Consider the following 56396-nt stretch of genomic DNA (forward strand, 5'->3'; position numbering starts at 1 on the left):
CAGAGGTTACCCGTTCTTTCCAGGATGTCTATACTTCTATGAGTATTCAGGCATTGAAAAATTTCGAAGGGCAGCAACACAGCTCGTCGGATCCGGATATGAGGTATATTCACAGAGAAAAAACGGAAACGATACAAATTTCTGCGGACAGCTTTAACTTCGACTTGCTCCTGTCTGGATTGACGACTGCCATGGTTCCAAGAAAAGCTTTTACTGCGACAGTCAAGGACACGATTACGAAGCTTTCTTTTTTGTATTCCATCAATGAAATGGATATGCAAAAAGTGGTCCTGTCGAGCATGACAGCAGATGATAAAATTGATTTGGACGAATTGAGGAAGGCGGCACGGGACTGGTACCAGATGGAAAATGATGACCAGCTCCCGCAGTTGGTCAACCGGAAGCAGCCCGTTATGTACCGTGAGAGTGATGGTGCCGGGGTATCGAAGGAAAGCAAGCTCATTTTTTATTTGGAAAGCACTTCGCCACGGCAACTTCTAATAGATTTATCTGAAGGTGCACAACCTGCTATGTCCGATTTGACAGCGGTGGAGGAAATCATGCTGGGCCAGCAGCTTGAACCAGGAGTTATTAATGTGCTGATTCATTATGTCATGTTGAAGACAGATATGAAGCTGTCGAAGAATTATATGGAGAAAATTGCATCCCATTGGGCACGAAAAAAGGTTAAGACAGTAAAAGCTGCTATGGAGCTTGCAAAAAATGAACATCGGCAATATCAAACCTGGGCAAATGAAAAGAATGAACGGACTCAAAAGCGCAAAACGCCTATCCGTACCGAGAAACTGCCAGATTGGTTCATTATGCAGGAACAGGAGCAGCCTGATGCTCAGTCCAAAACTCCAGCAGTAGAGAATGACAAAGATTTTGAAGAAAGAAGGCGCAAGCTGGAGGCCATTCAAAGAAAGTATCGAAAAGATGGAGGTGAAAAAGGTGGAAAGCATTGATAAAACGATGAAAAACCTGTATCAGACGCCTGAATTCCGCAAGAGATATGAGGATTTAAAGCAGGAAGTGCTGGAGGATCCAGATATCCAGGATTTTTTAGAAGAAAATAAAGAACTTGTTAGTAATCGGATGATTGAGACCAATTTAATGAAGCTGTATGAATACAAATCTCAGGCGATCAATTGCAAGGATTGCCCCGATCTTTCCAGATGCGTGAACCTCATGAAGGGCTATGAGCCTTCACTCGTGATTGAAGGTAATCGGATTGACATTCACTATCGTCCATGCCCTGAAAAGCTCCTGGATGACGAACGGAGGAAAACAAAGAAGTTGATTCAAAGCTTCTACATGTCGAAAGAAATATTGAATGCATCCTTTGCTGATTTTTTCTTGGACAGTGATGGTAGGCTGGACGCTTTTGAATATGCTGAGCGTTTTACGGCTGAATACGCAAAAGGAAGCAGTATGAAAGGACTTTATCTGCACGGAGAATTTGGTGTCGGTAAATCTTATTTGTTGGGGGCTATAGCCAATCAATTGGCGGAGAAAGGGATTGCCTCGTTGATTGTATATGTTCCGGAATTTTTGCGGGAAATGAAACAGTCACTTGGGGACCAGACATTGAATGAAAAACTGGAAACGGTGAAAAAAGCGCATGTCCTCATGCTCGATGATATCGGTGCAGAAGCGATGTCGAGCTGGACTAGAGATGAAATCTTGGGCTCGATCATGCAGTATAGAATGCAAGAACAGCTACCCACCTTTTTTACATCGAACTTTGATTTCAGTGGTTTGGAGTACCATTTGACGTACACCCAAAGAGGAGAAGAGGAAAAGATGAAAGCCCGGAGATTGATGGAGAGAATCAAATTTCTTTCCATTCCAATCAAACTCGGTGGACCGAATCGAAGACATTTATAAGAGAATGTTTGCGAGGAAATCGGCGAACCTCACGTTACCTCAAAAAGCATAGATTGCTTTGCCTTCTTCTTCTAATATAGCAACTTATTAACTTCATTAGGCAGAAGTCTCCCACACTTTATGGTGGGGGATGAAAGCCATAAGGACTGCCGTTGCGAAGTAGTTTATACAGATATTTTAAATACCCTGTAAAGGGTATTTTTTCATGTCCAAGGTATAGCCGGGACGTGCCCCCCATATACATGAATCAATGGTAAGAAAGTGTCAATCAAAGGAGGGGCCCGGCATGGATATCATCTTTTTATCAGAAGAAGAAGCGATACAACTGCAAACTTACTTTTATAAATATGGCTTGGATGAACCGTTTGCCAAGAACAAGGACTTTTTTGTTTTTTCATTCCCAGAAAAACATTGCTACATTGATGCACTTGCACATTTTATCATTCATGTAAAAAAAGGCGAATTCCTTCACAAGATACTTTCTGAACAGTTTTATTATGAAAATCAAGAAGAACGCGATCAAATTATTGAAATCGTGTCCGAGATGTGCAACGGGAAGAGGGAAGAATTAATCGCACTGACAGGAAAAATGGATGAATTGGGATTGGTCCGAAAAGCAGTGGGGTCTTTTTTGGATTCATCAACATCTGTACGATTTGATTCGCTTTTAACTTTCAGGCTAAAAGATTATCGAGAAAGACTAATTCGGTTTCTGTATGTGGCTATAGATGAATATAAGATGGAACAGGAATACCAGATATTCATTCATATGTTAAGGGAATATTTAAAGGATCGTATCCCAAGAAAGAAAATGGTGCATCTTTCAATGGATGAAGAAGTAAAGTTTTATGACGAAGACTTTCGAGTTATGGAAAAAGACAAAGTCCTCAGTATGGTTGACCGCCGCCTGCTTGCTATTCATCCTGCATATATCGATTCGGCAATTATTGCACCTCTTTTATCCATGGCTCCTGAAAAAATACTTCTTTATACTCCTTACGATGAGAAACCGCTAGTCAGAACATTAATTAACATTTTTGAAGAGAGACTGGTCATCCTTCCTCCGATCCAAAAAACAAATATATGATTCCTCTTGATTTTCTATAGACAACATTCTATAATACGTACATAATCAAATTAACCAATAGTTATGACAAGGACAAGAGTATTCTTTTACGGTTTGCAGAGAGGGAAGGTGTGCTGAAAACTTCCTAACACGATTTGAATGCTTACCACCTTCGAACTCCGGCCATGAAATGTAAGTAGTGGGCGGCGGATCAAATCCGTTATAGTATACTAAGTCATAAGACGGCCAGGCCGTCTTATGGAAATTAGGGTGGAACCACGTGCATTAAAACTCGTCCCTTTGCCAGGGGCGGGTTTTTTTATTTTTCAATGAAAGAAAAAGGAGTAGATTGTATGTCTGACCAATTAAAAATCACTTTTCCAGATGGATCTGTCAAGGAATTTTCTGCTGGAACTACAACTGAAGAGATTGCGGCTTCCATCAGCCCAGGCTTGAAGAAAAGTGCGGTTGCCGGAAAGCTGAGCGGTGAAATGATTGATTTGAGAACGCCGATTTACGAAGAAGGTTCTATAGAAATCATTACACCGGGGAGTGAGGAAGCTCTTGAAGTGCTTCGGCACAGTTCAGCTCACTTAATGGCACAGGCAGTATCACGCCTTTATCCCGGTGTGAAACTTGGCGTTGGTCCAGTCATTGAAAATGGGTTTTATTACGATATGGATATGGAGCATTCATTGACACCAGACGATTTGCCTGCTATTGAAAAAGAGATGAACAAAATCATCGGTGAAAATTTGGAAGTCGTGCGCAAAGAGGTCACAAAGGATGAAGCGAAAAAGCTGTTTGCACATGATGAGTATAAGCAGGAATTGATTGATGCCATCCCTGCGGATGAAAAAGTGACAATTTATGAGCAGGGAGAATTTTACGATTTATGCCGCGGAGTCCATGTTCCTTCTACTGGCAAAATCAAGTTTTTCAAATTGTTGAGCATTGCCGGTGCCTACTGGCGCGGGGACAGCGACAATAAGATGTTGCAGCGTGTCTATGGAACTGCATTCTTTAAAAAGAGCGATCTTGAAGAACACCTAAAAATGTTGGAAGAAGCGAAGGAGCGCGATCACCGGAAGCTTGGTAAAGAGCTTGGCTTGTTTACAAACTCACAAAAGGTTGGCCAGGGGCTGCCGCTTTGGCTTCCAAAAGGCGCTACCATCCGTAGAATCGTTGAGCGTTATATTGTGGACAAAGAAGTTGAATTGGGCTACGATCATGTGTACACTCCAGTAATGGGAAGCGCGGAACTTTATAAAACAAGTGGACACTGGGATCATTATCAAGAAGACATGTTCCCGGTCATGGATATGGACAATGAGCAGCTTGTTTTGCGTCCGATGAACTGCCCTCATCATATGATGATTTTCAAAAACGATATTCACAGTTACCGCGAGCTTCCGATTCGTATTGCTGAACTGGGGCTTATGCACCGTTATGAAATGTCAGGAGCACTTTCCGGTTTACAGCGGGTTCGTGGAATGACATTGAATGATGCTCATATATTTGTTCGTCCAGATCAAATCAAGGAAGAGTTTAAACGGGTTGTTGAGCTGATTATTGCAGTATACGAAGATTTCAACATCGGCGAATACTCATTCAGGCTTTCATACCGCGATCCAGAAGATAAAGAGAAATATTTTGATGATGATGACATGTGGGAAAAGGCACAGTCCATGCTGAAAGAGGCTATGGATGATCTGAAATTGGACTATTATGAAGCGGAAGGAGAGGCTGCATTTTATGGCCCGAAACTGGATGTTCAGGTGAAAACGGCTCTTGGAAAAGAAGAGACACTATCCACTGTCCAGCTCGACTTCCTGCTTCCTGAAAAATTCGATCTGAACTATGTTGGCGAAGACGGGAAACAGCACCGCCCGGTTGTCATTCACCGTGGAGTCGTTTCGACGATGGAGAGGTTTGTTGCCTTTTTGATCGAGGAATACAAAGGAGCATTCCCGACTTGGCTTGCACCAGTCCAAGTTCAAGTAATCCCTGTGTCTCCGGATGCACATTTCGATTATGCCAAGCAGGTTACCGATAAACTGAAAGCAAGTGGCTTACGTGTGGAAATGGATAAGCGCGATGAGAAAATCGGCTATAAAATCCGTGAAGCACAGATGCAAAAAATTCCTTATATGCTTGTCGTCGGCGACAATGAAGTGGAAGCCGAAGCAGTTAACGTAAGAAAATATGGAGAGAAAAAGACAGAAACTGTTCCGTTAAAGGAATTCATTTCACAGATTCAGGAAGAAGTAAAAGATCATAAGTGATGATTAAGGGGTCTGACCCCCAATGAGGTAACGCGTTAAAGCAGTGGGGGTCAGACCCCATAAAAGACCCCATAAAAAATCAGGTGAAGAAGAACCAAAGTTGTTCTTCTTCACCTGATTTTGTTATTTTCTATCTTCAAATTCTATTTTCTTTCCATTTTTCATCGTATATTCCAAATCGAATTTCGTGTAGTTGGTATCAAGTTGGAATGTGTCCAAGATCTGCTGGATGGCGTCTTCCTTTGCCGTATTTTCATCAATCCTTACTTCCTGCATTAAGGTGTATAAAGACTGAAATGCTTCTGCACCTTTCAACTTTTTGTCATGGATGGCGTCATTCAATTCTGCGCGGTAAGACCCGCTTCCAGCATCCTTTTCTTCATATTCATAATCATATTCTATATCCGGAGCATAATCGATTTCCAGATCGAACTTCGTATAAGGGAAGTTGTCCATCAGCTTTTTAACGTTCATATCTTGGACATTCCCATCATCGGATTTGTTGCCGCTATCTCCTTTGCTGATGATATCGTCATTCGTTGTCGCATTTTCATTTGGCGGCGGAACTACCTGCTCTTTTGGATGGTTATCTACTGATGGATCGTTTGAGCAAGCGGCTAATCCAATAGCAAACAAAGGGATCGAGAAGGAATAAATCCATTTTTTCATATATGTGAACCTCCTTATCACTTGACCTATAGTTATAAAGTTTTACCCAATCCTTGAAAAATAAACATTGCAGGCTGGGCATAAATTTGGTATGATAAAAAACGTTGTTATCACAAGGCTTCACATGCCCGTCATTTGACAAATTTATGCAGCCATGATAGACTAAATAAGGTTAATCGAATACTTGTTTGTGTAAGAAGGAGCTGCCCGCTTCTCGCCTGATTGACGCATCAAAGCTGTTGACAGGTTATGATTGTAAGCAATTATCCACACAATGATATGTGTGATTAAGTGCGGGTCCTTTTTGCGGCCTGCATTTTTTTATGAACCAGACTAGATAAAGATAGGCGAAAAGAATCTCATACTATAAATAGATCAGCCCTATTTTTACTCAAACTCAGTATTCTTGAAAATACCTTGGAGGTGGCTAACTATTAGCAAAGATATGTTTGTGAATGAAGGCATTCGTGCCCGTGAACTTCGTCTCATTGACCAAAATGGTGAACAGGCGGGTGTCAAATCCCGCAATGAAGCGCTCGAAATTGCTACGCGTGCCAACCTTGACCTTGTTTTGGTGGCACCGAACGCAAAGCCCCCGGTAGCCAGGATCATGGACTATGGGAAATATCGTTTCGAACAGCAAAAGAGAGAGAAAGAAGCGCGTAAGAACCAAAAAGTGATCAACGTGAAGGAAGTTCGTTTAAGTCCAACAATTGATGAGCATGATTTTAATACAAAGCTCCGCAATGGACGTAAATTCCTTGAAAAAGGAGACAAGGTGAAGGCATCCATCCGTTTCAGAGGACGTGCTATCACTCATAAAGAAATTGGCCAGCAAGTACTGACACGCTTTGCCGAGGAGTGTAAAGATTTGGCAACTGTCGAGTCAAAACCACGAATGGACGGCAGAAGCATGTTCCTGGTACTCGCACCGATTAACGAAAAGTAATGTTTTGAGGAGGAAATTCATATGCCAAAAATGAAAACACACCGCGGCGCAGCAAAACGTTTTAAAAAGACTGCCTCCGGCAAATTAAAACGTTCACATGCTTATACAAGCCACTTGGCCGCTAATAAATCCACGAAACAAAAGCGGAAACTCCGCAAGTCGGCAATCGTCTCCAAAGGCGACTTCCGCAGAATTCGTCATTTACTTGATAACATTAAATAATTTGGGAGCATTTAGGAGGGAAATAATATGCCACGCGTAAAAGGCGGAACAGTTACCCGTAGACGTCGCAAGAAAGTATTAAAATTAGCAAAAGGTTATTATGGTTCCAAACATACATTATTTAAAACTGCCAACCAGCAAGTAATGAAATCATATATGTATGCTTACCGTGACCGTCGCAACAAAAAACGTGATTTCCGCAAACTTTGGATCACACGTATTAATGCGGCAGCACGCATGAACGGTCTTTCCTACAGCCGCTTGATGCACGGCTTGAAAATTGCCGGCATCGAAGTAAATCGTAAAATGCTTGCAGACCTTGCTGTTTCTGATGAAAAAGCATTTGCAGAGCTTGCAGGCAAAGCAAAGGCGGCTCTTTAAGAGCGATAGCGTCTTGATCAGCTCAGACCAGCACATCCTGTGCTTGGTTAGACGTTAAAATATATTCCTAACGAAAAAGAGCCACTCTCCATTTTGGAAGAGTGGCTCTTTTGCTGTTGAGATATAGGTTCTTGTCATAAGCCGGAAGGAAAAAAATACATATGTATAGAAGAAAGCAGGTGATCATCATGGATGAGCAGTTGTTAATCATGCTTTCGGTTATGAGTGGAATTGGAATCCTTGCACCGGTGCTATTTATACTGTTCCATGTCGTCCGGCAATTTATGTTTATACCGGTTGTGTTGGTCTGCATGGCAGGCGGGATGCTTTTCGGCAGCTTTCTTGGAACAGTCTACTCAATGGCAGGATTGTTATTATTGTCTGCTCTTTTCTATTTCTGCATAGGAAAGATTCCACGTACGTATGGAAAATTGATGAAAGTCAAGCATAACTGGTTTGGGGCACATACAAAAATGACAGTAGGCCAGATTGCCATTTTGCGATTGATTCCATTCTTTCACTATCAATTGCTGAATGTCTGCCTGCTGGAAAGAAGGCCGGACTTTCGAGGGTTTATGAAGGGCGCCTTCGCAACTAATCTGCCGCTCGCTTTTTTCTATACGATATTCGGTGAATATATCACTCAGTTTTCCCCTGGAATGGTCGTTCTTATTGTAATCGCTCTTTTTATCCTTTGTTATCTACTTCGTGAGAAAGTGGTCACTGTCAAATGGCATGACTTCTTTTCACACCATTCTGCATAAATTTTAATTCAAAAGTAGTCAAGCGAACGAAATTTTTTTCTTCGCTTGTTTTACTTTGCCAAAAAGCGGATCTTTGAAGATTGAACAAGGTGGGGGAGTTTTAGAATATCATTAATGGAAAGGCTGTCACAGAGAGACGTTTTCTGGGCAGCCTCCTTAAACGTGCGTCTTTTTATTCTTTACTCCTATTTTTCTCCACCAATTCTTTGATAGGGCTTTTCCAGTCAATAACTGCCTTGGGATACCTCAGCTTTACTTCATTTTCAATGAATGTGAAATCCTCGTAGCTGAGCCCCTGAAGCAGGTCATTATTGTGCGGAAAAATGAAAATGGAAACGACTTCAAAAGCGCGTTCTGTTGTCCCAAGATATTTTTCACCTTCAAACATAACGCCTTCGTATGTGATCAAAAAGTTTTTTCTGATATTATCGGGAATATCGTAAAAGAAAAACTTCTTTTGTTCATGGGCACTTTCCAATTTCCTTTTCGGATCCAGTATAAATTTGATTGCTATATAAAATAGATAAATAATTAAAGCCAAAATGACGAATCTAAATAATAAGATCATGATGATGAGCCCTCCAATCCATAATCTACCTAATATACGGACAAACGCGATAAAAGGTTTCAACTTTGTTATAATTTTTTCATGGAGGATTGATAAATAATGACAATACAGGAATGGTTTGCTATGCAGCATGAATTGGACCGTTACATAGAAAAGGAACATGGGCTGCAAGGAGAAGATTTATTTGAAAAAAAGGTTCTAGCTTTGCTTATTGAAATTGGTGAATTGGCGAACGAAACGAGAAGCTTTAAGTTTTGGAGTAAAAAGCCCCCAGCCCCCCACGAGGATATTTTGGAGGAGTTTGTAGACGGTATCCATTTCATTTTATCTCTTGGACTGGAGCTTGGTTTCTCAGATCGCGAATACTCTCTTGTATCCCAAGAAGCCAATGAAGATTTGAACCGTAGCTTTTTAAAGATTTACAGGCTGATTAATGATTTCCGTCAGTCAAAAGATGCCATGGATTTCGAGGAGCTTTTCCGGCAATATATTATTTTAGGACAGACGCTTGGCTTCACGCTATATGAAGTGCAGGAAGCGTATAAGAAGAAAAACGAAGTGAATTTCAAGCGCCAGCAAAACGGATATTAACGGACAGCAACTTCTTTGTGAATGCTTCTATTTTTCAGTATAATTTTAAAGAGGGAAAATTTTCAAAAGCGAGGGATAATGAATGAAACATCTCGACGAAAATTTAACAATGTTAAAAGATTTGACTGATGCCAAGGGGATTCCCGGCAATGAGCAAGAACCGCGTAGCATCATGAAAAAGTACATAGAGCCATACGCAGATGAGATTGAAACGGATGGCCTGGGAAGTTTGATTGCAAAAAAAACGGGTGATTCTGGCGGCCCCAAAATTATGGTGGCTGGGCATTTGGATGAAGTAGGATTCATGATTACACAAATTGATGACAAGGGATTCCTTCGTTTCCAAACGGTTGGAGGATGGTGGAATCAGGTCATGCTTGCCCAGCGAGTGACGATTGTTACTGCGAAAGGTGAAATTACAGGCGTTATTGGCTCCAAACCGCCGCATATTTTATCGGCAGAAGCACGGAAAAAGCCGGTGGAAATCAAAGATATGTTCATTGATATCGGAGCGTCGAGTAAGGAAGAAGCGAGAGAATGGGGAGTCTGCCCAGGTGACATGGTAGTTCCTTACTTTGAATTTACTGTCATGAACAATGAGAAAATGCTTCTTGCCAAAGCTTGGGACAATCGGATTGGCTGCGCCATTGCCATCGATGTCCTGAAAAATTTAAAAGGCGAAAATCACCCCAATACTGTATACGGTGTAGGTACCGTACAAGAAGAGGTAGGATTGAGGGGAGCCAAAACAGCTGCAAATAAAATCACGCCGGACATTGCTTTTGCAGTGGATGTCGGCATTGCTGGTGATACCCCGGGTGTTTCTGATAAGGAGGCGCAGGGGAAAATGGGAGAGGGGCCTCAAATCATATTATATGATGCTTCAATGGTATCCCATAAAGGCCTGCGTGATTTCGTAACAGGGATAGCGGACGAATTGGGTATCCCATATCAATTTGATGCTATGCCTGGTGGTGGAACTGATGCAGGATCCACTCATCTGGCAGGTGAAGGTGCCCCGTCATTGGCCATTACAATCGCTACTCGCTATATCCATACACATGCAGCCCTTTTGCATCGTGATGACTATGAAAATGCAGTTAAACTCATTACTGAAGTAGTAAAGCGGCTGGATAAAGAAGCAGTGGGTAAAATTATTTTTGATTAATTGTCTGAAAGTGGGGAATAGAGTTCCCCGCTTTTTTCTTTTCAGCAAATCAATTTTGCTGTATTGTCTAATAAGAATACATAAAAAGGGAGAATAGTATGGGGAATGTATGGGAATATATTGTTGTTTTTCTTTTGGCTGGAGTACCCTGGATTGAAATAGCGGCGGCAATCCCGATTGCCATTATCAGCGGGTTGCAGCCTGTTCTGGTTGTGATACTCGGTTTTGCGGGAAATTTATTGACAACCATCCTTGTCGTCTATTTATTTGAACCTATTAAGAATTATCTTTTCAAAAAAAGAGGCGAACTAAAAGAAAGCAGCAAACGGGAGGCGCGGGCAAAAAGAATCTGGAACAAATATGGTCTGCCGGGCCTGGCTTTGCTTGGTCCTATTTTGATCGGCATCCATATCGCTGCATTTATCGGATTGACTCTTGGTGCCGCAAAAAACTGGACTCTTCTTTGGACAACAATCAGTCTGCTGATCTGGTCAATCGTTTTCGGCGTCACCGCCTATTATGGAGTGGAGGCATTCAAGGTGTTTTTTTAGCTTTAAGCGTGGGCAGTCTTAAGCGGAAGTTTGAATTGCTTTAACAAACAAAGACTTCATAGCGTTCATACCTTGTTGCATCATTTGTGTGTTTGGGAGAATTTGAGCTGCCTGTAAGGCATTTTAACTTCATTCAGCAGAAGTCTCCCACTTCTGTAAATGGTGAGATGAATGCCTATTGGTATTCGATTCAGTGGGGGTTCAAACCCCGGCTGAATAAAGTTAAAGCCCCCGGCAGATGCCACAGATTTTCAGAGGAAACTTATCGAGCGGAGCTCGATAAAATCTGGGCGCAAATACGCCAAGGCGCATTTGATTTGGATCCGTTAAACTTTCATCTCATAAAAAAAGCGGACGGTTACACCGCCGCTTTATGTCTGTTTCAAGCCATTTTCAAGTGTACCAAGCATCTTGTTTTTCTCCTGATCATCTGCGTTCTGCCAGATCACTTCAAAAAGCACGCCTAGTCCAGGCAAATATTTCTCCTCGCCTTTCTGCATGGCGTCTACAATCGTGTCACGTAATTGTTCTTGATTGTTTTCAGCAACATTGTGGATTACGGCTCTTCTAATGTTAAGATCCATCAAATTGGCTCCTTTTCAAAAGATTCTTCCTTTAGCTTTTCGCAAACGAGTTGAATTATGCATAAAATTAGGCGGCAAAGTAACGAGCAACGGATGTTTGCTTTTTGATACAGGAGCAGTACATAAACAAGCCAACGAAGAGATTTTGCCGCTTATTATTTGGTGACTCTTTGAACTTCCACTATAATGAAAAAAGAATTGTCCCGAAAGGAATTGGATGATGCATGGAAGAACTTAAATCCGCGAAAAATGTGCGGGTCAAGGAATGGAAAAAATTACTTACAAAAAAAGGGCGGGATCAATCCGGCAAATATATATTAGAAGGCGCCCATTTAATTGAAGAAGCTTTGAAATCCGATGATATTATTGAAATAATGGTTCAAAGCAATTATACTGCTTTCGAGCTTGAACGGTTGAGAAAGTTTCCGGTAACATTGATCTCTGCAGAGATCAGCCAATCCATCTCAGCAACTGAAACTCCCCAGGGTATATTTGCAGTATGTAAAAAAAGAACTGCGGGAGTGGATCCTGCCATTCATCGAAAACTGCTTCTTCTTGACGGGGTACAGGATCCCGGCAATATTGGAACGATGATCCGGACGGCAGATGCAGCAGGAATCGATGCCGTTATTTTTGGGGAAGGAACAGGGGATCTTTATAACCCCAAGGTGATTCGTTCAGCTCAGGGAAGTCATTTTCATTTGCAAATGGAAACTGGAGATTTAATGGAGTGGATAAAAAAGTTACATGCTGCTAATATTTCGGTTTACGGAACGGCCCTTGAAAATGCAGTACCTTTTACTAATGTTCCCGCATCAGATTCCTTCGCTTTGATTATGGGCAATGAAGGAGCCGGAGTAGCCCCCGCCCTTCTTCAGCAGACGGATAAAAACTTATATATTCCACTCTATGGAAAAAGTGAATCCCTCAATGTTGCGATAGCTGCGGGCATATTGCTTTATCATTTGCGAAAACCGATTTGAAATTATTGCTCGGAACGTCTATAATGTGAATATCTTAATATAGTGAATGACTATGATGGAGAAAAGTAGCCGGAGGACGCTTACAGGGAGAAAGTGCCATGACTGCAAGCACTTTTAGTTGGAAATCCAGGTGAAGTTCACCTCCTGAGTCGGCATCGGGACCGTCATTGCAGATTTTTATCTATAATTTCGTAAAGATGCACCGGCCTAGCCGTTATGACAATGAAGTGAACATGAGAATGTTTATAAGGGTGGTACCGCGACCATAGCCTCGTCCCTTTTTGGGGGCGGGCTTTTTTTATTGTCTTCGTTTCGGCTTGCCGTAACTTTGTATTGGATTAAAAGAAGGAGGATATATAAATGGAGCAAAAGTTGAAAGAACTGGAGCGGAAGGCTCTTGAGGAAGTTAGAGCTGCTTCGGATTTAAAAGAGTTGAACCAAGTGCGTGTTTCTTATCTTGGAAAAAAAGGACCGATTACCGAAGTATTGCGGGGAATGGGGAAACTGTCAGCAGAAGAGCGGCCAAAAATGGGAGCTCTCGGAAATATGATCAGAGAGACCATTACAAAGGCGATTGAAAATAAGAATGTGGAACTTGAAAATGAAGCTGTCGCCAAGAAGCTAGAAGCTGAAACAATTGATGTGACGCTTCCAGGAAGGTCGGTCGCAACAGGGAACCGTCATCCGCTCACAAAAATCATCGAAGAGATCGAGGATTTGTTCATCGGGATGGGATATAAAATAGCGGAAGGACCTGAAGTCGAGCAAGATTATTACAACTTTGAAGCTTTGAACTTTCCGAAAGGACATCCTTCGCGAGACATGCAGGATTCCTTTTATATCACTGAAGAAATTTTAATGCGTACTCATACATCGCCGGTTCAGGCCAGAACAATGAAGAAGCATGAAGGAAAAGGGCCTGTTAAAATCATTTGCCCGGGAAAAGTGTATCGGCGCGACAACGATGATGCTACACACTCTCATCAGTTCATGCAGATCGAAGGCCTTGTCGTCGATGAAAATATCACAATGGGTGATTTAAAAGGGACGCTTGAAGTATTCGCTAAAAAGATTTTCGGTGCTGACCGTGAAATTCGTCTGCGCCCAAGCTTCTTCCCATTTACAGAGCCTTCTGTGGAAATGGATATTTCCTGCAAAATTTGTCACGGAGAAGGCTGCAGGGTATGTAAACAAACTGGTTGGATCGAAGTGTTGGGTGCAGGTATGGTTCATCCGAACGTTTTGGAAATGGCCGGTTTCGATTCAAAGAAATATACAGGTTTTGCTTTCGGAATGGGGCCCGACAGGATTGCTATGCTGAAATACGGAATTGAAGACATTCGCCATTTCTATACGAATGATATCCGGTTCCTTAAACAATTTGCTGTTCAAGAATAATTCGGGAGGTTAAACACATGTTGGTTTCATATAAATGGCTGCAGGATTATGTCGATTTAAATGGTGTTTCCGCAGCTGAATTAGCTGAAAAAATAACAAGAAGCGGTATTGAAGTAGATGGAGTTGAAAAATTGAGTGATGGAGTGAAGGACGTCGTTGTTGGGGAAGTCCTTGATTGCACTCAGCATCCACAAGCCGATAAATTGAAAGTGTGTAAGGTTGATATTGGTGAAGGAGAGCCCGTCCAAATCATTTGCGGGGCACCGAACGTTGCTAAAGGACAAAAGGTGCCTGTTGCAAAAGTAGGTGCTGTCCTTCCAGGCAATTTTAAAATAAAAAGGGCTAAACTCCGCGGCGAGGAATCAAATGGAATGATTTGCTCACTTCAGGAGCTTGGCTTTGAAGGAAAGCTTGTACCAAAAGAGTTCGCCGAAGGAATCTATGTATTCCCTGCAGACGCTGAGGTTGGTTCCGATGCATTGTCATTGTTAAACATGGACGATGAAGTACTTGAGCTTGATTTGACTCCCAATCGTGCAGATGCGCTTAGTATGATTGGCGTCGCTTATGAATCAGCGGCTATTTTGGGGGAAACAGTTCAGTTACCGGAAATTTCCTATGAAGCTTCTAAAGAGAAAGCTTCTGACTATATTGCTGTAAAAGTAGAAGCTCCAAAGGAAAATCCACTTTATACAGCAAAGGTCATAAAAAATGTGAAAATCGGACCTTCTCCTTTATGGATGCAGGGCCGTCTGATGTCAGCGGGCATTCGACCTCACAATAATGTCGTCGATATCACAAACTATATTTTACTTGAATATGGCCAGCCTCTTCATGCTTTCGATTATGACCAGTTCGGTTCAAAGGAAGTGGTTGTCCGTCTGGCAAAAGAAGGAGAGAAGATCACAACGCTTGATGATGCGGAGCGTAAATTGACTTCCGATCAGCTTGTCATTACCAATGGAACTGTTCCTGTAGCACTCGCAGGTGTGATGGGGGGAGCGGATTCAGAGGTAAGTGATGAAACAACAACCATTTTGTTGGAGTCTGCTTATTTTACAGGTGGATCGATTCGGAGAACGTCAAAATATCATGGCTTGAGAAGTGAAGCAAGCAGCCGCTATGAAAAAGGTGTTGATCCGAATAGGGTAAAACCGGCAGCAGAGCGTGCGGCTGAGTTAATAGCAAAATATGCTGGCGGAGAAGTGCTTGAAGGGCTTGTAGAAGATGACCAGTTAACAATCGAGCCAGCGGTTGTATCGATATCTTTGGAAAAAGTTAACCGTGTTCTCGGTACGGACATCACTTCAGCAGAAGTCGTGAAGATTTTTGAAAGACTGCAATTCGATGTAGTAGTTGAAGAAGATGTATTTACTGTAACCGTACCAACCCGCAGGGGAGACATTACAATCGAAGAGGACTTGGTTGAAGAGGTTGCACGTCTATATGGCTATGACCATCTTCCGAAAACTTTGCCTAGAGGAGAAGCAACTCCAGGCGGTTTGAGCAAAATTCAAGAAAAGCGCAGAACAGCAAGGGGCTTCCTTGAAGGAGCCGGCTTGTTTCAGGCGATCACCTACTCTTTGACTAGCGAAGAAAAGGCATCCATGTTTTCAATTGAAAAACGTCCGCCTGTCACTCTATCTATGCCGATGAGCGAAGAGCGGAGCCGGTTGAGATTAAGTCTTGTTCCACAAATGCTTGAAGCAATCTCGTATAATGTGGCCAGGAAAAATGAATCAGTGGCCCTTTACGAAATAGGCTCTGTTTTTCTGAATAAAGGTGAAGGTAAGCAGCCGGAAGAACGGGAGCATATTGCCGGAGCTGTTACAGGCCTATGGGTGGATAATGCCTGGCAGGGAGAGAAAAAGCCGGTTGACTTTTATGTAGTCACAGGAATCCTGGAAGGCTTGTTTAAGAAGCTGGGGCTTGAGGAGCATATCTCATGGCAGGCCGTTCAAATGGATGGTATGCATCCAGGACGAACAGCGGAAGTCTTATTGGATGGAGAAGTCATAGGATTTGTCGGGCAGGTTCATCCCAACTTGCAAAAAGACCTTGACCTGAAGGAAACCTATGTATTTGAAATCCAAGCTGAACCAGTTTTTGATTACGAGCTTCCTGAATTGCGCTATGTCCCAATCCCTCGTTATCCATCAATTGCACGAGACATTGCACTTGTTGTGGATAAGGATGTCCATGCAGCAACGCTCGAATCAATCATTAAAGATTCCGGCAGAAAGCTATTGAGAGACGTTCATGTATTCGATCTCTATGAAGGAAAGAATATGGAAAAGGGTAAAAAATCCATTGCCTTTTCACTGACCTATGCTGATCCTGAAAGAACACTAACGGACGAGGAAGTCACAAAAACCCATGAAAAAGTATTGTCAGCATTGAAAGAAAAAGCTGGTGCAGAGCTTCGCAGCTAGGAACAAGAAGCACAAGCGCCTTTTATTTCCTCCAAAGACCGGGACATCAATCCCAGTCTTTTCAAATGTTTTTCATGGATTGAGGGAGACGCTTTGCTGAAATGTGATAGAATGTCCTTATAGAAGAAGTTCAAAAAGTCACCGAATATAAGCGGAAAATCTCTTCGTTGACTTGTTTCTGTGGGTTTATGTATCTAAAAGGCATACATTCCGCTGTGTGAAACAAGCCGCCTCGCCCTTTTTACTTCTAATTTGGAAACTTTTTGAACACACACTTATAAACCTGTTTCATCCTTCATGGCTGTCCATGAAAGGGGGAGGAGGATCAATGTGAATTGGAATATTTTCTCGGGCTTTACTTGGTACGAGATGTGGAGCCCGATAACTTTTATGGTCGTTGCATTAGCTTCGGTCATTTATGCAAAAAAAATCATGCATTCTTCCAACTATAAGGTTACAAAGAAGCAAATGGCCTATTATTATACAGCGGCAGTTTTGTTTTATATTGTTAAAGGCAGTCCGTTAAAAATAGCTGCTGACTATTTTTCTTTCAGTGCTCATGTAATCGAGGTCATGACAGTATTGTTCATTGTACTGCCATTGTTCATTTTAAGTATGCCTCCCCAATGGATTCGGCAATATTTCTGGAATCACAGGCTGAAATTTACGATTAAGCTGCTAGGACACCCATGGATGGCTGCATTGCTGTTTAACGGAGCATTAACTGTTTATTTTGCGCCGCCATTATTCAACGTTATTCAGCAAAGTGTAATACTTTCGATTATCAGCCAAATCTTTCTGATTTTTACCGGCTTCTTGATGTGGTGGACGATTATTATGCCATTGCCGGAGATTAGCAAATTCTCGTATTTCACGAGGGTTGCGTATATTTTTCTGAACTCAGTTTTACTGATGCCGATTGGAATTTTTCTACTTATTGGGATAACGGAGGCACATTATACGTTATATACGGCAGTGGCTGGAGAACTGTTTCCATCGCTGTCAGCGGTTTATGACCAGCAGCTTGGCGGAGGTATTTTGAAAGTCATCCAACTCACAAGCTATGGAATTGCCCTTTTTTGTCTCATTGGAAACTGGAGTAAGAAAGAAGATGAGCGTGAAGGCCAGATTGATGATGAAAATATTCGTGTTGTCCAAGGTGTAGTGATTCATTTGCCGAAAAAATAAAAGCTGCTGTGGCTTAAAAATGCCAATAGCAGCTTTTTAGTTTTTCTCCGATATAAACGTAAACTCTTTTTCATCTGCCCCATGTGACATAAACGTCTTTTCAATAAAATGGATTTTTTGATTTTGATCAATAGTCAGAACGGTTGAGCAGCGTGTCCCATAATCAGGGCTTTTGATAAAGATGGAAGATAGTGTCTTTTCAAGCTGTAAAGGAACGCCGGTTCGCGGTAATTTCTCTTCTGGCGCTGTTTCTTGATCGCCAAGGAGGGCAAAGAGTTGTTCATGATTCAATCCGTTGTCCAGCATCTGTTTTAATTTTCGCTTGCCTTTTTCAACTTTAGGCCATGGAGTATCAAGCTGGTCATTGCTCAGCCCGTAAATACCAGGCTCCAGTTGTTTGATTTCGTTCCCGATATTAGAGTAATACATCAGGCTGTCCCCATCTGAAACGAATAAATTGAATCCTCTATAGTTCAAATTTTCTTGTTGAAGCTTTTTTAAAAACTCGAAAGAGGATTCGTCTCCGGCCAAAAAGTCGCGGACGATATGTCCCCTTGATTTTTTATCTGCTTTTTCAAATTCCGAAGGGTTCCTATAATTAGTAAGCGCGGCAAATCTGCCAGTCCGGGTGACACCCATCCAAGTGCCCATTTGTTCCAAGTCCCTGCCAGCTAAAATAGAAGGATTGTCTTCCCAAAAATATGCCGCTTTAGTAGGACGTTTGTAAAATTCGTCCCGATTTGCTGCTGTAATCAAGTTATAATTTGGATGGCAGCGATAAGCAATAAAAATGATACACATAATATCTCTCCAATTTTGATAGAATGTCATCCTGCTTTAACGCGTTACCGCACTGGGGGTCCGCACTGGGGGTCAGACCCCTAATTTTTTTCTCCGGCCCGGAAGCCTGATAGAAAGGAAAAGTACTACAGCACAGAAAACAAGGCAGATCATCGCGACGTTATGCAGGTGCTGGATGTCCAAATGGCGGTTAAAAGCCAAGCCCAGTAAGCTGGATGATAGGATAGATCCCAAATACCTGCTTGTTTGGAATAGTCCCGATGCTGATCCTGTATCCTCCGGTCTCACGTGCTCATAAAGGGCTGTCTGCATGGAAATATTGCTGAATCCGTTGCTCATTCCCAAAACTGCCATGATGACCAGTAGCCAAGAAAGGGATGATGTTTCACGCAAGGTAAGTAGAAGTGCGGTTCCAATAAAAAGAATCGACGAGCCGATAATCAGAGCGGGCTTAGGTCCATGACGGTCAATCAGCCTTCCTACAAACGGCGATACAATGACACCGAATCCTGCTAGGGCAAGCATAATTAAGCCGGTATTTCCAGGACTGTATTTTTTGACCTGCTGTAAAAACGTCGGAAAGCCGAAAAAATAACAATAATAGACGAGATTTATAGTGATAAACTGAAGATAAATCAGCGTGACATTTGGATTCCTTTTAAGTCTTTTGACATCAATAAATGGCTCTGCCTGCCTCTTTTCATAATAATAAAAACTAATGGACGAAACGGCAAAGATTATAAATGCCCACCAATGAATCTGCGTATCTAATGATAAAAGAAACAGAATTAGGCCGATCACTGCAATGATAAACAGGGTGATGCCAAGGAAGTCGATGCGCGCCAGTTCAAATTTTCCTTGTCCTTTTTCAGGTAAAATAAAAATGGCCATGAAAAATGAGACAATGATAAAAGGAAAGTTTACAATGAAAATGGAAGGCCAATCCCATGAATCAATCAAGAGCCCGCCGATGGATGGACCAAAAGCGGCAGAAGTAGAGGCAAAAATTGAAAGCGTTGCCAGAGCTTTCGCCTGTCCTTTTGTAATGCTTGTCCGCACAATGCTCATTCCACTTGGAAATAAAGTGGAGCTGCCAATCGCCTGCAGTGCCCGGCAGCCAAGTAAAAAAGGAAAGTTGGGAGAGAACGGTGCCAACATTGAAGCGGTTGCAACCGTAACAAGTCCAGCAAGAAACATTCTCTTTGGGCCGAACATATCGCTCAATTTTCCCATGACGGGTTGACCAGCGGCACTGGCAAGATAAAATACTGAAATCAGCCAGGAAGCATCGGCAAATGTAAGTTCGAAATCCTGCTGCATCCGTGTCAATGCTACAGAAATCATGGATGAATTCAATGGGTTCAATAATGTGCCGAGACCAATAGTTAAAACAAGAACCCATGGTTTATGCGTTTTCTTTGTTCCTGTCATTACGAATCACCTGACTTTTCTCATCCGCTACGTTAAAAAACATCCTAACGATTTATTTAAGGATAGTCAATTAATTGGCATTTTTAGCCTTTTTAATTCATTTCATTACTGTTCTTGCTTTTTTCATATATGGGAGGTCAAAGATTATTAACATCATTTAGCAGAAGTCTCCCACATCTGTAAGTGGTGAGATGAATGCATATTGGTATTCCATTCAGTGGGGTTCAAACCCCGGCTGAATAAAGTTAAAGCCTCCGGCGAATGCCACAGATTTTCAGAGGAAATTTATCGAGAGGAGCTCGACAAAATCAAATACGCCAAGGCGCATTTGATTTTGTCGGCACTTACTACAGATAAAGATCGTAATCAGTGAGGACCCTTTTTTTGGGGGACATGGAACTAAGCTCATTTGTCTTAAGCTGGTTCAGCAGGAGCCTGTCCATTTGAAGATTGAAAGAAGGCGCGAATAGGCTTACTGATGGTCACTAGTTGCATTTCAGATGTATATCAATTGTTATTGGATGTCCATCATGTTGGATGAGTCATGAAGGACATGGAAAAAGTCGCAGGAAAATATCTAAAGATTGTCCATCGGATGGAGGGGCTATAGTGAAAAGATTTCTTCTGATCTCGCTCATATTGTTTCTGTCGGCTTGTTCACAATCCAAATCGCACAAGAAACAAATGGATCACAGTGAAGAGGAGAATCAGCCGGCATCCGGAATGACCATCGAGGCTCGATTTGCTGACCGGCTGCAAACTCCCTGGTCCATTACGAAGAAAAGCTCTACTTTTTTTATAAGTGAACGAAACGGAACAATTGCTGAAGTAGCAGTTAAGTCCGCTAAGGTAAAACGTGACCAAGTCTTATTGAATAAGCCCTTATACACTGAGGGAGAAGGAGGTCTACTTGGTCTTGAGCTGATACCGGATACGAATGTTGAAGCACTGGCTTATCATACCTATCTAGAGGATGGCAAGATTTTGAATCGACTGATACGCTTACAGAAGGATGAGGATCAATGGCTTGAAACGGTTGCATTATTGGAAGGAATACCGGGTGCCAACATCCATAATGGGGGTAGAATCAAAATAGGTCCGGATCACAAGGTATATGTGACAACTGGAGATGCAGCAGAGCCTGGGCTTGCCCAGCAACTGGAAAGTCTTGCTGGGAAAATCTTACGGTTGGAATTGGACGGCTCTGTTCCTGAGGACAATCCATTTGCGGGCTCACCTATCTATTCATTCGGACACCGTAATCCACAAGGTCTTGCATGGGATGAGTCGGGCCAGTTATATGCAACTGAGCATGGACAAAGTGCCCATGATGAAATCAATAGAATTGAATCAGGACAAAATTACGGATGGCCGATTATTCAGGGTGATGAAGAAAGTCATGGAATGGAGCCACCCTTATTTCATACAAAAGGAAATACCTGGGCACCAAGTGGAATAGCTTATCATGATGGTAGCCTCTATATCAGTAATCTCCGTGGAGAGGCTGTAAGACTTTTTGATTTGCAACAAAGGAAGGCAGAAATTTTTGCAAATGGAAATGGACGAATTCGGGACGTTATCATTGAAAAAGGCACACTTTATTTTATTACGAATAATACAGATGGAAGAGGCAAGCCTTCAGCAAACGACGACCAATTGATCGGAATGTCTCTGGAATAGGACATTTTTCTTATCATGCAGCTGCAAGTCAGGACTGGGGCAATGCCTTTAGTTTGGAAGCCGGAACAATTGTTGGTATTTCTGCCAGCAGTCGACTCCGGCCTTTCGCTAGTAAAAAATAAGCCCATACAAGCCTGAAGTGAGTGCAGCGACCAACCTTCCATCTCGAGCTCGCTTTTCTACATCCCCGCCAGCTTTTTGGCTTTTCCCGTATTTGCAAAATGCAGTTTTGTAAACTCGTTCAATGCGTAAATGCCTTTTTCTTTAATGAGTCTGGCAGCAGCTTGGTCAACTTTGGCGCCTGCTCCTTTTGGAATTGTAAATCCAACTTTTTTGCTTAATCCATCAAAAGCGCGAATAAAAGAGTAGCGGGCTAGGATAGATGCTGCAGCTACCGCTAAATGGATACTCTCTGCCTTCGTGCTGAAATAGACCCTCTCATTCTGAATCACTTTTTGCCCTTTTAAGTGTTTGTAATAGACAGGAGCCTGGGCAAATTGATCAACCAGAATGGCATCCGGCTTTTCAGGTGAAATCTTCTCGAGAAGATAATGATGTGCTTGGTTGTGCAGGATGGCCGTCATTTTTCCTTGCGTCATGCCTGATCCTTGAAGTTTGTTGTATTTGGGATTATCCAGCTTCAATAGGCTGTATGGTAAAAAAGCTAGCAAATCTTTGGCAATCTTGATAATTTGGGAGTCTGTCAGATCCTTTGAATCCTTAACACCCAGTTCTTTCACGAGAGGAATCTGGTCGGCTCTTACATATGCTGCCACAACAATGAGCGGCCCAAAGTAGTCTCCCTTGCCGACTTCGTCGGAGCCTACGATTGACATACTCGAGATATTGGTCGGCAACGGATTTCCTGATCCCTTCGGTGAAGAAGAATGTTTTGTCTGATTTGAGTCAGGTTTGCTCCATTGTTTTGCTTCTTCTTCATTTCTGGCTCCCTGAAACATGACTTTCCCTGATTTATAGGCAGTGATGACACAGCCGTTTTTCTTTGCAAAAAAAATACTCCCGGGAGGGGTCTTTTCTGAAAGGTAAGGCTGATAATATTCTTTCATCTTCTTAATTTCTTCCATTGTTGTTTGAATCACTGTATTAGCCATAAGACGGCATCCTCCTGATCTATACTTCGCTTGTATCATGATAAATAATTCCCATCTTTTTTTATTCATGCTATGATATAAGGTAGGATTTTTCACATGAAAAAGTATTTTTAAACACGCACTTTAAAGCTTTATATGAAGAAATGGGGGCATAACGTTGTCGTCAAGTGAAAAGACCCGCACTCCAGTTACAATCTATGGGCAACATTATATCATTACAGGGGCAGAGACGTCAGCGCATATGAGACTAGTAGCAAAGCTTGTTGATGAGAAAATGCGGGAAATCCGATCGGTAAACCCCAGTCTTGATACTAGCAAGCTGGCCGTTCTAACGGCTGTTAATGCTGTCCATGAGCAAATTAAACTTCAAGAGCGCCTGGAGCATCTGGAACAAGAGCTTTCGCGTTTAAAGGAATGAAATATGTATGTTAAGTTTATCTTTATTGATCATCTTGATCATTGGTTTTTTTGTCGGCCTTAGAAGGGGATTTATTCTTCAACTGATTCATATGATCGGTTTCGTTGTTTCTTTTATCTTAGCCTATATTTTTTATGATGATCTGGCTCCCAAACTCCGTCTTTGGATTCCATATCCGGACTTTGATCCGGGAAAGACATTGCAAATGGTCTTTGATGGGGTTGGGATGGATGAGGCCTTTTATCGTGCTATTGCATTTGTCATTATCTTTTTTGCTGTCCGGATCGTTCTCGGTATCATCGGGTCAGCACTTGATTTTGTTGCGAGCCTTCCAATCTTAAAAACACTGAATGTCTGGGCCGGCGGCATTCTTGGATTTTTGGAAGTTTATTTAATGATTTTTATATTGCTGTATATCGCGGCATTACTTCCGATTCCGGCAATCCAGGAGGCCATTAATGGTTCATTCCTTGCCAAAGGGATGATTCATTATACACCTTTTTTATCTGCTGAATTGAAAAAATGGTGGATTGACTATATTCAAAGTTGACTTCTCTTTGCGAAGAGAAGTTTTTCTTTTAGCATTCTTATTTGTTAAAATGAGAGGCAGGAGAATGGAGAACGGTTGGTGACAGAAATGGGAGTAAATAAAAAAGATGTCATTCGTTTATTGGAACAAATTGCGGTTTATATGGAGCTCAAAGGGGAAAATCCATTCAAGACGGCCGCATTCAGAAAAGCGGCTGCTGCAATGGAAGCGGATGACAGGAGCTTATCCGAAATCGAGGACTTTACAAAAATTCCATCTATCGGAAAGGGAACGGCTGCAGTCATTGAGGAATTTATAGAAGACGGCGTGTCTTCTGTCCTTCAGGAACTCCAGGAAACGGTGCCTAAAGGATTAATTCCTCTTTTGCAAATTCCCGGGCTTGGTGGCAAGAGTATTGCAAGATTATATAAAGAACTTGAAGTTGTTGATGTGGTATCACTAAAAGAAGCTTGCGAAACAGGTAAGCTTAGAACAATCAAGGGTTTTGGCAAAAAAACGGAAGAGAATATCAAAGAGGCATTGGCATCAATGGGCAAGCAGCCAGATCGATTGCCTATTTCCTATATGATTCCGATGGCGGAGTCGATTGAAGCTTCTTTGAAAGAGATAAAGGAAATCTCAAGCTTTTCAAGAGCTGGAAGCCTTAGGCGGGTAAGGGAAACGATTAAGGATCTTGATTTTATCATTGCAACAGAACATCCGCAGACTGTCAAAGAAAAGTTGCTTGAACTTGAAGGAGCTGGAGAAGCGACTGCAAGCGGGAATACTAAAGTGACCCTCTTGATGGAAGGCGGGCAGTATCGAATTTCCGTCGATTTTCGTATCGTCGCTCCCTATGAATTTGCAACGGCTCTGCATCATTTTACTGGTTCGGCTGAACATAATGTCCGCATGCGCCAGCTTGCAAAAGCAAGAGGGGAAAAAATCAGTGAATATGGCGTTGAGAATACTGAAACAGGTGAAGTCAAAACCTTCCAATCCGAAAGCGACTTTTTCCATCACTTTGATTTACCGTTTATTCCACCGGAAATTAGGGAGGACGGCAAAGAGGTGGAGGAATATGATGGCAACAGGAAGTTAATCCATATTGATGATATAAAAGGCGATCTTCACATGCATACAACCTGGTCAGACGGTGCTTTTTCCTTAGAGGAAATGGTGGAAGCTTGTCGGAAAAAAGACTATCAATATGTGGCGATAACGGACCATTCCCAATTTTTAAGAGTGGCCAACGGCTTGACTGTAGACCGTATCAAAAGACAGAATGAGGAAATTAAAGAGTTAAATGAGAAGTATGATGATATTTTAATTTTATCGGGCATTGAAATGGATATTTTGCCAGACGGAAGCCTTGATTATGACGATGAACTGCTGGGGGAACTTGATATTGTCATTGCATCCATTCATTCAAGTTTTTCCCAGTCGCGGGAAAAGATTATGGAGCGATTGAGAAATGCTTTGGAAAATCCCCATGTGGACATTATCGCTCATCCGACTGGCAGGCTGATAGGCAGGCGTGAGGGTTATGATGTAGATGTTAAAAGGTTGATTGAGCTGGCCAATGAAACGGATACAGCATTGGAGCTGAACGCTAATCCCGCCAGACTGGATTTAGCCGCGGAACATTTACGACATGCCCAGGAACAAGATGTGAAGCTGGTAATCAATACGGATGCGCATAATATCAGAAACCTAGACTTCATGGAACTCGGGATAGCATTTGCAAGAAGGGGATGGGTACAGAGCTCATCTGTTATGAATACATGGGAACCGGATGAATTAGTCAAGTTTTTACAACGGAATGATTAGGTTTTTGGGAAAGGGGACTTAAAACAAAGTTCATGAATGAAAAAATATTAAAGACGCTTGAATTTAATAAAATTCTTCTGCAATTGGAGGAATTCGCGGCCTCTGAGTTGGGAGTGGAAAGAATCAGAAAGCTGAAGCCGTCCACATCTTTTGAGGAGGTTGTATTGCTTCAAGAAGAGACGGACGAAGCAGCTCATGTACTTAGGCTAAAGGGACATGCCCCTTTAAATGGGATCTTTAATATCACCCCGCATATTAAGCGTACGCAAATCGGCGGGGTGCTGAATCCTATTGAGCTTGTACAAATCGGAAGCACGATCCATGCTGGCCGTTCAATGAAGCGTTTTATAGAGGAACTAATCGAAGATAACGGATTGGACATTCCAATTTTATCAGGAAAAGCCGATCAAATTGCTGTAATGACACCATTGGAGCATGAGATTAAGAACGCCATTGATGAAGGCGGTGAAGTGCTAGATTCTGCAAGCCCGGAATTAAGGAGCATCAGGCTTAAAAAAAGAAGGGATGAAAACAGGATAAGGGAGAAGCTTGAGAGCCTTATCCGTGGAAGAAATGCACAGAAGATGCTTTCCGACGCTATTATCACAATTCGGAATGAGCGCTTCGTCATTCCGGTTAAACAGGAATATCGCTCTAACTACCCTGGGATCGTACACGACCAGTCATCTTCAGGGCAGACCTTGTTCATTGAACCACAGGCAGTCGTTGATCTGAACAATGGTCTTCGTGAATTGCATGTGAAAGAAAACCGTGAAGTCGAGCGGATTCTCATCGAATTGTCCGGGAAAGTGGCTGAAGCAGCGGATGATCTGTTTGTCCTTGTAAAAGTCATGGAGTCCCTTGATTTTATTTTTGCAAAGGCCCGTTTTGGAAAAGCGATGAAGGGAACAAGACCTGGTGTCAATAAAGAAGGTCGCATTCAATTGTTTAAAGCCAGGCATCCGTTGATTCCTCCAGAAGAGGTTGTGGCAAATGATGTTACCCTTGGGATAGATTTTTCCACGATCGTCATTACCGGACCGAATACTGGGGGAAAGACCATTACTTTGAAAACGGTCGGGCTTCTTACACTGATGGCGCAATCAGGCCTGCTTATTCCAGCATCAGAAGAATCGGAGCTGGCGGTTTTCAAGGAAGTATTTGCAGATATCGGCGATGAACAGTCAATCGAGCAGAGTTTGAGTACCTTTTCTTCACATATGGTCAATATCGTAGAGATATTGAAACATGTAAATGATGAAAGCTTGGTTCTTTTTGATGAGCTTGGTGCTGGGACGGATCCTCAGGAAGGTTCGGCGCTGGCAATCTCTATATTAGATGATGTATATAGTCGGGGAGCTCGCGTGATCGCTACAACACATTATCCAGAATTGAAAGCATATGCGTATAATCGTGAAGGAGTTATCAATGCGAGTGTGGAATTTGATGTTGAGACTCTAAAGCCGACATACAGACTTCTGATTGGTGTGCCTGGACGAAGCAATGCATTTGAAATTTCCAAGCGGCTTGGATTATCCGAAGACATCATTACACATGCAAAATCGTTCATAGATACGGAAAGCAATGAAGTGGAAAACATGATTGCGTCTTTAGAGAAGAGCCGAAAAGAGGCTGAGAGTGATTATGAAGAGGCTCATTTTTATTTGAAAAATGCTGAAAATCTTCATCGGGATCTTCAGAAGCAGATGGTTGAGTTTTATGAGCGGGAAAAAGAAATGTATGCAAGTGCTGAGCAAAAAGCAGTCGAGATTGTGGAGAAAGCTAGGACCGAAGCTGAAGATGTCATAAGTTCATTGCGGAAAATGAGAATGGAAGGCAATGCACAAGTAAAAGAGCATGAATTGATAGAGGCTCGTAGAAGGCTCGATACCGCTGTTCCTGAATTGGATAAAGGAGTTGGCCGTGCTAAAAATTCCAAGCAAAAGCGCAAGCTGCAGCCGGGTGATGAGGTCATGATTACCACATTCGGCCAAAAAGGTACTTTGCTGGAAAAAATGGGCGAGAACGAATGGCAGGTACAGGCGGGTGTTCTAAAAATGAAAGTGGCCGAAAAGGATATGGAATTTATCAAATCTGAACCAAAACCTGAGCCAAAGCCTCTTGCCACCGTTAAAGGAAGGGATTATCATGTCGGGCTCGAACTCGACATACGCGGTGAGCGGTATGAAGATGCCCTGCGTGAAGTGGAAAAATATATTGACGATGCTCTTCTTGCCAACTATCCGCGTGTATCTATCATCCATGGGAAAGGAACAGGTGCACTTCGGTCGGGAGTTACGGAATATTTGAAACATCATCGAGCAGTTAAACGTATAAGACTTGGAGAAGCAGGGGAAGGCGGGAGTGGCGTCACAGTTGTCGAATTTAAGTAGCTCCAGCTGAACCCCTGTTAAAAAGGGGAATGATTTGAATGGACTCTTTTTGGGAAAATTCATTTGTACAAACGGCGGGCTATTACAGTGTTACAGTCCTTTGCATGGTTCTCTTCCTGTTTATATTTGAAATAGTGACCAAATATAAGAACTGGGAAGAAATAAAAAAAGGAAATGTAGCGGTTGCAATGGCTACCGGAGGAAAGATTTTTGGGATTGCCAATATTTTCAGGCATTCTATTTTACACCATGATTCTTTATTCATAATGATTGGGTGGGGAATGTACGGTTTTTTCCTCTTGTTGACTGGATACTTTATCTTTGAATTTTTGACGCCAAAGTTTAGAATTGATGAAGAGATAGAAAAAGACAACCGCGCTGTTGGCTTTTTGGCAATGGTCATTTCCGTCGGATTGTCATATGTCATCGGTGCTGGCATTCATTAAGGAGGAAACCGTGGAAAAACTGGCAAAAGTGCTGTTTGTAGTTTGCAGCATCTTTATCATAGTTGGGATTATATACTTAGTACGAGTATAAAGCCGTCTGTAAATTACAGGCGGTTTTTCATTTGTAACAAAGCAGCCTTTGACGCCAAAAAGCGAGGGCGGAAAAGCTCATTCCTCAAAATTCATCTTGCACCTTTCTTATATTGTTCCGATAATTTAGTCAATTGGTTGTACTATCGCCTATCGTTGTAATATAATATTTATAAGTTGAAATTTTCTTACTGTTCATTAGAAAAGGAGGAATGTAAATTTATGAAGCCTTGGTTGGAGCTTTATCCGGACACCCTTCCCAAAACTCTGGATTATGATCGAAAACCAGTGCAGCAATATTTGACAGATGCAGCCCAAAATTATCCTGACAAAACGGCTATTCATTTTATGGGCAAAGAACTAACGTACCGTGAGCTCTACAAAAGCTCTCTCAGAATGGCGACATATTTGCGAACGCTGGACATCAAGAAAGGCGACCGGGTTGCAATTATGCTTCCGAATTCTCCGCAAGCTGTCATCAGTTATTATGGAATTCTTTATGCAGGAGCCATTGTGGTGCAGACAAATCCCCTTTATACGGAAAGGGAACTCGAGTACCAAATGAAGGATTCGGGTGCAAAAGCAATCATTGGGCTAGATATCCTTTATCCACGGATCATGAAAGTGATCGGGAATACAGAACTGCAACATGTTATTGTAACCGCAGTCAAAGATTACTTGCCGTTTCCTAAAAATGTCATTTATCCTTTTATACAAAAACGCGATACTGGCCTCGTTGTCAAGGTAAAGCATGAAGGCAATCAGCACCTGTTTAAAGAGATAATGACCAGAACATCACCAAAAGAAGTACCGTTGGAGTTCGATTTTGACAAGGATCTAGCACTCTTGCAATATACAGGCGGAACGACAGGAAATCCTAAGGGGGTTATGCTCACTCATAAAAACTTGATTGCCAATGCAACTGCGTGTGATGCCTGGCTTTACAAAATGAAAAAGGGAGAGGAAAAAATCCTTGGTGTGCTTCCGCTGTTCCATGTTTATGGAATGACAACTGTACTGATTTTAGGGGTCATGCAGGGCTATGAAATGATTCTGCTTCCGAAATTTGATGCGGAAACTACTTTAAAAACCATTCATAAACAAAGGCCGACTTTGTTTCCAGGAGCACCGACTATTTATATCGGGCTGATGAATCACCCAGATATTAAAAAGTATGACTTGTCTTCCATCGAATCATGTATTAGCGGATCAGCTCCTTTACCTGTGGAAGTCCAGGAGAGGTTCGAGAAGTCAACCGGAGGAAAGCTAGTTGAGGGATTTGGTTTGACCGAAACTTCCCCAGTCACCCACGCTAATTTCCTTTGGGATCGTGAACGAGTGAAGGGCAGCATAGGTGTTCCGTGGCCTGATACCGATGCAATGATTGTTTCTACGGAAAATGGGGAACCTTTAGCGCCGGGAGAAGTTGGAGAAATAGCGGTAAAAGGTCCGCAAGTCATGCAAGGATACTGGAATATGCCTGAAGAAACAGAACAGACGCTAAAAGACGGGTGGTTATTCACCGGCGATTTGGGATATATGGACGAAAAGGGATATTTCTATGTTGTTGATCGTAAAAAGGATATGATTATTGCAGGAGGGTTCAATATATATCCACGCGAGATAGAAGAAGTGCTTTATGAGCATCCTTCAGTCCAGGAAGTTGTGGTTGCTGGTGTACCAGACGTGTATAGAGGGGAAACTGTCAAAGCCTATGTCGTTTTAAAAGAAGGAGAAAATGTTACCGAGCAACAGTTGGATGAGTTTGCCCGAAAGCATTTAGCAGCATTTAAAGTGCCTAGAATCTATGAATTTAGGGATGAGCTCCCCAAAACCGCTGTTGGAAAAATTCTGCGGCGTAATCTAGTAGATGAAGAGAAAAGGAAAATGGGCCAAGAAGAAAAGCTGGGATAATCATTGTTGTTGGCATCGGGATTTTTAGCGCCTATCAGCCAATTCCGCTTCGCTATAAACGTTTCATTTTCATTTTACGTCGAGGATCAGGCGCTTGTTTTTTTATCATAATAGCCAGATTTTTTGAGACGTGTAATTTCTTGACAGAAAATTGGATAAGATTTATTATATTTTTATGAATGAGCAATCATTCATTTTACTGTACAGAAGGTGAAACAAGTGAAAAGAAACAGACCAAAGTATAAACAAATCATTGAAGCGGCCGTTGTTGTTATTGCTGAAAATGGCTATCATCAGGCACAAATTTCCAAAATAGCCCGGCAGGCTGGAGTGGCGGATGGCACTATTTATCTCTACTTTAAAAATAAAGAAGATGTACTCATCTCAGTTTTTCAAGAAAAAATGGCCATGTTTGTTGAAACAATTAATGAAGGGATTGCAGGAAAAGAAACGGCTTCGGAGAAATTATTAGTAATGTTTGAAAGCCATTTCAAAATTTTATCTGCAGACAAAAAGCTTGCGATTGTCACTCAATTGGAATTAAGACAATCCAACAAAGATCTGCGGTTTAAAATTAATGAAGTACTGAAGGATTATTTAAGTGTATTGGAAAGCATCCTGGAATATGGAAAAGAACGCGGAGAGTTTGCGGCTGACCTCGACATCCGGCTGGCAAGGCAAATGATTTTTGGAACTATGGATGAAACAGCAACAACTTGGGTGTTAAACGAACATAAATATGACTTGGTCGCGCTCGCTCCCAAAGTACACAAGCTAATTTTGAATGGGTGCATATCCGAGAACGCTGCTTCATAAAAAAACCGTCTTGAAGGGAGCTAGCTCACATGGAGTTTTTGACAGTTTCAAAGGAAAACAATGCAGCTTTTATCAAAATCGAAAGGCCTCCCGCTAATGCACTTTCAACGGCTGTAATTCAGGAGCTTGGCCAGCAAATGGAAGAGCTTGAGAACGACAATAGCATCAGGGCAATCCTTTTATATGGTGAAGGCCGCTTCTTTTCCGCAGGAGCAGATATAAAGGAATTTACAGAAGTACAAAGCGGTGAGGCATTTTCCGAACTGGCCGCTGACGGCCAAAGGATATTTGAAAAAATTGAAACGTTCCCGAAACCGGTTGTCGCTGCCATCCATGGGGCAGCACTTGGAGGAGGCCTTGAATTGGCAATGGCTTGCCACATCAGACTTGTTAGCGAAAATGCGAAGCTCGGACTTCCGGAACTTCAGCTTGGGCTAATACCGGGATTTGCCGGAACACAGCGTCTTCCGCGATACGTAGGAGTAGCCAAAGCAGCGGAAATGCTTTTTACAAGTAAGCCGCTGACTGGAAAGGAAGCGGTGCAATGGGGGTTAGCCAACCAAAGCTATCCGGAAGAAGAGCTGTTAAACGAAGCGAAAGAGCTAGTACGATTAATCGCGAAAAAGAGTCCGGCCTCTCTCAAGGCTGCTATTGAACTTCTCCAGTTTGGAAAGGGAAGGAGTTTTTACAACGGAGTCAATCTGGAAGCCGCAAAATTTGGTGAAGTTTTCACAACGAGGGATGGACAGGAAGGTATCCGGGCTTTTATTGAAAAAAGAGAGCCAAAATTTACGGGAGAGTAATAGTTATTTATCAGTTTCATATTATAGGAGGTTCGATCATGAATATTTACGTGCTTATGAAAAGAACATTCGACACTGAAGAAAAAATAGCCATTTCAAACGGCCAGATTGAAGAGGATGGGGCAGAGTTCATCATCAACCCTTATGATGAGTATGCGATTGAGGAAGCCATCCGTATTCGCGATGAGCATGGGGGAGAGGTGACTGTCGTTAGTGTCGGCGAGGAAGATGCCGAAAAGCAGATTAGGACAGCGTTGGCAATGGGAGCCGATAAAGCGGCATTGATTGATATTGAAGACGATTTGGATAATTATGATGAGTTTTCGGCGGCTGCGATTTTGGCTGAATATCTGCAGGATAAAGATCCGGATCTGATTTTGGCAGGAAATGTTGCCATTGACGGAGGTTCTGGGCAGGTAGGGCCGCGTGTTGCAGATATTTTGGATATTCCATACGTAACGACTATCACCAAATTGGAGATTGATGGTGAAGCAGTGAAAATCGTTCGTGATGTTGAAGGGGACTCCGAGATCATTGAAACATCTCTTCCATTACTTGTGACTGCCCAGCAAGGATTAAATGATCCGCGGTATCCATCTTTGCCAGGAATCATGAAAGCGAAGAAAAAGCCTTTGGAAGAATTGGAATTGGATGATTTGGACCTGGATGAGGATGATGTTGAGCCGAAAACGAAAACGGTTGAAATATTCCTTCCTCCAGAAAAAGAAGCGGGCCGGATTCTAGATGGTGAATTGAAGGACCAAGTAAAAGAGCTTGCAGGTTTGCTCAGTAAAGTAATATAACATCCCTTTTACAGAGAAACAGGAGGTATGAAGCAATGGCTAAAAAAGTATTGGTACTCGGTGAACTCCGGGATGGCAGTTTAAGGAATGTTTCATTTGAAGCAATAGCGGCAGGAAAGAAAGTAGCTGAGAGTGGAGAAGTGGTCGCTGTTCTAATCGGTGATTCCGTGAAGGACAGTGCGAGTGAGATGATTCATTACGGGGCGGATCGTGCGATTACAGTAGAAGACGAACAATTAAAGCATTATACTTCAGACGGTTTTTCACAGGCGTTTATGGCAGTTGTCAATGAAGAAAATCCGGACGTTATCGTCTTTGGGCATACTTCTCTGGGAAAAGATCTTTCTCCAAAGATTGCCAGCAAATTGAACACAGGCCTTATTTCTGATGTTACGGCCATTGAAGAGGGCAATGATGGAATGGTGTTTACCCGCCCTATTTATTCAGGAAAGGCATTTGAAAATAAGGTCATTACGGATGGAATCACATTCTTTACGATCAGGCCAAATAACATCGAACCAATGGCGAAGGATGAGTCTAGAAGCGGTGAAGTCACGCCAGTTAGTGCAGAAATAAAAGATTTGCGAACAATTATTAAAGAAGTCATTACAAAAGCAAGCGAAGGTGTAGACTTATCTGAAGCGAAAGTCATTGTTGCAGGTGGACGAGGTGTAAAAAGTGCGGAAGGCTTTGAGCCTTTGAAGGAGCTTGCGGATGTTCTGGGCGGTGCCGTGGGAGCCTCACGTGGCGCTTGTGACGCTGATTATTGCGACTACTCACTGCAAATCGGACAAACTGGAAAAGTTGTTACGCCGGATCTTTACATTGCTTGTGGAATATCTGGAGCCATTCAGCATATGGCAGGCATGTCCAACTCAAAAGTGATCGTCGCCATAAACAAGGATCCAGAAGCAAACATCTTTAATGTAGCGGACTATGGAATCGTCGGCGACTTGTTTGAAGTGGTCCCATTGTTAACTGAAGAATTTAAAAAAATGAAAGTCACCTCATAAAAAGTTTCGCTGCGGGAATATTAAATCACAGGCAGATTGTTAGCGTGTATGAAATCCTGATGATATACTTGCCTTAGTTTCGGATAGTATATTAGGAGGTAAAAAAATGGCTATTATTAATGCAACCGACGAAAATTTCAAAGCTGAAACTGGCGAAGGAGTCGTTCTTGTAGACTTTTGGGCACCTTGGTGCGGTCCATGCAAAATGATTGCTCCAGTTCTTGAAGAATTGGACGGTGAGCTTGGCGATAAAATGAAAATCGCAAAAGTGAACGTGGATGAAAACCAAGATACAGCCAGCCAATTCGGTGTCATGAGCATTCCGACATTAATCGTAATGAAAGACGGAGAAGTCGTTGATAAAACTGTAGGCTTCCAGCCAAAAGAAGCGTTGGCAGATTTGGTGAATAAACACCTATAAGCCACTGAAAAGCCCGAGCACCCGCTCGGACTTTTTTTTTGAAAAAAAGTATGTTTGAGACTATGATGAGTATTAATTATGGAAAAAATATCGGCTTTGTCCAGCTTCGAAGGGCATGACGTCCCAGTTTTATCAATGCCACAGGCCTTGGGCTTGGAAGCGGCGAGACACTGGAAGACCTAGTGCCACCGAATCGCGTCTTAGCCTGCCTGCGTCACAGGACGTGGAGTTTTTAAAATCAGCCAAGTGCTATTGTGAAAGCCTCAAGACAAATGGTTGTGGTGGTAAAGCTTCTGCCCTGCATTTTGTCTTGTCTATGCTGATTCAAAGCGTTTGTGCATTTCATTTTGGGAGGTCACTTCCTTGAATCATTTAATAAAACATAAATTGGAAATTTTACCTGATCAACCTGGATGTTATTTAATGAAGGACAGACAGGGTACCATCATTTATGTGGGGAAAGCAAAGAAGTTAAAAAATCGAGTGCGGTCCTATTTTACAGGGTCTCATGACACCAAAACGCAGCGGCTCGTCTCTGAGATCCAGGACTTTGAATATATCGTTACTTCTTCTAATGTTGAAGCACTTATCTTAGAAATGAATCTGATTAAAAAACACTCTCCAAAGTATAACGTCTTGCTCAAAGACGATAAGAGCTACCCATATATTAAATTGACGAATGAGCGTCATCCAAGACTGATCATCACACGTAAGGTGAAGAAAGACAAAGCAAAGTATTTCGGCCCGTATCCAAACGCACAGGCGGCCCATGAAACGAAAAAGCTGCTTGATCGGTTGTACCCCCTTAGAAAATGTCAGTCGCTTCCTGATAGAGTCTGTTTGTATTATCATCTCGGCCAATGTCATGCACCGTGTGTCAATGAAGTCAGCCAGGAAACGTACAAGCAGATTACGGATGAAATTACGAGATTCTTAAACGGGGGATATAAGACGATCAAAAAAGAATTACAGAACAAAATGATCGAAGCTGCCGACCAACTTGAATTTGAGCGGGCGAAAGAATATCGGGACCAAATCAGCAATATTGAAACAACAATGGAAAAACAGACGATCATTTCTTCGGATTTTATCAATCGGGATGTGTTTGGATATGCAATCGATAAAGGATGGATGTGTGTACAGGTGTTCTTTATCCGTCAGGGAAAATTGATTGAACGGGATGTATCTTTATTCCCGGTCTACGGAGATCAAGAAGAAGAGTTTCTTACTTTTTTAGGCCAATTTTACCTCCAACCTCAGCATTTCAAGCCAAAAGAGATCCTTTTGCCCGATTCCGTTGATGCATCCATGGCGGAGCAGCTGGTTCAGACAAAAATCCTGATACCGAAAAGGGGACAAAAGAAGGATCTGGTTCAGTTGGCCGAAAAAAATGCGAAGGTTTCCCTTCACGATAAATTTGCCCTAATTGAAAGGGACGAAGAGAGAACAATCCGTGCGGTTGAGAAGCTTGGGGAAGCGATGGGCATTTATACTCCGTATCGGATTGAAGCTTTTGACAACTCCAATATCCAAGGGGCTGATCCGGTATCAGCTATGGTTGTTTTTATAAATGGAAAGCCGGATAGGAAGGAATATCGCAAATATAAAATCAAGACGGTGGAAGGACCCGATGACTATGAGTCAATGAGGGAAGTCGTCAGAAGAAGGTATTCCAGGGTGTTAAAAGATGGTCTTCCGCTGCCGGATCTGATTCTTATTGATGGGGGAAAAGGGCAGGTTGAAGCGGCTAAGGACATATTGGAGCAGGAGCTTGGCTTGGAAATTCCTGTGGCAGGATTGGCAAAGGATGAAAAACATAAAACTTCTCAGCTTTTGTTTGGAGATCCACTGGCTGTCGTTCCGTTGGCAAGGAACAGCCAGGAGTTTTATTTGATGCAAAGAGTTCAGGATGAAGTCCATCGCTTTGCCATCACATTTCATCGCCAACAGAGAGGGAAATCCGCATTCCAGTCGATCTTGGACGAGATATCTGGCATCGGGCCGGCAAGGAAGCAGAAGCTTCTTAAGCATTTTGGCTCATTGAAGAAAATGAAAGAAGCAGATATTGAAGAAATAACCAAACTGGGCATCCCAATGCCCATCGCAGTCAGTTTGATTGAAAAATTGAAAGAATAGTTGAATATGAACAAACTGCGTGCTATAATGAGTCGAAATCAATAAATTGATAGAGGCGCAAACCTTAAAGAGTAGTAATCTGGAGAAGCGTGGGCTTCGAGGAAGGGTTTATGAAAGGGAAGGATTGCCGAAGTAAAAATAAGCCCCATGATTATTTTTACTGGTTCTGTTATTGAATAAATGCAGAATTGTCAGTATGAACTGGTTCATACTGGAGGGCTATCTCATGTTGTGGCTTTTTCACTTTTATTTACTGTGACTCACAAGCAATGAGAGGAGACTCTCATTGCTTTTTTTTATGCTAAGGAAAGTATAAAGGTAACCAGAACTTTCCTTTCAAAGTCTATGAGTAATGTCTAGCTCTAGCGCCTATCGATTAGCAGACTTCGCGTCCTCTCTTGCGATAAGCCAACATCGGCTCCAATAGACAGGCGTTTGCGCTTATCTTAATTATTAAAGAAAGAAGGTAGATTATGGGTACCGTAGTCATCAAATTCGGGGGCTCGTCACTTAGCACAACCGATAAAATCAAAAATGCTGCAAGAATGATCATTGCAGAAAAGGAAAATGGAAAAAATGTCGTGGCTGTTGTTTCGGCAATGGGCAAAACGACTGACCAGCTATTGACTCTGGCTGGGGAAATTACAGCTCGTCCAGCCAAGCGGGAAATGGACATGCTGCTTACCACTGGGGAACAAGTATCCATTTCACTATTGTCGATGGCTTTGACAGAAATGGGAGCTGAAGCTGTTTCTTTGACCGGCTGGCAGGCAGGGATCATCACGGAAAAAGTGCATAATAATGCAAGAATTGTTGATGTTAAAGCGGATCATATAGAGAAAATTTTACAAGAGGGAAAAATAATCGTAGCGGCCGGCTTCCAAGGTGTAACGGAAGACGGAGAAATCACTACTCTCGGTAGAGGTGGGTCAGACACGACTGCGGTAGCCCTTGCAGCTGCGCTCAAAGCCGAACGCTGCTCCATCTGCACAGATGTAACCGGAGTCTTCACATCCGATCCACGCTACGTTCCGAAGGCGCGCAAGCTAGCATCCATTTCCTATGATGAAATGCTCGAGCTAGCGAATCTTGGCGCGGGTGTACTCCACCCACGTGCTGTTGAGTTTGCAAAAAATCACTCCGTCTCACTAGAAGTAAGATCAAGTAGTGAAAGTGAAAAAGGTACAGTAATTGAGGAGGAAGCTTCCATGGAAAAGAATTTGATTGTACGTGGTGTAGCATTTGAAGATAACATTACAAGAATGACAGTATTTGGGTTGAAAGATGAAATAACCGGACTTCCGTCTGTTTTCTCCACCCTGGCTGCCAATCAGATTGATGTGGATATTATTATTCAAAGTCAAACAGATAACGAGACGAACTTATCATTTTCGATCAAAGATAAAGACCGCCAGGAAGCGGTTGAAGTATTGGAAAAAGAAAAAGAGGCAATCGGATTTGATCATATTGAATGTGAGACCGGTCTTTCCAAAGTGTCCATTGTTGGATCAGGAATGGTTTCCAATCCTGGGGTGGCAGCGAAAATGTTTGCTGTATTGGCGGACAATGGAATCCAATCAAAAATGGTCAGCACATCTGAAATCAAAGTGTCAGTACTTGTGGATGCCGAGCAAATGAAACCGGCTGCTCAGCATTTGCATGATGCCTTTGAATTAGGTGCACTTGAAGAAACGGCCTCAAAATAAAAGAACAGCCTGCCTAATTAGAGGCAGGCTCTGCTTATGCAGCGAGACATACTCATCATTTGTTTAATCTGTCAGTATGGCTTTATGATCCCAGCGGACGACAAAAGTCACTTTACCTTGTTTTTTATTGACTTCTTCGAAAGCCTCGGCTGTCGCTTGTTTCATGGATTGCACCTGCTCGGCAAGAAATCCTGCTTCAAGGCGGAAACTGGGGTCTGACCCCATGACAAGACGTCTCTCGACAATGTCACCACTTAATTCCAGACGGAATTCGTTTTTCTTTTCATGGACTATATGTAGGTGTCCCCAGCCAGCTTCCTTGAAGAACTCTATGGCTTCGTCCACTGATAGAAGCGGAAATCTCCGAGCAATATGCTTTCCCGCCCAATAGGAAATTTCATGAGTATCGCCGCCGAGCAGCTCGGGAATGAGTATGTCTCTTAACAATTCATACGCAAAAACGGGCACTACTGACTGTTCTTTGTTTTCCAAGGGAGGGGCTTCATGTTTGGATAATGATTTCACTATAATTCCTCACTTTCAAATATGAGTATATTATAAACGAAAGCAAAGTGTAAGTGGGCAGGAAACTTATTACGAATTGGATTCTTTATTCAATTTAGAATAAATTAAGAATCCCCTTATCTTGACGAGGCAGGGCGAGGGGAGTAGAATGAAATATGGTCACAACTTTGTTACAAACATTTATGTTGTTCGACATGCCCAATCGGACAAAAACTGTCAAAGGAGCAGACGCTTAATTACTAAGGGGGGTAAATCGTGGCAGGAAAAAATGAGTTTTATTGGCGCAGGTTGCACTCATTACTTGGGGTAATTCCAGTAGGGGTCTTTTTAGTGCAACACTTGATCATCAACCATTTCGCTACGCTTGGCGAAGAGGCGTTCAACAATGCGGCAGGATTTATAGGTGATTTTCCTTTTATCATCATCCTGGAGTTTGTTGTTATCTACATACCATTAGTGTTTCACGCCATTTTAGGGATTTATATCGCATTTACAGCGAAGAATAATCCGGTGAGATTGAGCTTTTTTCGTAACTGGATGTTCGCCTTGCAGAGAATAACCGGAATTATCTTATTGTTCTTTATTGCTTGGCATGTGTGGGAAACACGCATCCAAAAAGCACTTGGTGCAGAAGTGGACTTCCAAATGATGTCGGATATTCTGTCTAACCCGGTCATGTTGATCATCTATATTCTTGGGGTTTTGTCCGCTACATTCCACTTGTCAAATGGCCTATGGGGATTCCTGGTAAAATGGGGCATTACACAATCACCAAGAGCCCAATACATCTCTTCTTGGGTAATGGGAATTGTCTTTGTGATTATTTCTACTGTCGGAATTCGTGCGGCTCTTGCTTTTGCCTATCCACAATGGTTTGTATGATGGACCCAAAATGACTTTGTTGCGGGAAGACGACACAATTAGATGTATGAAAAGGAGTGTAACCTTTCGATGAGCAAGGGCAAAATCATTGTCGTCGGCGGTGGATTAGCCGGCCTGATGGCAACTATTAAAATTGCAGAAGAAGGAAATTCGGTGGATCTTTTCTCCCTTGTACCCGTAAAGAGATCCCACTCTGTCTGTGCGCAGGGCGGTATCAACGGTGCGGTTAACACAAAGGGTGAAGGCGACTCGCCTTTGATCCATTTTGACGATACAGTATACGGTGGAGACTTTTTGGCCAACCAGCCGCCAGTTAAGGCGATGTGCGAGGCAGCTCCTTCTATAATCAATCTTTTGGACAGAATGGGCGTTATGTTCAACAGGACACCGGAAGGCTTGCTTGACTTCCGACGTTTCGGTGGTACTCAGCATCACCGTACAGCTTTTGCGGGTGCTACAACAGGCCAGCAGCTGTTATATGCTCTTGATGAGCAGGTTCGCCGCCATGAAGTGGCTGGACTTGTTAACAAATATGAAGGCTGGGATTTCCTGGGTATCATCCAAGACGATAATGGAGAATGTCAAGGAATCGTAGCCCAAAACCTGAATACAATGGAAATCCAATCATTCCCTGCAGATGCTGTTATTATGGCGACTGGCGGACCTGGAATTATCTTTGGTAAGTCGACTAACTCTGTTATCAATACTGGATCAGCGGCTTCCATCGTCTACCAGCAGGGTGCTACCTATTCGAATGGTGAATTCATCCAAATTCACCCGACTGCTATCCCTGGTGATGACAAGCTTCGTCTGATGAGTGAGTCAGCACGTGGTGAAGGTGGACGAGTTTGGACGTATAAGGATGGAAAACCTTGGTATTTCCTTGAAGAAAAATATCCGGCATATGGAAACCTCGTACCGCGTGACATTGCTACACGGGAAATTTTCCATGTCTGCGTAGATATGAAACTTGGAGTAAACGGGGAAAACATGGTTTACCTTGATCTTTCCCACAAAGATCCAAAAGAACTGGATATTAAACTTGGCGGAATCATCGAAATCTATGAGAAGTTTACTGGAGATGACCCTCGAAAAGTTCCAATGAAAATCTTCCCAGCAGTCCACTACTCAATGGGCGGTTTATGGGTTGATTATGAACAACATACAAACATCAAAGGTTTATTTGCAGCAGGTGAATGTGATTATTCACAACACGGAGCGAACCGCTTAGGTGCAAACTCATTGCTTTCAGCGATTTATGGAGGAATGGTAGCGGGCCCTGAAGCTGTTAAATATGTAAATGGACTAGAGAAGAGTGTTGAAGATCTTCCTTCTTCATTATTTGATGCAGCAACTAAAAAAGAAGAAGAAAAATGGGCGGATATCACATCTCTTGATGGAACAGAAAATGCTTATGTACTCCATAAAGAGCTTGGCGAATGGATGACAAACAACGTAACTGTTGTTCGTGAAAATAAAAACTTGAAAGCAACCGACGATAAAATTCTTGAGTTGATGGAACGCTGGAAAAACATCAATATCAACGATACAGCCAGCTGGAGTAATCAGGGTGCTATGTTCACAAGACAGTTGTGGAATATGATGCAGCTTGGGCGTGTCATCACAATCGGTGCTTTGAACCGTAATGAAAGCCGCGGTGCTCACTATAAGCCTGAATTCCCTGATCGTAATGACTCAGAATGGCTGAAAACAACTATGGCTGATTTCAACCCTGCTAAAAACCAGCCGGAATTCAGCTACGCGGATGTAGATGTATCCCTTATTAAGCCTCGTAAAAGGGACTATACTAAGAAGAAAGAGGAGAAATAAGGATGAGCGAAAACAAAACTGTCACTTTTATTATCACTCGACAAGATCATCCTGATTCCCAGCCATACGAAGAAGAATTCAAACTGAATTACCGCCCGAACATGAATGTCATTTCGGCGTTGATGGAAATTCGCCGTAATCCGGTAAATGCCAAAGGGGAAAAAACTACACCGGTCGCATGGGATATGAACTGTCTTGAAGAGGTTTGTGGAGCATGTTCTATGAAAATCAATGGCAAGCCGCGTCAATCTTGTACGGCTTTGATTGACAAGCTTGAGCAGCCGATTCGCTTACAGCCTATGGATACTTTCCCGGTTGTCCGCGACTTGCTCATCGATAGAAGCAGAATGTTTGATTCTTTGAAACGGATCAAAGCCTGGATTCCAATCGATGGTACGTACGATCTCGGACCTGGTCCGCGCATGCCAGAAAGAAAACGCCAATGGGCGTATGAGCTTTCAAAATGTATGACATGTGGCGTATGTTTGGAAGCTTGTCCGAATGTTAACAGCAAATCTGATTTCATCGGACCTGCATTCCTTTCATTGCCTCGTCTGTATAACACGCATCCAACTGGAGCAATGAACAAGGACGAACGTCTTGAAGCACTTATGGGAGATGGAGGAATTACTGGTTGTGGTAACTCCCAAAACTGTGTTCAAGTTTGTCCCAAAGGAATTCCGTTGACAACGTCGATTGCTGCGATGAACCGTGCTACAAGCATACAAATGTTTAAGAAATTCTTCGGAAGCGACCACATGGTGGATTAATTCTAAATACTATCTTGCTTGTTTACACATAAAACAGCAGCTGTCCACATTGAGGCAGCTGCTGTTTTTTAACTTCATTCAGCAGAAATCTCCCACTTCTATAAGTGGTGAGATGAATGCATATTGGTATTCCGTTCAGTGGGGATTCAAACCCCGGCTGAATAAAGTCAAAGCCTCCGGCGGATGCAACAGATTTTCAGAGGAAATTTATCGAGCGGAGCTCGATAAAATCTGGGCGCAAATACGCCAAGGCGCATTTGATTAAAGGGAGGAAGATGGGGATATGTCCCGAATTTCATACATAGAAAGCCTGGAACAATGGAAAAGCAATTTTTCATTTTACCAGGAAGTGAAAGTTCGCTTTTCAGAAACCGATATGTTCGGACACCTGAATAACACAGTGCCACCAGTCTATTTTGAGCAAGCGCGTATAGGTTTCTTTAAAAAGACGGGATTGATGCAGAAATGGGTGGAGTCCTCCCAGGAAACGATGCCAGTTGTGGCAGATTTGCAATGTGATTTTTTGTCGCAGGTGTATTTTGACGAACAGTTGAAGGTTTTTGTAAAGGTCAAAAAAATAGGAACCTCCTCTGTAGACCTTCATTATATGGCGGTGCGGGAGGATGGAACTCTCTGTTTTACCGGCAGGGGAGTGATCGTCCAAGTTTCCAAAGCAACCGGGAAAAGCGTTCCTTGGTCGGAAGAATTTAAAGAGCGACTGATGTCGAAAGTTTAACTTCATTCAGCAGAAGTCTCCCACTTCAGTAAGTGGTGAGATGAATGCCTATTGGTATTCCATTCAGTGGGGGTTCAAACCCCGGCTGAATAAAGTTAAAGCCTCCGGCGGATGCTACAGATTTTCAGAGGAAATTTATCGAGCGGAGCTCGATAAAATCTGGGCGCAAATATAATTTTTAAAAAAAGGAAGTTGAAATATGAAAAGACTCGTACTGTTTCCTTTACCAATCGCCATTATAGTATATTTAATGGCGAGTTGGTGGTTGAATAAATATTATACCGACATAGAATTGAATATGCGGACATATCTTGCCATTGGTGCTGCCCTCGTCTCTGGAGTTATTTCTTATTTTCTATTTACGAATGATACAGATAAGTTTAATTCCACTGATGAAAAAAGAAAAAAATGAAGTGAATGTTTTCACACAAAATGCTGCATGCATGGTGTGGCAATAAGGCTGTGGGAAAGGGAAAGGCAACGATAATTGAAAAAGAATGAATTTCATAAAAGTAAGAAGAAGGAATTGAACAAAAGAAACCGTAAATAAATGGGCTATATGAGCGGAGTCGATTCTCCATCAATACACCATTCAAAATAGTAATCAGCTAAGTGGCAAGGGAACTCTTGGCTGATTTATTTTATGCTCAGTTAGGGGATTTTCGCGGTATGCAAAATCATTGATCAAAAATAGTACATAATCTTTGTGAAAATATGCACTTAAGAACATTCTAATTTAAGCAAGTAATCTCAAAAAATGATCGACTAATTGGAAGAGATTTCTATATAATAAATTTAGGAAGGCGCTAATGATGAATTATTCGATGAAAAATGGAGGTGAATAGCAATGTCTAATGATAATGAAATTGTATTAGATAAGGAGAAAGAAAAGCACCCAAAAATCAAAGTAGAAAGAAAAGAAGGGGAACCAACCTCAGCTTTCAAAGGAGCTGCCTGGGCAGCGCTGTTTGTGGGTGTTGTAGCTTATCTTATAGGATTGTATAATGCGGCAATGCAGTTGAATGAAAAAGGATATTACTTTGCAGTTCTAATATTCGGACTTTACTCAGCCGTATCTTTACAAAAAGCAGTAAGAGATAAAGATGAAGGAATACCAGTCACTGGTATTTATTATGGCATTAGTTGGTTTGCACTAATTGTATCAATTTTATTAATGGCGATTGGTTTATACAATGCGGGAAGTATTGTTTTAAGCGAAAAAGGATTTTATGGCATGGCATTCGTTCTCAGCATATTTGCTGCTATAACAGTTCAGAAGAATATTAGAGATACAAATAGGGCGAGAGAAAGAGATTGATCATTAATAGGAGAGTTTCTTAGAAAAATGGAAGCTTTATGGAAAGCTCCATTAGACTTTGAATGCGTCACCAGAAAATAAAGAATTTTAGTTCATCCCTGTCTTCCAATGAGGACAGGGATGAGCTTGTTTTTTAATTAATCGTAAATGTGTGAAGCTAATGTCAAATGGGTAATTGAATACAATATGATGGTCATCCCCACGCTTAAAGCTGGCGAAGGAGAACGGATTCATTCATAAACAGCTGCTCACGAAAAGATAAAAGAAGTATTTGAGCTATTAGTACAGGATAAAACTACAAAGAGGAAATCACGAACGAACTGTTCATAAGCGAGAAGCAGTTCGCAATCATATATACAACGAGATACATACCCTTTGCAAAGAGAAATCAGTCAGGAGCTGTGAGGAGCTCCTGACTGTTGTTTTTACTAAAGTAATAGATCGTGCAACAGAATGACATGTTAGACAGCTTCAATATTCTTGTCTATTGCATATCCATATATCACTTTTATAGATTTGCCCGTATAGTTTTTATTTTCTTCTCTAATTCTTTGATTCTGCTAAAGTTCTTGAAGAATTTTGGTATATATTTTTCTTGAAATTACACCTATCGGAGACAGGAAAGCTTTCGATGCTCAAATTTATGCCGGGCAACTTCAACCCGCCTGTAGTTATCCGGTTATAGAAATACACATTCAAAAAAAGGTTGAATAGGCTAGAAATACTACAAATGATATTTAGATTGGAGTGAAGGATTGTTGATACGACTGGCAGGGGTACAATTTCAACAAAGTGGCATGTGGCCATCTGATAGTATTGAAAGTGTAATCATTCAACGAATGCATGAAGATCCAATCGTTTATAGGTATCAATCCATGGATGAATTATCGTTTGAACTCAAGTTGCGAAAAAACATCATAGTAAGTGCAAGATCCATGAATCAAGGCCATTCAGATTTTGCAATCTTTGCAAAGTCTCGTTGTAATCCCCAATATTGGCTATTGACAAGTGTCGGCGGATTCCAGTTAAGGTATGGTGTAAAACCATCTGATGCGATTCGAGACATTTACAAAAATAGTTCACTATATGCGTTTGAATGTGCTACTGCAATGATGATTATCTATTACCATGCTGTTCTAAATAGTATTGATGAACATTTATTTAATCAATTATTCCAAAACCTCTATTTATATAGCTGGCATTCTGATCCTGACCTCGGAATACACAACGTTAAAACGAGTCATTTCTTACCCGGAGATGTCGTCTACTTTAATAATCCAGATTTTAATCCAGAAACCCCTTGGTGGAGAGGAGAAAATGCCGTTGTTCTCGATGATGGCACATATTTTGGACATGGAGTGGGAATAAGGAACGCTAACCAAATGATCCAAGCTCTAAATAAGACTAGGAGGCCGGGGAGTAATCAATCAGTCTATCTGGAAAATTTAGCCACAAGACCAGCGTTTCAACATTTGGCAAAATATTCGATGATGCCACGCGGTTATAATCGGCATATCATAATCTTCCATAACGAAACTTCAATTTCATATGATCGATACCTATACTATTTAACTTCATTCAGCAGAAGTCTCCCACTTCTATAAGTGGTGAGATGAATGCCTATTGGTATTCCATTCAGTGGGGGTTCAAACTCCGTCTGAATAAAGCTAAAGCCCCCGGCGGATGCAACAGATTTTCAGAGGAAATTTATCGAGCGGAGCTCGATAAAATCTGGGCGCAAATACGCCAAGGCGCATTTGATATAAGGTTTATAATCAGATGAACAATATAAACTTTATCCCCATGAAAATGCTCAAATCAGACGACAAATCCCAATGTGGCTTTAAGATTAAGCGGACGGCAGCAGCCAGTTATTTTTCCTTTGTAGGAGCTTTCCGGTTTGGATGGGTCTTTTTTTTTGCGATTACCCACTATGATGGGAGGAACTGATTGATGAACAATAGTTGTAAAGAATCAGCATATTTACAGATTACTGACCCAGTTCAACATTTCCAGTAAAGCGCCTTTATATCCCATATTCCACACATCGGTAACACTGATCAAGGCTATGTAGATTTGGTTGTAAATGGTATTCTTGTTTTTTCCATACAGCTTTTTCAAGATTTACTTACTTGAAAAACAGTGCAATCGGCTTTCGGGTAGAGGTCGCTGATTTCCTGTGCGTTAATTTTTGCATCGCTGCACACAATGGAAATGTTGTTTCTCCTCACTGTCCACGATTTCTATCAAACGGAGAGGATGTTTCATACGGCCGATTTTGACGACGACATCCCGGGTGATTGGAGATGACAAATCAACAGGTAATTCTTAAATGATATGTACACTGTTTAGGAATTTACACTAGAATGTTCACCTATTATTAATTTAAACTCTTCCTCGTTAAGGATTTTTAAGTCTTTCCCTTTTTCAATAAATTCATAGGCTTTACGTTCCTTGGAACTCATCCCACTTTCGCCAACAACCTTGTTATCTTGTTTACCAACGACAAGATAATCAGTCGTTCCACTTACCCCACTTTTAATTTTTCCACCAAGGTTAACAACTGTTTGCATCGCATCTCTTCGATCAAAAGCCTTAAGCTCTCCAGTAAAAACGATATTTTTATTGTATAACGGATGATTGGCGTCAAAGCTTTCGGTGGTTGCAGTAATATCCGTAACTTTTATCTTTTTAAAATTACCTTTCCCTTGCCGAAAGGTGGAATTAGCCTTTAATTCTGTAAAACTTCTTACAGGGATGGAGGGAAAAGTACTCAAATATGTATGAATTGATCTTCTTCTTTTTGTTTCAATGGATTTAATTACAAGCTCTGCACATGCCCTAGCATCGGAAAGAGCGTTATGGTGACCATTTAATGTTATTCCGAACCTTTTAGTTCTCTCTTTTAAGGAATTACCGATTCCTTCTCCTCTGCAAGCTCTAGTACTAATAGGGATACTACATATATAGTTGAATTCTGGCAACTCAAAGGAATATGTGGTCAGGCAATTTTTGAGTACACTCATATCGAATTGAGCATTATGTGCAATCACGTAATTTTCCTTGTTGAAATAATATGAAATTTCGTTCCAAACCTTATCAAATTTAGGGGCATCTTTAATATCTACCAAATTAATACCATGCACTTTGGAAAAGTCCGGATCCATTACTAAAGTGGGAGGTTGAATTAAAAAGTACTTTTCGTCAATAATCTTCTTCTCCTGAACAAATACGATCCCTAATGAGCATGCACTATCCAGCTTATTGTTTGCGATCTCAAAATCAATAGCTATAAAATCCATTTTTTCATCATCCTCCTATTTTTCTAGTGAAATTTACCTAGCGATTATATACAAATAAACACGACCTTTTTTCGATCGTGCTCAACCCTCTGTATGTTCTCTTTTTGGCTTGAAAATTTCTAATTCGTTTTTCGATGTTTTTTCATAAGTGAATTCAATTTCACCTTTAATATCTGTGACTGTGTCCTTTATAGAAACGATGTCACCATGCAGCTTATGGACATTAAAAGAAAGGTTTTCTAATTTTGCATCTGATTCTTGCTGACGATCACGTAAGGCCAATGCCATTTCTTTTACCTCGTCTAACGCTTCTAGTTTTTATAGAATTAAGTCTAGCTTATTTTCCAAGGGAATCATCTTTCCCTGTAGTAATTGCAACGCTTTTGGTTAATCATCCAATTCATCAAATCCATCACCATATTCCTCGTTATCCTCATGTTATACAACTTTATCAGCTCTTTAACCTTTTTCTCCGGATTTGACGCCAAATCATGGAACACCGCAGGGGGGTTCCTTAACTTCATTCAGCAGAAGTCTCCCACTTTTATAAGTGGTGAGATGAATGCCTATTGGTATTCCATTCAGTGGGGGTTCAAACTCCGGCTGAATAAAGCTAAAGCCTTCGGCGGATGCAACAGATTTTCAGAGGAAATTTATCAAGCGGAGCTCGATAAAATCTGGGCGCAAATACGCCAAGGCGCATTTGATTTTTTCAAAAGCTTTCCTCTGAAGAAAAAATAACTTCTTGCCCAGCCCACATTCACTTTATAATTTATTTGATTATTATCAGTTCTTCCGAGTAAATAGTTTTTGACATTTCAAAAAGACTCGTTATTTTATTTACTGTATCAATTGGCGGCATTTTAGTGCCATTCTCGTATGCTGTATATGTTGTCCGCGCTACACTTGATTTTTCAGCTACGTAGCCCTAAGACACTTTCTCTGGGCTACTTTAACCGACGCGAAAAAACTGCCACCAGGCCTTATTTTATATACTCTATTATGACTGTTTCTATTAGTAACTTCAATTGATATTCTTTTTTGTTAGACTTTAACTTCATTCAGCAGAAGTCTCCCACTTCTGTAAGTGGTGAGATGAATGCTTATTGGTATTCTATTCAGTGGGGGTTCAAACCCCGGCTGAATAAAGTTAAAGCCTTTGGCGGATGCCACAGATTTTCAGAGGAAATTTATCGAGCGGAGCTCGATAAAATCTGGGCGCAAATACGCCAAGGCGCATTTGATATACGTCACCAAAAATAATTAAAAAACTTTATTTTATCTCGGGTAATCCAATGAGGATAAAGATGAGCGTGTTTGATCGCAAATGCGTAAAACTAATGTCAAATGGGGCTTTGGATACATATGATGGAATGAAGGACATTTCGTGCTCCACCTTGTTTTTGAAGGCTTTTCCTATAGATAAAAACCATGGGAAGTTTGATGGAACAGGCATCAGCATGAAAAATGCAGTGAATCATTGCCTATTTATGTTTTTCTTGCCATTCCCATGTCACTCCCATTATTGGATTCACATATGATGGTGATGACAAAGTTAATACCCATCCCCACGGTTGAAGCTGGCGAAGGCAAGGAGGGTTACAATAGTTGAAGGAGAACGAATTCACTCATAAACCGCTGCTCACGAAAAGAGAAAAAGAAGTATTTGAGCTATTAGTTCAGGATAAAACTACAAAGGAAATCGCGAACGAACTGTTCATAAGCGAGAAGACAGTTCGCAATCATATATCCAACGCCATGCAAAAGCTTGGAGTTAAGGGGCGTTCTCAAGCTGTAGTTGAACTTTTACGCATGGGAGAACTAAAGCTATAGCTGAAAAACCGGCTGTCCGTATGGAGGCCGGTTTTGTTGTGGAGTAAGCTTACATTAATTTAAGAAATATGGTCAACTTGAGAAGTGTCCGTTCGATCGTCTCTGTGCTATATCTAGATTCGTTTATAATTAGTCTCAACTATTAAGGATATTTTCTTTAATTCAGTTTTCGAAATTATGCACCTTAAAACAGAGGCTCGTACGATTATTAACCTCAAACTTGTCGTAAAGGCTCTGCACATGTTTCTTTACAGTATTCACGCTAATAAATAACATGTCGGCAATTTGTTTATTTGAGAATCCCTTCTGTACATAGCGTAACACTTCTCTCTCTCTTGGTGTCAAGGAATTTTCAAAGAAAAAATTTCCTGTTTTTTTCAATAACAAGTGCTCATGGAATCTTTGTGCTAAATATCTTGATATGATTTCAAGACACATGACCTTATTTTCATTAATTTTCTTTTTGTTTCTTGAAGAAATATCTACTAACCCAACAACTTGGCTGTCCTTTACTAAAAATATTGCCGTGTTGTTGTAAATTCCATATTTTTTCATAAAACTATTGAAATACTCATTTTTTTCATATTCTATTTTTGGAAGGTCGAGAAGCCCAATTACGCGACGCTTAGGGATAATGTGCTTTAGTTTGTGAGGAAGTACTGGATCTGCTTCCAAATAATTGTCTAAATAATCTTTAGTGATGTCTTTATCAATATTGATAGTAACTGGGTCAAAGAGGTTATTTTGCTCGTCGCACAGCCAAAAGTTCATTTTATGAAATCCGAACAACTTTTCAAAAGCAAGCAGGACCTCTTTACGAAAATTATTATCTTCTACTTTTATATCATCCATAAAAGAAAGTATTTTTTGATAACTTTTTTCATTTAAAGAAAATTGACTCATGACGTAACCTCCTGTTTTACATAATGTAAAGGCTTTCTCAGGTCAATATATTACATTATTTTTCTATTTAGTCAAATAGTCCATAAATATGGTCTGTTTGGGTAATACAATTTTTGCTATGTGTTTTAGATAATAAATTTATAGAAGTTAATAATCTGTCATAAAGGGGCAGAGCAAATGGCGGCTAAACACTATGATGTCATTTTCATTGGACCAGGTTTTAGAGGAATTACTGCAGTCTGGAAGCTGCACTTTATTTGGAGCGGCGGGCATGATAGTCTAGGGCGGCAGAGCCAGCTTGACATATATACCTGGCTTCCTGGCTGGGAAATCATGCCCGCAGAGGCCCCATTTCAAGTTGCTGGAGGTCATTCTTCGGATTTTTCCTGTATTATGCAGGGGAAATTTCGCCCAATATGCCCCTTGAAATGGGAAAAGCCATTACGAGAAGGAGGTTTTTGCAATGGCAAGTGTACACGTCCTGTATGGAACATAAGTCATGGAAGAAGCACTATCAATGGTGCCGAAATCATTAACGCGGATTCTGTCATTGATGCATTGATAAGTTTCAAGAAAACACTTCAATTAAATTAAAATATATACAATAGGAGGATGACAGGTATGGGAAAAAGTGTTACAGAGGTTTATGATGCCATTATTATTGGAGCGGGATTTGCGGGACTTACGGCTGCCCGTGAATTGGAAATGCTTGGACGCAGTGTTCTTATCCTAGAGGCACGGGAGCGCTTGGGTGGCAGGACCTGGATGGATAGAAGGCTTGGCTGTGATCTCGAATTGGGAGGTACGTATGTACATTGGTACCAGCCGCATTTATGGAGTGAACTCACACGTTATAATCTGGACATATTCGAAGCGGAACCTGCTAAGAAGGCTTACTGGATAACGGATAGAAAGGTTAAATCCGGAACAATGGAAGAGCTCCGTTCTATTCTAAATGAGAGCTATGAACGAATGATGAAAGAAGTAACTGCATTTTATCCTTTTCCGTTTGAGATGCAAAAGAATATTTCTAAGGAATTTGACAGCATATCAATCTCTGAGTTTATTGAAAAATTTGATTTAACAAAGGAACAACAGGATTTGATCAGCAGTTCAATGGGGATTAATTACAGTGGTCCTCCGGAAGAAGGCGCGGCCACCCAGATGTTCCGTTGGTGGGCTTTTTCACAGGGGAACCGGGCTATTTTTACCGACACTGCCGGGCGATTCAAAATCAAAGGGGGGACAAGGGCTCTCGTAGAGGCGATTGCATCAGATGTAGAAGCGGAAATAAAATATTCTTCCGTTGTTTCTTCCGTGGAAAACAACGATGGGAATATGGGTGTTCAAACGAAAGACGGGGAAATATTTTATTCGAAAACGGCGATTGTAACAGTACCGTTGAGCACATTGGATAAAATTGATTTTAAACCCGCGCTTTCAGAATTGAAGCAGGCTTTTATAAGCGAAAAGCAAGTTTCTAAAGGAGTAAAAGTATGGGCGAGGATCAAAGGGGTGCTTGAACCATTCGTAACATATGCTCCTGTTGGCTATCCACTGCAGTCCATTTACTATGAATCTCAAGTGGAGGGAGATACAATTGTTGTCGGATTCGGATCGGATGCAAACAGGTTGAATTTGAAGGACCGAGACGCGGTGGAGCAAGCTATTAGGCTTTGGCTGCCTGAGGTCGAAGTGATGGAAGTGACCGGGCATGACTGGACGAATGATGAATTTTCAAAGGAAACATGGCCCATGTTAAAACCGAACCAATTGACTTCTTATGTAGAAGAAATGCGGCGTCCGGAAAATGGATTATATTTGGCAGGGACTACTTATGCAAATGGCTGGGCAGGATTTATCGACGGGGCCATTGAAAATGCCATTAATACCGGGAGAAAGGTTCATCATTATTTGAAAAAGGAGGACAGCTGTTTAAAACATAAAGATATTTTTTGATATGAGTAAAATGCTTATGGGCGAATAAAATGGGATTATGCCTTTTTATACCAGTAAATAGATAACGATAGCAGTAGGAGGTTACTCATTCAAAATGATGTCCGCGGATTTATACGGAGTGGAGGGCATGATAGCGTTAATTGGTGAGTCAACTTACACAAAGTGGGCTTACTGGCAGGAAGAGGGGGTGGCGGGTTTTATTGCTGCCCGTGATTTTTCCAACTAAGGTTAGCGATATTTTTAATGATCATTTTTAGGACATTGTCATACAATGTAGGAAGGTCCAATGTTGTTGTCCTAAAAGCACTATTGTTTTTTCTCGAATTACTGATTGGACACATTATAAAATTTTTAGTAGAAAGTACTTCACATTTCGTCTAATGTAATCTTTGGTATATATTGTTAAAATGATGATTAAATATTTGAATCAATAGAATCGAGAGTCTTAATTAGCTAAATATTATTGAAAATTAAGATTAAAAGAAATAAGAAGATCAAAAATATAAAAAGGAAATTTGATATGAAAGCTACATTTAAGCCTAAAAAAGGGTGGTTTGACATTTTTTTGATAACGCTTACTTTTTTTATTAGACAGCAACTATTCATTTATTTAACTTCATTCAGCAGAAGTCTCCCATATCTGTAAGTGGTGAGATGAATGCATATTAGTATTCCATTCAGTGGGGGTTCAAACTCCGGCTGAATAAAATTAAAGCCTCCGGCGGATGCCACAGATTTTCAGAGGAAATTTATCGAGCTTAAGCTCGATAAAATCTGGGCCCAAATACGCCAAGGCGCATTTGATTAAAGAAATGGGGGGATTATTAGTAAATGCCGTCATTTTTGTATGTGCATCATTGATGACTCAGCCGGTATCTAAAGAAACAATTGAATTTTTCCCTGACATGGTTGAGGGACTCTACGAAGATCAAACACCAGTCTCATTACATGTTGGAATAAAATAATAATTATACAGGAGGGTCCATCATTGGAAAGTCAATATCTTTTTATCAACGGTGACATCATTACAGTTAACGAAAAGGATCAAGTGGCAGAAGCAGTTGCTGTAAGAGGAAATAAAATTATCGCAGTCGGATCAAACGAAAGCATTTTAAAATTAAAGGATGATCATAGTGAAATCATAGATTTGAATGGAAAAACTCTTTTACCAGGTTTCATTGATTCACATTTACATATTTCTGTTTATGGAACAAATTGTTTATCCATTTCTTGTCAAAGTGAGAAGATAAAATCTATTAAGGAGCTGCTCCAAGAAATCAAAATGAAAGCAGATCATACGCCAAAAGGCCAGTGGATCAGGGCTTGGGGATACAATGAATCTCTCATTTCGGACAAGCGGTTTCCCACCAAGGAAGAACTGGATGATATTACGTCAGAACATCCTATCATGGTTTCCAGAATATGTGGACATATTTCAATGGTCAATAGCTATGCCCTTCGGGTGGCAAATATAGACAGGAATACCCCAGATCCCCAAGGAGGAATAATTGATAAAACGGCAGCAGGGGAACCTTCGGGATTATTAATTGAAAATGCGCATATGAAGATGTTTAATATCTCAGCTTTTTCAGAAGAAGAACTATCCAAAGCACACACAATTGCCTCAGAGCATTTCGCTGAAAAAGGAATTACCTCTATTCATGATGCGACGGGCTATGGCCTCGATAATCTTAGGGTATTACAAGCCGACAGTAAAAAAGGGTTAATAAAACAAAGAGTCTACGCTATGGTTGGGGCTCTCAATAATGCTCAGGATATTGTTAAACATATGGTGAAGGCGGGCATCTTTACTGGCTTAGGAGATGATAAATTCAGAATAGGTCCAGTAAAGCTTTTTCTCGATGGCAGTAGCAGCGGGCCTACCATTTGGACTCGTGAGGCTTACACTAGTGACCCAAATAATTATGGAGTTCACTATTTTTCCCAGGAAGAAGTAGATGAACTGCTCATTCCTGCCCATGAAAAAGGCTGGCAAATCACCTCTCATGCACAAGGGGACGCTGCTATCGAAATGCTTTTAAATACTATTGAAAAAGCACATCAACTTTATCCACGGGAAGAAGCAAGGCATCGGATCGAACATGCTGGAGTCGCTGCGCCAGATTTGATTGAACGAATGAGAACATTAAATGTAGTTCCTATACCAAATCCTGCTTTTCTCTATGAGTATGGGGATGGTTATGTTAAGAACTATGGTGTTAGAGCCAATGATATGTATCCAATGAATGCTTATCAAAATGCTGATATTCCAGCGGCGATTTCTTCTGACAGTCCGGTAACAGGCTTCAATCCATTACGCGGCATTTATGTTGCGGTTACTCGAAAATCATCCTCCGGGCAAGTTATTGGGGATGGCAATAGAGTGTCTTTACTCGAAGCTATTCGTATGTATACTTTAAACGGTGCCTATGCATCCTTTGAGGAAAATATTAAAGGTAGTATTGAACCTGGTAAACTGGCCGATTTAGTTTTGCTTGATCGTTCCATTATTCAAACGGACATCGATGAACTGTTAGAAGCCGAAGTAGAATGGACAATGATAGACGGAGAGATGGTTTATACTAATTCCAATATTGGAATCAAGGCCTAAAGGTTCGTATCACCAATCCCACAAAAGCTTGGAGTTAAGGGGTGTTCTCAAGCTGTCATCGAACTTTTACGCATGTGAGAACTAAAGCTATAGCTGAAAAACTGGTTGTCCGTATGGAGGCCGGTTTTTTTGTTGCAGGTGTATTTGAATTTTACTAAAACGTACATTGTAAATAACGTCTCCTTTTTGAGGGCGACAACTTTCTCAATACTTGATAAAGCTTGTTGTATTCCTAAAATGAAAGTAGCAATATTCTAATCAAAAAATATATTAACAATTGAAACGCACTCCATCTTCCTGAACAACAGACCTCGTTCCCCCTTACTTAGCCAATATACAGTGTTTCTGAAATTTCATAAAGATTTCAGGAATCCTTTTTAAAATTTATGTTAATTTGGTAACAAAGGGGGACCGATTATGAAAATATTACTAGCTGAGGATGACAGCAGACTGGGCAAGGTGCTTTACCATATGCTCGTTAAACAAGGTCATCAAGCTGATTATGTGCAAAATGGACAAGATGCATTAGATTATGCCTTCATTACTTCATATGATGTCATTATCCTTGATTGGATGATGCCAAAAGTAAATGGACTGGACGCTTGTTCTAAGCTGCGTCATCATGGATATCAAGGCGGTATTATTATATTAACTGCAAAAGATGAACTCGATGACATTATTACTGGTTTGGATTATGGTGCAGATGATTACATCGTAAAGCCCTTTAAAATGGAAGAATTGCTCGCAAGATTACGGGCTCTATCCAGAAGAAGCGACAAACCATTTGAACAAGAACTGAAAGCGGGAAACATTGTTTTAGATATTGCTTCACGCAGGCTGCTACACAGCAATGAGAAAATAGAACTAACAAGAAATGAATTTCAATTTCTCGAATATTTATTTCGCAATAAGGGCAGAGTGCTGACACGTGAACAGATTATCGAGCGGATTTGGGGATATGACAGTGATGTGACTGACAATGCGCTTGATGCCCTCGTTAAGCTGGTCCGCAAAAAGGTTGACATAAAAGGTAAGCCTTCTGTCATTCAAAATGTTAGAGGAATTGGCTATAAAACGAGAGATGACGATGCTTAATCCGATACGAAGGAAATTAACCATTTTATTTACCATTTCCTTCTTTTTATTTTTGCTGATTATATTAATTTTGGTGTATTTGTTAATGTTCAAGACAATGGAACAGCAACAAAGAGAGGAATTGGAAAACCATTACTTAGCCCAACAGCATGATTTAATAGAACACATGGATGATGGGGGCCCTACGATCTCTTATGATCCCAATCGTTCCTATTTTTATTACGTTTTTAATGCGGAAAAAGAGATTATTCATGGAGATGAACAATTCAAAGGGTTTTTTAAAACATTAATCAATCATCTGCCCGCAGACATCAGCGAGTCAAGACTGGCTAAGGTTGAGTGGCAACAGGAACACTTGATGTTGCTGTATCGGCCGATAAAATCAAAGGAACAATTAATGGGATTTATTGTTGTTGGGCAATCCATAACGGATCAATATCATTTTTTTCAGAGAATGTTATGGGTTTTTATTATTTTAACTTTGATAGCGACGTTGTTGTTATCTATCTTAAGTTACTATCTAGCGGGAAAAGCAATGGAGCCGATTGAAGAGTCTTTTGCCAAGCAAAAAAGATTTGTGTCAGATGCATCCCATGAGTTG

61 protein-coding genes, 1 pseudogene, 1 riboswitch and 2 other annotated features (2 of these 65 running past the window's edge) are annotated in these 56396 nt (G+C 41.4%); of the genes and pseudogenes, 51 read left to right on the forward strand and 11 right to left on the reverse strand.

What is annotated here, in order from left to right; all coding sequences use genetic code 11:
* From D5F11_RS06555 to thrS, 4 genes are all read left to right on the forward strand, one after another.
* A protein-coding gene (locus tag D5F11_RS06555; protein ID WP_120115423.1) for a replication initiation and membrane attachment family protein crosses the window boundary here: on the forward strand, window positions 1-968 show its 3' portion. Its footprint begins 463 nt before the window's first position; only the last 968 of its 1431 coding nucleotides appear in the window; its start codon lies off the left edge, out of view; the stop codon is at window positions 966-968.
* The gene (dnaI, locus tag D5F11_RS06560) at window positions 955-1890 is read left to right on the forward strand and encodes a primosomal protein DnaI (protein WP_373316057.1); all 936 of its coding nucleotides are present in this window, start codon (window positions 955-957) and stop codon (window positions 1888-1890) included. The genes D5F11_RS06555 and dnaI overlap by 14 nt, the downstream gene beginning before the upstream one ends.
* A 286-nt stretch (window positions 1891-2176) precedes the next feature.
* Window positions 2177-2977, forward strand: a complete 801-nt coding sequence (locus D5F11_RS06565; protein WP_185830536.1) for a putative sporulation protein YtxC — start codon at window positions 2177-2179, stop codon at window positions 2975-2977.
* Between the two features lie 54 nt (window positions 2978-3031).
* Window positions 3032-3259, forward strand: a binding site (T-box leader).
* 50 nt (window positions 3260-3309) lie between these two features.
* Window positions 3310-5241 (forward strand): threonine--tRNA ligase, encoded by a 1932-nt coding sequence (gene thrS, locus D5F11_RS06570; protein ID WP_120115420.1) that lies wholly within the window; start codon window positions 3310-3312, stop codon window positions 5239-5241.
* Window positions 5242-5364: 123 nt separating this feature from the next.
* Here thrS and D5F11_RS06575 read toward each other — a convergent pair whose 3' ends face one another.
* Window positions 5365-5910 carry a YusW family protein gene (locus tag D5F11_RS06575; RefSeq protein WP_120115419.1) on the reverse strand — a complete coding sequence of 182 codons (546 nt, stop codon included), beginning with the start codon at window positions 5908-5910 and terminating at the stop codon, window positions 5365-5367.
* 188 nt (window positions 5911-6098) lie between these two features.
* Window positions 6099-6239, forward strand: a sequence feature (ribosomal protein L20 leader region).
* Window positions 6240-6355: 116 nt separating this feature from the next.
* Here D5F11_RS06575 and infC point away from each other — a divergent pair.
* The 4 genes from infC (at window position 6356) to D5F11_RS06595 (ending at window position 8226) form a co-directional block, all read left to right on the forward strand.
* The gene (gene infC / locus D5F11_RS06580) at window positions 6356-6859 is read left to right on the forward strand and encodes a translation initiation factor IF-3 (protein WP_120115418.1); all 504 of its coding nucleotides are present in this window, start codon (window positions 6356-6358) and stop codon (window positions 6857-6859) included.
* A gap of 21 nt (window positions 6860-6880) precedes the next feature.
* Window positions 6881-7081: a 50S ribosomal protein L35 gene (gene rpmI, locus D5F11_RS06585; RefSeq protein WP_120075061.1), complete on the forward strand. Its 201-nt coding sequence runs from the start codon at window positions 6881-6883 to the stop codon at window positions 7079-7081.
* A gap of 27 nt (window positions 7082-7108) precedes the next feature.
* Window positions 7109-7462: a 50S ribosomal protein L20 gene (rplT, locus tag D5F11_RS06590; RefSeq protein ID WP_120115417.1), complete on the forward strand. Its 354-nt coding sequence runs from the start codon at window positions 7109-7111 to the stop codon at window positions 7460-7462.
* Window positions 7463-7623: 161 nt separating this feature from the next.
* Complete coding sequence (locus tag D5F11_RS06595; protein WP_306428780.1) at window positions 7624-8226, forward strand: TVP38/TMEM64 family protein; 603 nt, start codon at window positions 7624-7626, stop codon at window positions 8224-8226.
* A gap of 172 nt (window positions 8227-8398) precedes the next feature.
* On the opposite strand, the gene D5F11_RS06600 is transcribed toward D5F11_RS06595, so the two are convergent.
* Window positions 8399-8794 (reverse strand): sigma-w pathway protein ysdB, encoded by a 396-nt coding sequence (locus tag D5F11_RS06600; RefSeq protein WP_120115416.1) that lies wholly within the window; start codon window positions 8792-8794, stop codon window positions 8399-8401.
* Between the two features lie 99 nt (window positions 8795-8893).
* Here D5F11_RS06600 and D5F11_RS06605 point away from each other — a divergent pair, with 99 nt between their 5' ends.
* The 4 genes from D5F11_RS06605 to D5F11_RS06620 all read left to right on the forward strand — a co-directional run bounded on the left by D5F11_RS06605 (window position 8894) and on the right by D5F11_RS06620 (window position 11571).
* On the forward strand, window positions 8894-9385 hold the full coding sequence (locus D5F11_RS06605) for a dUTP diphosphatase (protein WP_120115415.1): 492 nt from the start codon (window positions 8894-8896) through the stop codon (window positions 9383-9385).
* Between the two features lie 82 nt (window positions 9386-9467).
* Window positions 9468-10553 carry a M42 family metallopeptidase gene (locus D5F11_RS06610; RefSeq protein WP_120115414.1) on the forward strand — a complete coding sequence of 362 codons (1086 nt, stop codon included), beginning with the start codon at window positions 9468-9470 and terminating at the stop codon, window positions 10551-10553.
* A gap of 98 nt (window positions 10554-10651) precedes the next feature.
* The gene (locus D5F11_RS06615; RefSeq protein ID WP_120115413.1) at window positions 10652-11104 is read left to right on the forward strand and encodes a small multi-drug export protein; all 453 of its coding nucleotides are present in this window, start codon (window positions 10652-10654) and stop codon (window positions 11102-11104) included.
* Between the two features lie 167 nt (window positions 11105-11271).
* Window positions 11272-11571, forward strand: coding sequence for a hypothetical protein (locus D5F11_RS06620; RefSeq protein ID WP_126646514.1), 300 nt, complete (start codon window positions 11272-11274; stop codon window positions 11569-11571).
* Here the strand turns inward: D5F11_RS06620 and sspI are convergent.
* On the reverse strand, window positions 11476-11688 hold the full coding sequence (gene sspI, locus D5F11_RS06625; protein WP_120115412.1) for a small acid-soluble spore protein SspI: 213 nt from the start codon (window positions 11686-11688) through the stop codon (window positions 11476-11478). The genes D5F11_RS06620 and sspI overlap by 96 nt on opposite strands.
* A gap of 224 nt (window positions 11689-11912) precedes the next feature.
* On the opposite strand from sspI, the gene D5F11_RS06630 reads away from it, so the two are divergent.
* From D5F11_RS06630 to D5F11_RS06645, 4 genes are all read left to right on the forward strand, one after another.
* Window positions 11913-12671 (forward strand): TrmH family RNA methyltransferase, encoded by a 759-nt coding sequence (locus D5F11_RS06630; RefSeq protein WP_120115410.1) that lies wholly within the window; start codon window positions 11913-11915, stop codon window positions 12669-12671.
* A 360-nt stretch (window positions 12672-13031) separates the two neighbouring features.
* The gene (gene pheS / locus D5F11_RS06635) at window positions 13032-14069 is read left to right on the forward strand and encodes a phenylalanine--tRNA ligase subunit alpha (protein WP_120115409.1); all 1038 of its coding nucleotides are present in this window, start codon (window positions 13032-13034) and stop codon (window positions 14067-14069) included.
* A 17-nt stretch (window positions 14070-14086) separates the two neighbouring features.
* Window positions 14087-16501 carry a phenylalanine--tRNA ligase subunit beta gene (gene pheT, locus D5F11_RS06640; RefSeq protein ID WP_120115408.1) on the forward strand — a complete coding sequence of 805 codons (2415 nt, stop codon included), beginning with the start codon at window positions 14087-14089 and terminating at the stop codon, window positions 16499-16501.
* Between the two features lie 330 nt (window positions 16502-16831).
* The gene (locus tag D5F11_RS06645) at window positions 16832-17689 is read left to right on the forward strand and encodes a cytochrome c oxidase assembly protein (protein ID WP_185830537.1); all 858 of its coding nucleotides are present in this window, start codon (window positions 16832-16834) and stop codon (window positions 17687-17689) included.
* Between the two features lie 36 nt (window positions 17690-17725).
* Here D5F11_RS06645 and D5F11_RS06650 read toward each other — a convergent pair whose 3' ends face one another.
* Both D5F11_RS06650 and D5F11_RS06655 read right to left on the reverse strand, forming a co-directional pair.
* On the reverse strand, window positions 17726-18520 hold the full coding sequence (locus D5F11_RS06650; protein ID WP_245998098.1) for an NRDE family protein: 795 nt from the start codon (window positions 18518-18520) through the stop codon (window positions 17726-17728).
* 42 nt (window positions 18521-18562) lie between these two features.
* Window positions 18563-19921: an MFS transporter gene (locus D5F11_RS06655; RefSeq protein ID WP_120115405.1), complete on the reverse strand. Its 1359-nt coding sequence runs from the start codon at window positions 19919-19921 to the stop codon at window positions 18563-18565.
* Window positions 19922-20123: 202 nt separating this feature from the next.
* Between D5F11_RS06655 and D5F11_RS26055 the strand changes: the two genes are divergently transcribed.
* Both D5F11_RS26055 and D5F11_RS06660 read left to right on the forward strand, forming a co-directional pair.
* Entirely contained in the window at window positions 20124-20294 is a 171-nt protein-coding gene (locus D5F11_RS26055) for a hypothetical protein (RefSeq protein ID WP_185830538.1), read from the forward strand.
* Between the two features lie 236 nt (window positions 20295-20530).
* On the forward strand, window positions 20531-21601 hold the full coding sequence (locus D5F11_RS06660) for a PQQ-dependent sugar dehydrogenase (RefSeq protein WP_120115404.1): 1071 nt from the start codon (window positions 20531-20533) through the stop codon (window positions 21599-21601).
* 179 nt (window positions 21602-21780) lie between these two features.
* Here D5F11_RS06660 and rnhC read toward each other — a convergent pair whose 3' ends face one another.
* Window positions 21781-22713 (reverse strand): ribonuclease HIII, encoded by a 933-nt coding sequence (gene rnhC, locus D5F11_RS06665; RefSeq protein WP_120115403.1) that lies wholly within the window; start codon window positions 22711-22713, stop codon window positions 21781-21783.
* A 157-nt stretch (window positions 22714-22870) separates the two neighbouring features.
* Between rnhC and zapA the strand changes: the two genes are divergently transcribed.
* The 13 genes from zapA (at window position 22871) to D5F11_RS06730 (ending at window position 38031) form a co-directional block, all read left to right on the forward strand.
* A complete protein-coding gene (gene zapA / locus D5F11_RS06670) occupies window positions 22871-23131 on the forward strand; it encodes a cell division protein ZapA (protein WP_120115402.1) in 261 nt (86 codons plus the stop codon).
* A gap of 7 nt (window positions 23132-23138) precedes the next feature.
* Window positions 23139-23681, forward strand: a complete 543-nt coding sequence (locus D5F11_RS06675) for a CvpA family protein (RefSeq protein ID WP_120115401.1) — start codon at window positions 23139-23141, stop codon at window positions 23679-23681.
* Between the two features lie 87 nt (window positions 23682-23768).
* Window positions 23769-25490 carry a DNA polymerase/3'-5' exonuclease PolX gene (gene polX, locus D5F11_RS06680; RefSeq protein ID WP_120115512.1) on the forward strand — a complete coding sequence of 574 codons (1722 nt, stop codon included), beginning with the start codon at window positions 23769-23771 and terminating at the stop codon, window positions 25488-25490.
* Between the two features lie 32 nt (window positions 25491-25522).
* Window positions 25523-27883, forward strand: a complete 2361-nt coding sequence (locus tag D5F11_RS06685; protein WP_120115400.1) for an endonuclease MutS2 — start codon at window positions 25523-25525, stop codon at window positions 27881-27883.
* A gap of 38 nt (window positions 27884-27921) precedes the next feature.
* Window positions 27922-28329: a DUF350 domain-containing protein gene (locus tag D5F11_RS06690; RefSeq protein ID WP_120115399.1), complete on the forward strand. Its 408-nt coding sequence runs from the start codon at window positions 27922-27924 to the stop codon at window positions 28327-28329.
* A 312-nt stretch (window positions 28330-28641) separates the two neighbouring features.
* On the forward strand, window positions 28642-30333 hold the full coding sequence (locus tag D5F11_RS06695; protein ID WP_120115398.1) for a long-chain-fatty-acid--CoA ligase: 1692 nt from the start codon (window positions 28642-28644) through the stop codon (window positions 30331-30333).
* Between the two features lie 219 nt (window positions 30334-30552).
* Window positions 30553-31149 carry a fatty acid metabolism transcriptional regulator FadR gene (locus D5F11_RS06700; protein ID WP_120115397.1) on the forward strand — a complete coding sequence of 199 codons (597 nt, stop codon included), beginning with the start codon at window positions 30553-30555 and terminating at the stop codon, window positions 31147-31149.
* 29 nt (window positions 31150-31178) lie between these two features.
* Window positions 31179-31952: an enoyl-CoA hydratase gene (locus tag D5F11_RS06705; protein ID WP_120115396.1), complete on the forward strand. Its 774-nt coding sequence runs from the start codon at window positions 31179-31181 to the stop codon at window positions 31950-31952.
* A gap of 38 nt (window positions 31953-31990) precedes the next feature.
* Window positions 31991-32755 (forward strand): electron transfer flavoprotein subunit beta/FixA family protein, encoded by a 765-nt coding sequence (locus tag D5F11_RS06710; protein WP_120115395.1) that lies wholly within the window; start codon window positions 31991-31993, stop codon window positions 32753-32755.
* Window positions 32756-32790: 35 nt separating this feature from the next.
* Window positions 32791-33768, forward strand: coding sequence for an electron transfer flavoprotein subunit alpha/FixB family protein (locus tag D5F11_RS06715; protein WP_120115394.1), 978 nt, complete (start codon window positions 32791-32793; stop codon window positions 33766-33768).
* 106 nt (window positions 33769-33874) lie between these two features.
* Window positions 33875-34189, forward strand: a complete 315-nt coding sequence (trxA, locus tag D5F11_RS06720) for a thioredoxin (RefSeq protein WP_120115393.1) — start codon at window positions 33875-33877, stop codon at window positions 34187-34189.
* A 363-nt stretch (window positions 34190-34552) separates the two neighbouring features.
* Window positions 34553-36325 carry an excinuclease ABC subunit UvrC gene (uvrC, locus tag D5F11_RS06725; RefSeq protein WP_120115392.1) on the forward strand — a complete coding sequence of 591 codons (1773 nt, stop codon included), beginning with the start codon at window positions 34553-34555 and terminating at the stop codon, window positions 36323-36325.
* A gap of 42 nt (window positions 36326-36367) precedes the next feature.
* Window positions 36368-36555: riboswitch (Lysine riboswitch) on the forward strand.
* 243 nt (window positions 36556-36798) lie between these two features.
* Window positions 36799-38031 (forward strand): aspartate kinase, encoded by a 1233-nt coding sequence (locus D5F11_RS06730; RefSeq protein WP_120115391.1) that lies wholly within the window; start codon window positions 36799-36801, stop codon window positions 38029-38031.
* A gap of 63 nt (window positions 38032-38094) precedes the next feature.
* Here D5F11_RS06730 and D5F11_RS06735 read toward each other — a convergent pair whose 3' ends face one another.
* On the reverse strand, window positions 38095-38556 hold the full coding sequence (locus tag D5F11_RS06735; protein WP_120115390.1) for a YslB family protein: 462 nt from the start codon (window positions 38554-38556) through the stop codon (window positions 38095-38097).
* Between the two features lie 255 nt (window positions 38557-38811).
* Here D5F11_RS06735 and D5F11_RS06740 point away from each other — a divergent pair, with 255 nt between their 5' ends.
* From D5F11_RS06740 to D5F11_RS26065, 10 genes are all read left to right on the forward strand, one after another.
* A complete protein-coding gene (locus D5F11_RS06740) occupies window positions 38812-39438 on the forward strand; it encodes a succinate dehydrogenase cytochrome b558 subunit (protein ID WP_120115389.1) in 627 nt (208 codons plus the stop codon).
* Window positions 39439-39507: 69 nt separating this feature from the next.
* Window positions 39508-41268, forward strand: coding sequence for a succinate dehydrogenase flavoprotein subunit (gene sdhA / locus D5F11_RS06745; protein WP_120115388.1), 1761 nt, complete (start codon window positions 39508-39510; stop codon window positions 41266-41268).
* 2 nt (window positions 41269-41270) lie between these two features.
* A complete protein-coding gene (gene sdhB / locus D5F11_RS06750; RefSeq protein WP_120115387.1) occupies window positions 41271-42038 on the forward strand; it encodes a succinate dehydrogenase iron-sulfur subunit in 768 nt (255 codons plus the stop codon).
* 112 nt (window positions 42039-42150) lie between these two features.
* Complete coding sequence (locus D5F11_RS26060; RefSeq protein WP_185830539.1) at window positions 42151-42303, forward strand: hypothetical protein; 153 nt, start codon at window positions 42151-42153, stop codon at window positions 42301-42303.
* A gap of 18 nt (window positions 42304-42321) precedes the next feature.
* Window positions 42322-42774: an acyl-CoA thioesterase gene (locus D5F11_RS06755; protein WP_120115386.1), complete on the forward strand. Its 453-nt coding sequence runs from the start codon at window positions 42322-42324 to the stop codon at window positions 42772-42774.
* A gap of 40 nt (window positions 42775-42814) precedes the next feature.
* Window positions 42815-42949, forward strand: coding sequence for a hypothetical protein (locus tag D5F11_RS27710; RefSeq protein ID WP_280519807.1), 135 nt, complete (start codon window positions 42815-42817; stop codon window positions 42947-42949).
* A gap of 24 nt (window positions 42950-42973) precedes the next feature.
* Complete coding sequence (locus tag D5F11_RS06760) at window positions 42974-43186, forward strand: histidine kinase (protein WP_120115385.1); 213 nt, start codon at window positions 42974-42976, stop codon at window positions 43184-43186.
* Between the two features lie 435 nt (window positions 43187-43621).
* The gene (yiaA, locus tag D5F11_RS06765) at window positions 43622-44092 is read left to right on the forward strand and encodes an inner membrane protein YiaA (protein ID WP_120115384.1); all 471 of its coding nucleotides are present in this window, start codon (window positions 43622-43624) and stop codon (window positions 44090-44092) included.
* Window positions 44093-44850: 758 nt separating this feature from the next.
* Complete coding sequence (locus tag D5F11_RS06770; protein ID WP_120115383.1) at window positions 44851-45696, forward strand: protein-glutamine gamma-glutamyltransferase; 846 nt, start codon at window positions 44851-44853, stop codon at window positions 45694-45696.
* Between the two features lie 8 nt (window positions 45697-45704).
* On the forward strand, window positions 45705-45875 hold the full coding sequence (locus D5F11_RS26065) for a hypothetical protein (RefSeq protein ID WP_185830540.1): 171 nt from the start codon (window positions 45705-45707) through the stop codon (window positions 45873-45875).
* A 565-nt stretch (window positions 45876-46440) separates the two neighbouring features.
* Here the strand turns inward: D5F11_RS26065 and D5F11_RS06775 are convergent.
* Window positions 46441-47394 carry an exonuclease domain-containing protein gene (locus D5F11_RS06775; RefSeq protein WP_120115382.1) on the reverse strand — a complete coding sequence of 318 codons (954 nt, stop codon included), beginning with the start codon at window positions 47392-47394 and terminating at the stop codon, window positions 46441-46443.
* A gap of 81 nt (window positions 47395-47475) precedes the next feature.
* Window positions 47476-47682 (reverse strand): hypothetical protein, encoded by a 207-nt coding sequence (locus D5F11_RS06780; protein WP_120115381.1) that lies wholly within the window; start codon window positions 47680-47682, stop codon window positions 47476-47478.
* Between the two features lie 270 nt (window positions 47683-47952).
* Between D5F11_RS06780 and D5F11_RS06785 the strand changes: the two genes are divergently transcribed.
* The gene (locus D5F11_RS06785) at window positions 47953-48135 is read left to right on the forward strand and encodes a hypothetical protein (protein ID WP_126646515.1); all 183 of its coding nucleotides are present in this window, start codon (window positions 47953-47955) and stop codon (window positions 48133-48135) included.
* Window positions 48136-48166: 31 nt separating this feature from the next.
* On the opposite strand, the pseudogene D5F11_RS28020 reads toward D5F11_RS06785, so the two are convergent.
* A pseudogene (locus tag D5F11_RS28020) lies at window positions 48167-48265 on the reverse strand (hypothetical protein); the annotation flags it as partial.
* 224 nt (window positions 48266-48489) lie between these two features.
* On the opposite strand from D5F11_RS28020, the gene D5F11_RS26075 reads away from it, so the two are divergent.
* Window positions 48490-48657 carry a hypothetical protein gene (locus D5F11_RS26075; RefSeq protein WP_185830541.1) on the forward strand — a complete coding sequence of 56 codons (168 nt, stop codon included), beginning with the start codon at window positions 48490-48492 and terminating at the stop codon, window positions 48655-48657.
* A gap of 345 nt (window positions 48658-49002) precedes the next feature.
* Window positions 49003-49227 carry a helix-turn-helix domain-containing protein gene (locus D5F11_RS06795; RefSeq protein ID WP_120075451.1) on the forward strand — a complete coding sequence of 75 codons (225 nt, stop codon included), beginning with the start codon at window positions 49003-49005 and terminating at the stop codon, window positions 49225-49227.
* A gap of 162 nt (window positions 49228-49389) precedes the next feature.
* Here D5F11_RS06795 and D5F11_RS06800 read toward each other — a convergent pair whose 3' ends face one another.
* Window positions 49390-50130, reverse strand: a complete 741-nt coding sequence (locus D5F11_RS06800; RefSeq protein WP_120115379.1) for a response regulator transcription factor — start codon at window positions 50128-50130, stop codon at window positions 49390-49392.
* Between the two features lie 177 nt (window positions 50131-50307).
* On the opposite strand from D5F11_RS06800, the gene D5F11_RS06805 reads away from it, so the two are divergent.
* The 7 genes from D5F11_RS06805 to D5F11_RS06830 form a co-directional block, all read left to right on the forward strand.
* The gene (locus tag D5F11_RS06805; RefSeq protein ID WP_120115378.1) at window positions 50308-50724 is read left to right on the forward strand and encodes a hypothetical protein; all 417 of its coding nucleotides are present in this window, start codon (window positions 50308-50310) and stop codon (window positions 50722-50724) included.
* A gap of 27 nt (window positions 50725-50751) precedes the next feature.
* Complete coding sequence (locus tag D5F11_RS06810) at window positions 50752-52089, forward strand: flavin monoamine oxidase family protein (RefSeq protein WP_120115377.1); 1338 nt, start codon at window positions 50752-50754, stop codon at window positions 52087-52089.
* Between the two features lie 94 nt (window positions 52090-52183).
* Window positions 52184-52315, forward strand: coding sequence for a hypothetical protein (locus D5F11_RS27715; RefSeq protein WP_281277072.1), 132 nt, complete (start codon window positions 52184-52186; stop codon window positions 52313-52315).
* A gap of 499 nt (window positions 52316-52814) precedes the next feature.
* Window positions 52815-53054: a hypothetical protein gene (locus D5F11_RS06815; protein ID WP_120115376.1), complete on the forward strand. Its 240-nt coding sequence runs from the start codon at window positions 52815-52817 to the stop codon at window positions 53052-53054.
* Window positions 53055-53077: 23 nt separating this feature from the next.
* Entirely contained in the window at window positions 53078-54700 is a 1623-nt protein-coding gene (locus D5F11_RS06820; RefSeq protein WP_120115375.1) for an amidohydrolase, read from the forward strand.
* Window positions 54701-55117: 417 nt separating this feature from the next.
* Window positions 55118-55795, forward strand: a complete 678-nt coding sequence (locus D5F11_RS06825; RefSeq protein WP_120115374.1) for a response regulator transcription factor — start codon at window positions 55118-55120, stop codon at window positions 55793-55795.
* Between the two features lie 85 nt (window positions 55796-55880).
* A protein-coding gene (locus D5F11_RS06830) for a sensor histidine kinase (RefSeq protein WP_185830542.1) crosses the window boundary here: on the forward strand, window positions 55881-56396 show its start. It continues 630 nt past the right edge of the window; the window shows 516 of its 1146 coding nt (coding positions 1-516); its start codon is at window positions 55881-55883; its stop codon lies beyond the right edge, outside the window.

Origin of the sequence: Siminovitchia terrae, from assembly GCF_003605405.2 — a bacterium.
In the GTDB taxonomy this organism is placed as follows: domain Bacteria; phylum Bacillota; class Bacilli; order Bacillales; family Bacillaceae_C; genus Siminovitchia; species Siminovitchia terrae.

Excerpts from the sequence above, each read along its gene's own strand:
- D5F11_RS06595 (WP_306428780.1), top strand. The coding sequence starts at position 7,624 with ATGTATAGAAGAAAGCAGGTGATCATCATGGATGAGCAGTTGTTAATC.
- D5F11_RS06675 (WP_120115401.1), top strand. The coding sequence starts at position 23,139 with ATGTTAAGTTTATCTTTATTGATCATCTTGATCATTGGTTTTTTTGTC.
- D5F11_RS06775 (WP_120115382.1), bottom strand. The coding sequence starts at position 47,394 with ATGGATTTTATAGCTATTGATTTTGAGATCGCAAACAATAAGCTGGAT.
- D5F11_RS06695 (WP_120115398.1), top strand. The coding sequence starts at position 28,642 with ATGAAGCCTTGGTTGGAGCTTTATCCGGACACCCTTCCCAAAACTCTG.
- D5F11_RS27710 (WP_280519807.1), top strand. The coding sequence starts at position 42,815 with ATGAATGCCTATTGGTATTCCATTCAGTGGGGGTTCAAACCCCGGCTG.
- D5F11_RS06630 (WP_120115410.1), top strand. The coding sequence starts at position 11,913 with ATGGAAGAACTTAAATCCGCGAAAAATGTGCGGGTCAAGGAATGGAAA.
- D5F11_RS06575 (WP_120115419.1), bottom strand. The coding sequence starts at position 5,910 with ATGAAAAAATGGATTTATTCCTTCTCGATCCCTTTGTTTGCTATTGGA.
- infC (WP_120115418.1), top strand. The coding sequence starts at position 6,356 with ATGTTTGTGAATGAAGGCATTCGTGCCCGTGAACTTCGTCTCATTGAC.
- sdhA (WP_120115388.1), top strand. The coding sequence starts at position 39,508 with ATGAGCAAGGGCAAAATCATTGTCGTCGGCGGTGGATTAGCCGGCCTG.
- D5F11_RS06730 (WP_120115391.1), top strand. The coding sequence starts at position 36,799 with ATGGGTACCGTAGTCATCAAATTCGGGGGCTCGTCACTTAGCACAACC.
- pheS (WP_120115409.1), top strand. The coding sequence starts at position 13,032 with ATGGAGCAAAAGTTGAAAGAACTGGAGCGGAAGGCTCTTGAGGAAGTT.
- D5F11_RS27715 (WP_281277072.1), top strand. The coding sequence starts at position 52,184 with ATGATGTCCGCGGATTTATACGGAGTGGAGGGCATGATAGCGTTAATT.
- rnhC (WP_120115403.1), bottom strand. The coding sequence starts at position 22,713 with ATGGCTAATACAGTGATTCAAACAACAATGGAAGAAATTAAGAAGATG.
- D5F11_RS06655 (WP_120115405.1), bottom strand. The coding sequence starts at position 19,921 with ATGACAGGAACAAAGAAAACGCATAAACCATGGGTTCTTGTTTTAACT.
- D5F11_RS06780 (WP_120115381.1), bottom strand. The coding sequence starts at position 47,682 with ATGGCATTGGCCTTACGTGATCGTCAGCAAGAATCAGATGCAAAATTA.
- D5F11_RS06755 (WP_120115386.1), top strand. The coding sequence starts at position 42,322 with ATGTCCCGAATTTCATACATAGAAAGCCTGGAACAATGGAAAAGCAAT.
- trxA (WP_120115393.1), top strand. The coding sequence starts at position 33,875 with ATGGCTATTATTAATGCAACCGACGAAAATTTCAAAGCTGAAACTGGC.
- D5F11_RS06760 (WP_120115385.1), top strand. The coding sequence starts at position 42,974 with ATGAAAAGACTCGTACTGTTTCCTTTACCAATCGCCATTATAGTATAT.
- D5F11_RS06715 (WP_120115394.1), top strand. The coding sequence starts at position 32,791 with ATGGCTAAAAAAGTATTGGTACTCGGTGAACTCCGGGATGGCAGTTTA.
- D5F11_RS26075 (WP_185830541.1), top strand. The coding sequence starts at position 48,490 with ATGAATGCTTATTGGTATTCTATTCAGTGGGGGTTCAAACCCCGGCTG.
- D5F11_RS06710 (WP_120115395.1), top strand. The coding sequence starts at position 31,991 with ATGAATATTTACGTGCTTATGAAAAGAACATTCGACACTGAAGAAAAA.
- D5F11_RS06620 (WP_126646514.1), top strand. The coding sequence starts at position 11,272 with ATGAATGCCTATTGGTATTCGATTCAGTGGGGGTTCAAACCCCGGCTG.
- D5F11_RS06565 (WP_185830536.1), top strand. The coding sequence starts at position 2,177 with ATGGATATCATCTTTTTATCAGAAGAAGAAGCGATACAACTGCAAACT.
- D5F11_RS06615 (WP_120115413.1), top strand. The coding sequence starts at position 10,652 with ATGGGGAATGTATGGGAATATATTGTTGTTTTTCTTTTGGCTGGAGTA.
- polX (WP_120115512.1), top strand. The coding sequence starts at position 23,769 with ATGGGAGTAAATAAAAAAGATGTCATTCGTTTATTGGAACAAATTGCG.
- D5F11_RS06690 (WP_120115399.1), top strand. The coding sequence starts at position 27,922 with ATGGACTCTTTTTGGGAAAATTCATTTGTACAAACGGCGGGCTATTAC.
- D5F11_RS26060 (WP_185830539.1), top strand. The coding sequence starts at position 42,151 with ATGAATGCATATTGGTATTCCGTTCAGTGGGGATTCAAACCCCGGCTG.
- D5F11_RS06815 (WP_120115376.1), top strand. The coding sequence starts at position 52,815 with ATGCCACAGATTTTCAGAGGAAATTTATCGAGCTTAAGCTCGATAAAA.
- D5F11_RS06685 (WP_120115400.1), top strand. The coding sequence starts at position 25,523 with ATGAATGAAAAAATATTAAAGACGCTTGAATTTAATAAAATTCTTCTG.
- D5F11_RS06650 (WP_245998098.1), bottom strand. The coding sequence starts at position 18,520 with ATGACATTCTATCAAAATTGGAGAGATATTATGTGTATCATTTTTATT.
- rplT (WP_120115417.1), top strand. The coding sequence starts at position 7,109 with ATGCCACGCGTAAAAGGCGGAACAGTTACCCGTAGACGTCGCAAGAAA.
- D5F11_RS06800 (WP_120115379.1), bottom strand. The coding sequence starts at position 50,130 with ATGAGTCAATTTTCTTTAAATGAAAAAAGTTATCAAAAAATACTTTCT.
- D5F11_RS06810 (WP_120115377.1), top strand. The coding sequence starts at position 50,752 with ATGGGAAAAAGTGTTACAGAGGTTTATGATGCCATTATTATTGGAGCG.
- thrS (WP_120115420.1), top strand. The coding sequence starts at position 3,310 with ATGTCTGACCAATTAAAAATCACTTTTCCAGATGGATCTGTCAAGGAA.
- D5F11_RS06605 (WP_120115415.1), top strand. The coding sequence starts at position 8,894 with ATGACAATACAGGAATGGTTTGCTATGCAGCATGAATTGGACCGTTAC.
- pheT (WP_120115408.1), top strand. The coding sequence starts at position 14,087 with ATGTTGGTTTCATATAAATGGCTGCAGGATTATGTCGATTTAAATGGT.
- D5F11_RS26065 (WP_185830540.1), top strand. The coding sequence starts at position 45,705 with ATGAATGCCTATTGGTATTCCATTCAGTGGGGGTTCAAACTCCGTCTG.
- D5F11_RS06610 (WP_120115414.1), top strand. The coding sequence starts at position 9,468 with ATGAAACATCTCGACGAAAATTTAACAATGTTAAAAGATTTGACTGAT.
- rpmI (WP_120075061.1), top strand. The coding sequence starts at position 6,881 with ATGCCAAAAATGAAAACACACCGCGGCGCAGCAAAACGTTTTAAAAAG.
- D5F11_RS06600 (WP_120115416.1), bottom strand. The coding sequence starts at position 8,794 with ATGATCTTATTATTTAGATTCGTCATTTTGGCTTTAATTATTTATCTA.
- sspI (WP_120115412.1), bottom strand. The coding sequence starts at position 11,688 with ATGGATCTTAACATTAGAAGAGCCGTAATCCACAATGTTGCTGAAAAC.
- D5F11_RS06825 (WP_120115374.1), top strand. The coding sequence starts at position 55,118 with ATGAAAATATTACTAGCTGAGGATGACAGCAGACTGGGCAAGGTGCTT.
- D5F11_RS06785 (WP_126646515.1), top strand. The coding sequence starts at position 47,953 with ATGAATGCCTATTGGTATTCCATTCAGTGGGGGTTCAAACTCCGGCTG.
- yiaA (WP_120115384.1), top strand. The coding sequence starts at position 43,622 with ATGTCTAATGATAATGAAATTGTATTAGATAAGGAGAAAGAAAAGCAC.
- D5F11_RS06705 (WP_120115396.1), top strand. The coding sequence starts at position 31,179 with ATGGAGTTTTTGACAGTTTCAAAGGAAAACAATGCAGCTTTTATCAAA.
- sdhB (WP_120115387.1), top strand. The coding sequence starts at position 41,271 with ATGAGCGAAAACAAAACTGTCACTTTTATTATCACTCGACAAGATCAT.
- D5F11_RS06805 (WP_120115378.1), top strand. The coding sequence starts at position 50,308 with ATGGCGGCTAAACACTATGATGTCATTTTCATTGGACCAGGTTTTAGA.